This is a genomic window from Pseudoalteromonas sp. SR41-7 (assembly GCF_014163935.1).
Lineage (GTDB): Bacteria > Pseudomonadota > Gammaproteobacteria > Enterobacterales > Alteromonadaceae > Pseudoalteromonas > Pseudoalteromonas distincta.
In genome coordinates, this window is sequence record NZ_JACJEF010000003.1 from 1 (window position 1) to 57671 (window position 57671).

The following is a 57671-nucleotide window of genomic DNA, read 5'->3' on the forward strand; positions in this document are numbered from 1 at the left end:
GTTAGTTATTTTACAAATAAAAATGCCACTCTAAATAGAGTGGCATTTTTTGTTTAATCAGTAATTAATGTATTAAAGATCAAATGTGCGTGAAACAGCAAGTACAATACGCTCATCAGCATAATCGTAATCTAAGCTAGTGTTTTCAGCAGCCACTTCAATACCAAAACCTTCGTAGCTTGTTTGATAAGCTAGGCGGTAGTGCTTATACGATTTTTTCTGGTTTGTATCCCAAGCCCACTTTTCACCATCAAGTGAGTTTGAAATATCAAAACTTGCACGTAGTGCGTGATTTGGAGCTAGTTCATAAGTGTGAGCAACCATTGAAATTACATGACCCGCACCTGTTCCAAAGTAATCCCAGCTATACCAAAAGTTAAGCTCAGTTTGGCCGTATTCACTTGCATAACCAAACTTAGTGTAAGCTTCAGCGTAGTTACCGTCACTGTTATTACCTTGATAAGTGTAATAAGCGATACCGTAATCAACGCTGAATTGCTCATCAAGTTGTACATATTTACCTAAGTAAGCATCAAGCTCAAAATCAGTGTCGTCACCAAAATCTACGTTTGAGGCCCAAACACCAGCGTAAACACCACTATCAAAGGCATAATCTAAGCTGCCTTGAATTGCAGGGTCGCTATCGGTCTGTGTTACACCATTAAAAGTGTAGTCAGACGCTGCAGTGATTGTTGTTGACCAATCAGCTGCTGCAGTTGTTGATAAAAGTGCAAATGGTAGTGCTACTACAAGTTGTTTTAGTTTGTTATTCATTATTAATCCCTAGTGTACTGTGTCTATTTTTGTGTAATCAATTGCGTTTGCTTTTGGTGAGCTATCTATATTCGTTACTGTTTTAAATTTACTGTAACCAATAAAGGCTGCACAGATAAAGAACAAGCCGATAACTAATGCGCCTACCCACTGAATTTGTAAAAATTCTAATTTAAACAATAGTGTAAGTAATGATAGAGCAACAACATTTCCGATTATGTATTTCATTTTGCCAAAACGCTTTACGGTAAAGTTTAGGTTATCTGTATATAAACGCACTAACGAATCAAGTGAGTTAATTACAAATACAATACCTACAAATACCATAGCGAAGTTTTTAATACCTTGAGTTGGGATGCCCGCTTCATGGTAGTGATAAAGTACGCTAAACCAAATCGCAATAGGAATAGAAGGGAAAATCAACATTGCACCTAATACTTGGTATGTTTTAAGTCCACCAACAAAGCGTGATGTAAATTGACCAATCATTATGCTCCACGCAAACCACCAGAATAAGTAAAACTCATGGTAATCATTAAGCGGTAAAACAAATTCATTAATGTTTGCAAAGTAAGTACCAATAGAACCTAAGTTATCTGTAAATGCTGACATTTGACCATCACCTATCACAAATGCGCCAGTCCACATAAAGGCGATTAAAGCTAAGAATAACCACGTAGTAGAAATACTTAAAATACGTACATATTTAATATCAGTACTTGAGTACACAGCAAAACAGATAGCAGCAAACACAATTAAGTAAAACTCAGAAACTATACTTGTTCCATCACCTAATTCGGGTAAATACCACGGTAGGTTTGTAAGCAGCAAATAAGCGGTAAATGCACATGTACCAATAATTACAACGTTATTGATAAATTTAACCCAAGGAATTTCGAAAAATTTCACTTTAGGTTCTATTACACAGAAATAAAAGCACGTAAGAAAGTAAAATCCCCAGATCAAAAATCCCCAGTAGCCAAACTCAATAGCCAGTGGATTTGCAAACGCGTATTCTGGGCTTGCTTTTATGTCTGCATAACCTGCAAACTCAGTTAAAGGAAACATAATAAGGCCAACATCTAGGCCAGAAGTAAATAGTATTGCTATAAAGGTAAAGGTTCGAACAGGTGTTACACCTACTACGCGAACATTACCCCATTTAATTAAAATAGTGATAATAGCAAGTAAGGTAAAAATGATGCCTGCATTAAGCCAAATAGTCATTGTTACCCTCCAGTAATGAATAAAAATAATTCATAAGCACTCCGTATTTTATTGTTTTATTCTCGCATTAACACAACGTAACCTATTTACATCGTGTGCCACTGCAAGGCACGCATTGGTTTAGCCCGACGAGACTAAACCTAAGCATGTGGCTAAAGTTAGATCTCCGTACTACGTTGTGTTTCTTGCCAGTTTGTTGTTATGGCAACATTCACATCCGATTTCTGTAATGGTTCTTTACCTAAAATTATGTCAGCTGCTTTTTCGGCAACCATAATAGTAGGCGCATTCAAGTTTCCGTTAGGAACTGTTGGGAATATAGATGAGTCAACAACACGTAGTCCTTCAATACCATGTACTTGCGTATTTGAATTAACAACGGCCATATCATCTTCACCCATTTTGCATGAGCAAGAAGGGTGGTAGGCACTTTCTACGGCTTGGCGTACAAAGGCATCTATTTCTTCATCTGTTTGAATATGTTTACCTGGTTGAATTTCTTCATCGCGGTATTCATCAAAGGCACTTTGTTCGATTATATCGCGTGTTAAGCGAACGCACGCTCTAAAGCCTTCAATATCGTCTTGGTGTTCAAGGTAATTAAATAAAATGGTTGGTGGTTGCTCAGGGTTCGCAGAAGCAATAGTGACACTACCGCGACTTTTTGGTTTGTTATGACCAACATGTACCTGAAAACCATGACCTGCAAATGCACTTCTACCATCGTAACGCATAGCCGCTGGTAAAAAGTGATATTGAATATCTGGCCATTCAACACCTGGTTTTGAGCGAATAAACGCACACGATTCAAAATGATTCGTTGCACCTAAACCCGAACGCGTTAATAACCAGCGCGCACCAATCAACCCTTTTGAAACAATGCCTAGTTTGCCGTTAAGCGTGATAGGTTGCTTACACTTGTATTGAAAGTAAAACTCAAGATGATCTTGTAAGTTTTGACCTACACCTGGTAGATGATGCTGTACTTCAACGCCTGCTTTTTCAAGCGATTGAGTATCACCAATACCAGAGAGTTGTAAAATATGTGGAGAGCCGATTGGGCCTGCACTTAATATTACGTCTTTTGCAGCATGTGCTGTTTTAACGTCGCCATTTACTTTGTATTCAATGCCTGTGGCTTTTTTACCATCTAAAATCACGCGGTGTGCTAGTGCACCTGTAATAATTGTTAAATTACTACGCGATTTAACAGGGTCTAAATACTCACGCGAAGCAGAGCTGCGCACGCCGTCTTTTACGGTCATGTGCATTGGGCCAAAACCCTCTTGCTGCGATGCATTATAATCATCTGTAGACGCGTAACCGGCTTGTACACCTGCTTTGATAAAGGTGCGGTAAAGCGGGTTTTTCATTTCGTTGCCGTTATTAACGCCAAGCGGGCCTTTGCCACCACGGTAAGTATTTTCACCAAGATAAAAGCTTTCTGCTTTTTGAAAATACGGTAAACACGATTGGTAATCCCAGCCGTTTGCACCGTGTTGCTGCCATTCGTCAAAATCTTTTGCATGGCCACGTACGTATACCATGCCGTTGATAGATGACGAGCCGCCTAATACTTTGCCTCGAGGACAATGCATCTCACGGTTATCTAAATGAGGCTCAGGCTGCGTATGAAACTGCCATGCATATTTGTCACTATTCATAGGAATAGATAACGCGGTTGGCATTTTTATAAAAATACTTTTATCACTACCGCCAGTTTCAAGTAGTAACACGCGGTTACTTGAATCTTCAGATAAACGGTTTGCTAAAACACAACCCGCCGAACCCGCGCCAACAATAATATAGTCGTAATGATTACTCATAGTAGGGCGCCTTAAAATGGACTTTCTATGTCGGCCATACCAACATAAATAGACTTAGTTTGCGTGTATTGATCAAGCGTTTGTATACCATTTTCACGGCCAATACCCGATTGCTTATAACCGCCAACTGGCATTTCAGCCGGTGAGTTACCGTATGCATTAATCCAACAAATACCGGCTTGTAACTTATGAATTACGCGGTGAGCACGTTTAATATCACTCGTAAATACGCCAGCAGCTAAGCCTAGGTGTGTACCGTTAGCGCGTGCAATCACATCGTCTTCGTCGTCAAAAACAAGCACGCTCATTACTGGGCCAAATATCTCTTCTTTAACGATAGTCATGTCGTCATTACAATCAATAAACACAGTCGGTGCTACAAAATAGCCATTAGGTGCAGATTCTGGTGAGAGCGTTGTACCACCAGTTAAAAGCGTTGCACCTTCTTCTATGCCTTTATTAACGTAGCTCATTACTAGTTCTTGATGCTTTTTAGAAATAAGTGCTCCAAAGTTTGTATTTAAATCTTGTGGGTCGCCAGCAATAATGTTTTTCTCAGTGCGCGCTTTAAGCTCATCAATAAATTGCTGATATACATTTTTATGAACGTAAATACGTGTACAGTTAGTACAAATTTCGCCTTGCGTATAAAAGTTACCTAACATAGCAGCGCTAACCGCTTGCTCTATGTTGGCATCATCAAATACTAATAGTGGAGATTTACCACCAAGTTCCATCGTGACATCTTTTAACGTACCGGCAGCACTCGCTACTACTTTTTTACCTGTGCCTACTTCACCCGTAAACGATACTTTATCAATATCGCTATGCTGCGTTAGCCACTGGCCTACATCGCCTGCGCCTTGAACAACATTAAACACACCTGCAGGTACACCAGCTTCAACAAACACTTCTGCAAGTTTAATAGCGCCAAGTGGTGTTTCTTCAGATGGTTTAAATATAAATGCATTACCAGCAGCAAGGGCAGGGCCCGACTTCCAACATGCAATTTGTAGTGGATAGTTCCATGCACCTATACCCGCACAGATACCTAATGGCTCTTTACGTGTGTAGTAAAAGTCATCACCAACTATTTGTTGTTGGCCTACTTGTGCTGGCGCAAGGCCTGCAAAGTATTCAATTACATCAGCGCCGGTTTCAATATCAACACAATTAGCTTCTTGCATTGGTTTGCCGGTGTCGAGTACTTCTACAAGTGCTAGCTCATCATTGCGCTCGCGTAAAATAGCCACTGCTTTTAATAAAATACGACTACGTTCAATAGGTGTCATTGCTGACCACTGTGCAAAACCTTGCTTTGCACTGGCAATGGCTGCGTTTTGAATAAATTCGTCGGCAATTTCTACTGCGTAAATAACCTCACCCGTTGCTGGGTTTGTTACATCAAATGTTTTGCCGCTCTGGTTTGCAAGAAAATGGCCGTTAATAAAATTTTGATAGACAGGTGTAGTCACGCTAGGCTCCATATTGCTTGATAAGTGAAAGTACATAGCTTTTTGCTAACTTTTCACTGTGTTTAAACTGATTATTGTCTGATTTACTCAGTACTGCTCTTAACCATAGGCCATCGATCATTGCGGCGCTAAGTTCTGCAGCTTGATTTGCTTGCTCAATAGGCATTAATTGCTTAAAAGAAAATGCTAAATTACTTTGCAAGCGTTTACTGTTTACGTTTTGTAGTCTGTGTAATTCTTCATCATGCATCGATTGCGCCCAAAAACTTAACCACGTTCGGGTTGTATCATTACGCTGTTGTACAAGCGCAAAGTTGGCTTCGATAATAAACATTAAACGCTCAATGGCAGTGGTTTGATGATTTACCTTACTTATTAAGCCTTGCTTTAAGCTTGTTAGTAAGTATCTAACCGTGGCTTCAATTAACCCCTGCTTACCATTAAAATAATGACTAATGATACCTGACGACAAACCTGCATTTTTACTAATGCTGTTTATAGTTGTGCCTTGTAGTCCCTTAGTAGCAACTGACTCTATAGTTGCGTCAATTAGCTGCTGACGTCTGACAGGTTCCATTCCGACTTTAGGCATAATTTTTATTAATTGAACGTTCAATAAACATAAGCTTAAGGTAATAGCTCTAACAATTCAAGGCTGAAGTAAATACCTAGATGCCAAAATGTAGATTAATCATTAATAAAAGAGCAATTAATAGGACAAAGAAGATGTGGTTTTTATTTGTTTAATTTTATTTAAAACAGTAGCTTGAGAATTTAATTTTTAAATTTAATAATAGTAATGATTTGTTTACAGCAATAAATGAATAAAATGTCAAAAAACCATTAGAACAATAATAGTTAGAGTACTAATAGTATTATTTTGATACAAAAGAACACTAAACCTGCAATTGCTTAGTGCTCTAATAAATTTATATGGAGAGTAAACTTTGTGGTTTTATCGCTTTAAAGCGCTTGGTATTGAAAGGTTAGGCATTATTAATAACGCCTTTAAAAAGTAGGGGGTAACGTCTTAGTCTATTGCCAATGTAGTCATCAGCTAAAATTTGCTGGCAAATGAAATCAATATCTTTGCTTGCTTCAAATACCCAATCAAAGCGCTCTATAGCCAGTAAAAAACCACGCTTTAAATGAGTTTGAGAACGGTACTGTTCTAGGTTGTCTTGAATAATAGAGACTTTACTTGGATTAGCTTTAAGCTCTTCTACTACTTGATTAATAAAAGTAGTATTGAGCTTACTGGTCGGGCGGTGTCTTAGTTTTCGTGGGTGCATTAGCTCTCGTTTGCAATGTTATATAATTTTTTCAAAAAGTCGTCTTTATGCTTTTCATGCTCGTAGTCAAGGTGGTAAGTATTATGAAAACCTAAGCGCAGTTCTACGCCGCTACCTTGTAGGTATACTGTGTAACCGTCTACGTCTGAATATGCAGTAACTCCCTGATAATGTTTGCCTTCATCAGTCATTTCACCTTTTTGAATTATGCGTTCATATACGGCTAAAATCTGTTTATTGTCGAGTTCGTTTTTCATGTTTTATACCTTTTATTAAAAAGCTAATACGATATAGATATGAGGGTCGATCATCTTAAAAACAATAGCTAAAAAAATGTGATATTGCTTTGTAATTTGGCCTTTTTAAATTATGCTCAAAATTCATTTATTGTTGAGCTTACACCATGATAGACAAGGCGTTACTACTAAAAACTCGTGAGTTATCGGATCAATTAATTGCATTGCAAACGCCTATTAGGATACTCGATGCTATTAATTGGGATAAACAAACTAAAGAGGAGTTTTTTAGACAAAAATGTCAAAAAAATCCACTGATCGATCGTGCATACTATCAACAGCGCGATCTTGGTTTTGTACCTAGCGAGTTACGCCAAGCGTTTTCTACTTTGCACCGTAACATTATTAACCAATTGGGGCAGTTAAATCCCATAGCTCAATACATGGGAAAAATGTGCACAGAGTATAAAACAGTATTAAGTATGCTTGAGTATCGTGGCACACCAGAGTTTCATGACTTATCGGTGGAGTTATTTGGTCACCCTAAAGATTTATTTCATGCCGGTGAGCCCTCACTTTCTGAGCTAGCTAATATGCTAGATAAACCCCTGCAAAATTTACTTATAGCCGACATACTGCCTGACGACCCTAAAAATATTGATGCTGTTGATGCAGTGCGTATTCTGTCTGAGCAAGTAACCGCTAGTATGGCAGGCATAAACGTAGAGGTAATGCTTAGCGATGGTATTGTTAGTGATGCAGCCGCAGGTGCTAATAATATAAAGCTTAATCAAGATGTTAAGTTTTCTCAGCGTGAACTTGATATCTTAGAAGTTCACGAAGGGTGGATACACGTCGGTACCACTCAAAATGGTTTAGCTCAGCCTTATTTAACGTGTTTGAGTAAAGGCACGCCTAGCTCTACTATTACTCAAGAAGGCCTAGCGGTATTAACCGAAATTATTACTTTAAAATCGACCCCAAGGCGCTTATCTAAATTAGTTAACCGTATTCAGGCCGTTACAAAGGTAATAGATGGCGCTGAGTTTGTAGATATTTACCGTGATTACGTAGCGCAAGGTTTATCAAAAGATGACAGCTACACACTTGCGCAGCGTGTATTTAGAGGCAGTACGCCAACAGGTTTGCCTTTTACAAAAGATATTGCCTACATTAAAGGCTTTGTATTGGTTTATAACTTAATACGCGTTGCAATACAGCTTGGTCGAATAGATAGACTCCCTTTATTACTGGTAGGTAAAATATCGATAGATGATTTTAGATTAATATCGCAGCTTCATGATTTAGGTGTAATAGAGAGCCCACAATTTGTACCACCACACTTTAAAGACTTACGTGGTTTGGCAACTTGGTTGAGCTTTGGCCGCTTTATTGGCGATTTATCGTTTGAAAAGTTAGAAAACGATTATAAACCGTTATTTTTATAATTAATCAACATAACCTACCGACATAAAAAAAGCCCATAACGGGCTTTTTAAATAAAGTACTTTAGGTTTTGCTATCGAGCATTGGTGCTTTCAAATATTTTGTCAGCTGAGGCTGCAACAAAACCAGTATAAAGCTCACCGTCGGCTTTAGGGTAACGAATAGCAAACTCATAAAAACAGCTAGGGATGCTCATATCACCGTCACTAAAGGTAACAGAGTATTCATCAGCAAGTGTTGACGATTGCTCTAGTAACACCTCTGGTGAGCCTTTAACTTCACCGCCTGACGTATTAAGCGAAAAGCCGGCGTCTTTTAGGGCTTGGTTAACATCATGAATGTTATCAAACTTAGCAAGCGTATTAATATTTACGGTAAAGTGATTGGCACGGTAACCCCACGCCGACATCCACGCTGCATATTCGCTTTCAGCTAGCAGTTGTTTGTAAGTATCGGTGCTTACTTGCCAATGCGTGCCTGAATATAAAAAGTTGTCTGCTGTAACTGCACTTTCGTCAATTTGACTTACCATATCTGTCACGATGGCTTGTAACTCTGGCGAGCATTTTTCTACTAATAGTTCAGAGATAAATACTTTTGGCTGATTAGGATCGCTATGCTCATAGTGTTTTGCGTAAAGTTTTTTAGCTTCAAAGTGGTACTCACCACATTCTTTGTAACCAATTGCTAAAAAGTGAGCGGCGAGCTTTTCAAGACCCACTTTTTCTATATTAAATGTACGCAGCGCAATATGATCGTTAATGATGTCATCTTTTTGCGTTGACCCTAAAAGGTCATGAATTTTATCTGCCGATGGAGTTACGTTTAAATAGTTTTCCCAAAGGTTCTCAAATAATGTGTTTACATCAGTATGCATGTTAAGTCCTTAAATCTAAAATTTGGTTTTATTGCTTATTCAATTACTAAGCCCGGCGCTAGGGTTTGCGGTAAGCTCACTTTGTCTGACTCCACAGATGCGACAGGGTATGCGCAATAATCGGCGGCATAGTATGCACTTGCTCTGTGATTACCACTGGCGCCAATACCGCCAAATGGAGCTGCACTAGAGGCACCTGTAATGGGGCGGTTCCAGTTAACAATACCGGCACGAATGCGCTTTAAAAAGTGAGTGTAGTCATCTTCACTGTCGCTAAGTAAACCTGCAGATAAACCAAAGCTTGTGTTGTTGGCTTCAATAATTGCGCTGTCAAAGTCGGTATAACGATACACTTTAATTAGCGGTCCAAAATGCTCTTCATCTGGCATGTCGGTAATGCTTGTTACATCAATAATGCCCGGGCTTACAAAACCTGTGCCTGGTTTTAATTGCTTAAGTTCAACAAGGATTTGTGCACCTTTTGAGACTAATTCACTTTGCGCGGCGACCATACCCAGTGCTGCTTTTTCGCTTATCATTGCACCCATAAAAGGCTGCTCTGTAGCAAAGCTGTCGTCTACAACTATATTTTTAGTTGCGCTTATTAGCTTTTCTAAAATAGCATCGCCGTTGGCTGATTTTTCAATAAATAAGCGGCGTGCACACGTACAGCGCTGACCTGAGGTAATAAAGCCTGATTGAATAATATCGTGCACAGCAGCGCTTACATCACTCACATCTTTTACAATCAGTGGATTATTACCGCCCATTTCAAGCGCTAAAATTTTGCCAGGGTGTCCTGCAAACTGTTTATGTAATAAGTGGCCTGTGTTTGAGCTACCGGTAAAAAACAAGCCATCTATCTCTTTATGAGAAGCAAGCGCTTTACCAGTTTCAATTTCACCTTGCACAAGGTTAATAACACCCGCTGGCAAACCTGCTTTTAACCAAAGTGAGAGGGTAAATTCTGCAACGTGTGGAGTCAATTCTGATGGCTTAAATACAACAGTATTACCGGCTAAAATTGCAGGAACAATATGCCCGTTTGGTAAATGCCCCGGAAAGTTATATGGGCCAAAAATAGCCACAACGCCATGCGGTTTGTGTCTAATAAACGCTTTAGCACCGGGCATTGGGTTTTCGGTTGTACCTGTACGCTCATGGTACGCTTTTACAGATATAGCTACTTTACCTGTCATTGCGCCCACTTCGGTGCGGGTTTCCCATAATGGCTTACCCGTTTCGCGTGCAATAATAGTAGCAAATTCTTCGCTGTGTTCTTTTAATTGTGCTGCGAAGTTTTCTAAAATGGCGATACGCTCTTTAAGTGGTTTGTCTGCCCATTGTAATTGCGCGGCTCTAGCTGCTTTTATAGCTGAATTTACTTGATCAGTGTTTGCGCCATTACCTTGCCATACCACATCGCCATTACTTGGATTGATTGACTCAAATGCTGGACCAAGTCCCACATGCCACTGATTATTAATTAGGTGTGTATTCATAAATTATTTACAGGCGGAAAAATCGCGCTGCATCTCCTTGGCTTAAATTAAGCGCATTAGCCACATCTTGGCTAATGACGAGGGTATGTTTTGCATGATTGTAGTGTGCTTCTTTGGTAAATGTTGCTCTAAAGCCACTTACGCCTTGATTACATACAGCCAGCGTATCAGAGCTATTTTGTGATATGTGATCAAGCTCACCAATAGTAATAGGGCAAACTTGAGAGTCGCGAATGCTGCGAATATTACCAAGCTTTGCTTCAACCGTTGGGCCTGCGTCAAATAAATCAACGTAGCCTCTGTGCTCAAAACCTTCTTTTTCTAATAATTTTAGCGCAGGTTTTGTTTTTTCATGCACATGCCCAATAACTGCTTGGGCTTTTTTACTAAGCAAGTTCACATAAATAGGGTATTTAGGCATTAACTCGCTAATAAACACCTTATCGCCTAAGCCAACTAAGTGATCCGCTTGTGGAAATTCGATACTAAAAAAGTGCTCTTGTAGCCATTGCCAAAAAGGAGAATGACCGTCTTCGTCGCTAACACCGCGCATTTCTGCGATAACAGTATCGGCAAAACGCTCGCTGTGCTGAGCCATAAACAAAAAGCGTGAACGAGATAAAAATCGACCTGTTAAACCTTTACGGCTATTTTCGCGCAAAAATAATGTACATATTTCTGAGCAACCAGTGTAGTCGTTACACATGCTTAAAATATCAACGGTGTTATATACATTTAAAGTAGGCGAGTGGTGTACTGTTTTACCCAAATGATAATGATATAAAGGCACCGATAAACCTACTGCGGCTTCTATAGCGGTTGTGCCAATAACGTCACCTGTTTCACTGTCTTCTAAAACAAATAAATAGCTTTCATCAAGTGGCTGGTTAATGTTTTTGGCAAAGCTTTTTTCAGCACGTTCAATTTTTTCTTTAAGCTGTGCATCGTCCACAGGCAAAGAGGTAAACCCATGACCGGATTCAATCGCTATTTGTTTAAGCGCGTCAAAATCATTGGCAGTAATAGGACGTAATACTTGCATTTATTGCTTGCTCCAATAGCACGCCTGTAGGCGTGCTAATTTAAACTATATTAACCGTTTACTACGTCGCTAACGGCTTTTTCAAAGCGCGCTAAGCCTTCTTTAATATCTTCAAACGGAATAATTAAAGACGGTGTAAAACGAATTACATTCATACCCGCTACAAGATTCATCAAACCATTATTAGCACTGGCTACTAAAAAGTCGCGTGCGCGACCTTCAAATTTGTCATTTAGTACTGCGCCAATTAATAAGCCTTTACCACGTACTTCGCTAAATACGTTGTATTTTTCGTTAATTGCGTTTAATCCGTCACGGAATAATTGCTCGCGCTCTTTAACACCGTTTAGTACGTCTGGTGTATTTACTGTATCAAATGCCGCTTCGGCCACAGCACAAGCAAGTGCGTTTCCGCCATAAGTAGAACCGTGAGTACCAATTTTTAAATGCTCAGCAATAGGTGTACGAGTGATCATAGCGCCAATAGGAAAACCACCACCCAATGCTTTTGCCGTTGTTAAAATGTCAGGAACAACCCCTAAACCTTCATAAGCGTATAAATCGCCTGTGCGACCAACACCCGTTTGTACTTCATCAAAAATAAGTAACGCGTTATGTTTAGTACAAAGTTCGCGTACTTTTTTAGCAAATTCATCTGTTGGTGAAATAATACCGCCTTCACCTTGTAATGGTTCCATCATAACAGCACATGTTTTATCGCTGATCAGCGCTTCAAATGCCGCTATATCGTTAAAATCACAATGTACTATGTCAGCAGGTTTTGGACCAAAGCCATCTGAATAAGCCGCTTGCCCGCCCACAGTTACTGTAAAGAATGTGCGACCATGGAAACCTTTATTAAATGCAATAATTTGCGTTTTTTCAGCGCCATATACGTCCAATGCATAACGACGAGCTAATTTAAGAGCGGCTTCGTTTGCTTCTGCGCCTGAGTTTGCAAAGTAAACTTTATCAGCAAATGTTGCTTCAACCATTTTTTGAGCTAAACGAAGTGCTGGCTCATTGGTCATAACATTTGATAAATGCCAAATTTTTTCGCCTTGCTCTTTTAATGCTTTAACTAATGCAGGATGACAGTGACCCAAACAGTTAACGGCAATACCACCGGCAAAATCAATGAACTCATTGTTATTTTGATCCCAAACGCGTGAACCTTCACCACGAACTGGAATGATTGCTGATGGATTATAGTTTGGTACCATTACGTCGTTAAATAAGTCTCTTGTTACTTGCATTTTTACACCTAAATTTAATGGGCTTAGATAAAAGATTAGTTGCTAACTCAAAGAAGAATATAGCCTTTATTCTTCAGCAAACACGTTATTATTTCTTGTAGAGGTCATTATCGAAGGTTAGCTGTTAAAATTGCAGTGCTATTTTGTGAAAAATGATTAAAATAAAAGTCAAAATAACGAAGAAAATAACCATTATGATAACTCCACAAGACGAGAAACTACTTTCTGTACTAAAAACAAACGCAAGAGCGAGTATTTCTGATCTTGCACGAATGCTTGACTTGTCTCGTTCAACAGTACAGAGCCGAATGCTCAAATTAGAAGAAACCGGTGTAATTAAAGGCTATAGCGTTGATTACGGTGACGACTACCTTAGTAAAATGGTATCAGCTCATGTGTCTATAAAAGTAAGACAAAAATTAACAACTAAAACAAACATTGAGCTTAAGCAAATTGATGCTATTTCACAGCTATATGCCATAAGTGGTGAGTTTGATTTAATTGCGGTGGTACAGGCTCAAAATTTAGAACAGCTTAGTCATTTGTTGGACGATATAGGAAATCTTGATGGGGTGGAGCGCACAACATCTTCTGTTATTTTAGAAACTAAATTTAAGCGCTAGAGTCAGTGAGTTTTTTGTTTTAGTCGTTAAGTGAACACTCGGTATACTCTAGGTCAATAATAAAAAGGCTAGGGTCTGTTGAACCTTCAAGGTTAAATTAACAGCCCCCAAAAGATTCTTCCTAGGCGCTATTTTCTCTTGGTTGCCTACATAGATGCAGGGTAGGGGACGTGAGCAGGGCGCGGAAGCTTTGCTCGGTTTTTATTTATTCTTACATGGATGTAAGCAATTAGAATAACGCAGGAGCAGTTATCGAGCACACTAGCTTATAAATCTTGCGCCGCAATTAAATAGCACCTAGTTTGAACAAATTTTTATCCACAAAGATAAACAGACCCTAGATATAAATGCATTAATTTAAATATTTAAGCGTGCTTTTTATAAGTTAATAGCAATAAATCATAGATTTAAATATTGAAGCTATTGATAAGGTACAAAATTTTGTAAAGAAAATTAATACTTTTTTATATGCATGACTATACTTGTTTTAATTTGTACATTATTTAGCAATGGATTATGCCCGCATATCTTTTCACTCTTTTGTTAGGTTTAACTGGGCCTCTCCAGTTTGGGACAAACTTACCCACCACAGCTCCTAATAATGCAGTCAACCAAGTCGAGTGTATTTTATTTGAAATGGGAGCGCCTTTTCAGCTACAAACCTTGCCATGGTTACGTGCACGTCGAGAAGTAAAGTTAGAGCGCTTAGATGGATATTTCACAACCCATTTAATGCCTGAAATGAAAGCTTATGGACGTATATCATCCCCCATTTTTTTAGAAAGCTGGTACTGGTTCACTCACCCAGAGAGCATTAATAAACCAAAAAATAAAATGCGTTATGGTGCAGTAAGAGGAAGTTATCAAGCAAATTGGTTTAAAACTCAGAATATTATTGCTGAGGTAGAAGTAAATTCATTAGAAGAAATAGTAAATGTAATGCACCATAAACGGATTGATAGAATCCTACTTGATTTAGACGATTTTGAATTAGCAGCCTCTAAGCTAGGGATCAATAAAGACGAGTACCAAAAAGAATTTTTTAGATATGTACCTTTGGGATTATTTGCTTCGCATTCACTTATCAAACGCCTTCCTGAATTTATGCAGCAGTTCGATGAAAATATAAATACTTGTGCGCAAGCTCCATTTTCACTATCAAAAAGTGAAGAAACGCAAATACTTGATAGGCTCTACAGTAGCGCTAAAACCTTATTAAACTTACCTAGTTTAGTCGAAGAAGTTCAAATAAGTAATGAGTCTCCTTTGAGTGAGCCTGAAATTATGAAACGAGACCAGCTATGGATAAAAGAAAGTAAACACGTTGGGCATGCTGATGCGTTAACTATGCTTGATTTACCGTTATCTAAGGTATTTAAAAAATGGCAATCGCAGTTTAAAGGTGTTGTTACTGAGCTTATATTGACTGATAGCCAAGGAAAAAATATAGCAATAAGTAAGTTAACCAGTGATTACTGGCAAGGAGATGAGAATAAGTTTACTAAAATATTTAAACAGTCAAAGGACTATAACTTTGATAGCGTTACATATGATGCATCAACACATCATTTTCAAGTACAGCTAAGTTTTCCTGTTTTAGATAATAATAGCCATATTGGAGTGTTGATTTTAGGTGTTGATGTAGAAAAAGCACTCCATTCGTCAAACGAAAAGAGTAACTAACTCGATACCTTTTACATAAGTTAGCTAAGCTTTGGAACTTTTGCTTAGCTAACATTATATTATGGATGTATTTTTTCTGAGGTCGGCTTTTTTCTTATAATTTCTTTTTTGGCTTCATCAAGCTTTATAAAATAAGCATTACCGCCAATACCTTTAAACTCTTCATCTGTAAATACAATAGTATTGTCATCAAAAAAAGTGACAGCTTCTTTTTGAGTTACTATTCCTAAGTCAATTTTTGATACATCGCCAGAAAAAAACTTATCACCCTCAAAATTTTCGAATAACCAAATACTGGTTGAATCAAGTAATATCAGCTTTTTACGATCAGGGCTTAAAGCAGCCGATGTTATCCAGCATAGCTTTTCTAAAGTGGTACATGTTTTAAATGAATCTATTAACTCGGCTTTAAAATTAGCAGCATGATCGCCCACTTTATAAACCTTAGTAATACCATCAAATGGCTCTGTGCGGTTTTTAGTAAATAAATATAAGTGACGTCCTAGAGCTACAAATGCCTCTAAATCAAAATTACGGTTATTGGGCTTTATAGGACTGCCATCCATTTCGGGGTAGGTAAACTTAATTATTTCTGCTTGAGTCGTATCTGTTTTTATATCTATCGGGTTTTCTATTTTATAAATAGTGAGCCATCTACGATCGTTTTTGTTGTTACCAAAATCGCCTAAAAAGAAGTGCCCAAATTTGTTTTGGGTCATGTCTTCCCAATCAATGTTTTTAGCGTTTTCAACTAAAATTTCTTTAGCAATAGAACCGTCTTTATTGAGTCTGTATAGCTTTGGTTCATTGCCTCCGTCGTTAATAGCCCATAAACGTTGCTGTTTATCAAATTCTATTCCTGATATTTCTTTTAATTTAGGGTCAACTGAAATTTCTTTTTTACTGTATAGGGTATAAATTGAGGTACCAATAAATGCAGCTACAACTAAAAAAATGATGGTGGTAGTTATTAAAATGGTTTTTTTCAACATGAAATTAATGATATTTCAGAGTATTAGAATGATGTGTATTATCCATGATGAAGTAATATAAAAAAAGTAATTTAGGATTTTAAATTTTCTTCGGATATTTGCAGCTATAAATATTTATATATTGAACTAATGAGGTTTTTAATAGTTTGTTGGTTTGAATATTGCTCTGTATGTTAAGTATCATTTAAAGCGTATTGTATATAAGGTTAATGCACCTTTTTGGTGCAATTGAAATATTATTTGCACTGTAATAAAGCGTAAATAAAGTTTTGTTTAACTAATAACACGTTTAATGATTTTTAGATGGTTACCACATCGCCTTTTTGTTTAGTTGTATGGCCTGTGGCAAAGATTAAGTACCCTTTTTGGTTTAGTTGGAGCCTGCTATGTTGAATAAACGTTTTTTTAAAACAAAAGATGAAGCTGAAGTTACTTTTGAATTTTCTCATCCAGAGGCAGAAGAAGTTTGCTTATTAGGTGAATTTAATGATTGGAAACCAGTGCCAATGAAGCTTTATAAAAAACAAGGTGTGTTTAAATTTAAGCAACGCTTACCTATCGATCAACAATTTCACTTTCGTTATCTGATTAATGGAGACATTTGGGATAACGACCATCAAGCTGACGGTTATATCGGCAATACATTTGGCACAGAAAACAGCATAGTAAATACTCAACGCACTAATTAAGGCGATTCAATGGATGCTCTTTCGCAGTTGTTTTACCTGCATGGTATTGGCTTTGAATTCACTAAGTATACAGGTGAACAGGTATTTTTTAGCGAAGAAACGCGTAAACGTGCTTTGCAATGTTGTGGTGTTGATACAAATAATGAAGCAGGAATAGCTCAACTAACTTATGATTTAGATGCATCGCTTTGGCTTGATTTAGTACCTAGTGTGAGTTTAGTTGAGCAAACTGCATGTTTGTTAAAGCTTCGTATAGATGAACGTCAGCAATATTTAGCCGCTAATATCGATGTCCCTTCACTTGGAATGCATTTAGCATTTGATAACCTTTATAACTTGGCTGTCACTGGTGAATATTACTTGCATGGCGTTCGCTATATTGAGCTGGCACTACCCATTGGTAATATGCCAATTGGCTATCATGACGCTAATGTTCAGGTAGGTGAGCAACACGCTATTACACAAATTTGGTGCGTGCCTGAGCAAGTCTATCAAGTGGGAGACACAAAGCGCACTGGATTATCTATTCAGCTTTACACATTAAAAAATAGAGCGAATTTTGGTATTGGCGACTTTGACGATTTATTAGCGCTTACAAAACTATGCAGCTCCCATAACATGGATTATATATTACTTAATCCACTGCATTTGTTATTTGCTGATATGCCAGAGCGAGCCAGTCCTTATAGCCCTAATAGTCGCGCTTTATTAAATCCTCTTTATATTTCTATCGTACTAAGCGAAGACGCAATAAATAACGAAAACCTTGACGCCATTATGCAGCTAGATGATGTCGCTGCACTTATTAAAAGTAATGATCAGTTTATAGATTATGAAAATGTAAGCCGTATAAAGTATACGTTATTTGAAGCGCTTTATAATCAGTTTGAATTAACGGCAAGTGATGAGCGTCGCCAAGCGTTTACTGATTTTTGTAATGCTCACTCTACTACGTTAAATACCCTCGAATCAGATAACCTAACATTTGCTTATTACCTGCAATGGCAAGCGCATATGCAACTTGCACTGTGTCAAAAAAGTTGCGCAGAGAGAGGCATGGCTATTGGCTTAATAAACGACTTAGCTGTTGGTTGTGCTGGCGATGGGGCTGAATTTAAAAACCAGCAATCGCTGTTTAGCCAAGGTGCAAGTGTAGGCGCTCCACCCGATCCATGGGCTGAAGCAGGTCAAAATTGGGGCCTCCCAGCCCTCAATCCCCAAAGCCTTAGTAATAATCACTACCAATTTTACCGCTCGCTCATTCGCGCAAACATGCAAAACGTAGGTGGGCTTCGAATTGACCACGTAATGGCTATTAGGCGCCTATGGTGGTGCTTTGAAAGCAATGGCGAACAAGACGGCTGTTATGTTTACTATCCGTTTGAGCATTTACTTGCCATTTTAAAAATTGAATCGCATATTAATCAGAGTATTGTTATTGGTGAAGATTTAGGCATCGTACCGCCAGAGGTTAGGGAAGCTTTGGCATCTAGCGGTATTTTTTCCAACAGCTTATTTTATTTTGAGAAACAACACAGTGGAGAGTTTTTATCGGTAGATGAGCTAGCAACACATTGTTTGTTAATGATAGCCAATCACGATGTTCCTCCATTTACAGGCTGGTGGCAACATGATGATTTAGATATTAAGCAACAATATAAGCTTATAACTTGCAATGAATACGAGCAACTAAAGCAACAGCGAATAGAAGAGCAACAAAGGTTACTACGTTTTATTAATCACCATGGCAATACAACTGAGCTTTTATTACATAGTGAAGCTGTGACTGTTTATAGCGCACTTGCATTGTGTTTAGCAGGCTCTCAATCGCGTTTATTTGCAATACAAATAGATGACTTAGATGAGCAAAAGTATCCGGTTAATATCCCCGGGACAGATAAAGAATATCCTAATTGGCGACGTGTATTAACGCATACCAGTGAAGAAATTTTTACCAAAAATGCCTCACTTTTAGCTGCTATCGATTCAATAAGGAAAGGTTAAATGAGCAGTACAACTAATGAAAATAGTTATGATGCACAAGTACACGCATTAAATATAGGGCGATTTAAAGACCCATTTAGCTTCTTAGGGGCACATAAAACGGATGCTGAGGCTGAAATTCGTTTTTATCTACCTTGTGCAATAAGCGTAAGTGTTACATTAAATAATAAAAGTATTAAGGCGAAACGCTACCAGCAAAGTGACTTATTTATAGCCAAAGTTGATGCTTTGCCCACTGCGCCATATGAATGCATTGCTCAGTACACAGATAGCAGCGTTACCTTTTATGATGAATACAGTTTCCAAAGCACACTTGATGCAGAGGCAATGTATTTATTTAACGAAGGCAGTCTTGAACATGCTTACTCGCATTTTGGTGCACATTTTAGTACTCAACAAAACGTAGACGGTGTACGTTTTTGTGTATGGGCGCCTAATGCGGCAAGTGTCTCTATTATTGGTGAGTTTAACTTTTGGCAAGCGAATCGCCACTTTATGCGCTTTCATCCTGCAAGTGGTGTATGGGAGTTATTTGTACCAGGCCTTAAAGCTGACATGTGCTACAAATTTGCAATTACCGCGCAAAGTGGAGAGGTGCTCGAAAAAGCCGACCCTTATGCATTTAAAATGCAACAAGCACCTGGCACTGCAAGTGTACTGCAGTATAAACCAGAACCTATAAAGCTTGGCGAGCAGGCTCTTCAAAACAGACAAAAGCGTAACCATATAGATGCACCAATTAGTATTTATGAAGTGCATTTAGGCTCATGGCAACGGGCTGAAAACAACCGCTATTTAAGTTACACAGAGCTTGCCGACAAACTCGTTAGCTATGCCCTTGAAATGAATTTTACTCACCTGCAACTTATGCCAATAAGTGAATACCCGTTTGATGGTTCGTGGGGGTATCAGCCTGTTGGATTATTTGCCCCTACCAGCCGCTTTGGCGACTACAACAGCTTTAAATACTTTGTAGAGCAGTGCCACAAAGCTAATTTAGGTATTTTGCTTGATTGGGTACCAGGGCATTTTCCAAGCGATCCGCATGGCTTACATCGATTTGATGGCACCCATTTATATGAGCATGCTGATAAGCGCCAAGGGTTTCATCCTGATTGGAATACCTACATTTATAACTACGACCGTCCTGAAGTTAAAAGCTTTTTAATATCAAATGCTATGTATTGGCTACATCAATTTGGTTTAGATGGCCTGCGTGTAGATGCCGTAGCTTCTATGTTGTATTTAGATTACAGCCGAAAAGAAGGCGAGTGGGTTGCTAATTGTTACGGCGGGCGTGAAAACTTAGGTGCAATTGAGTGCCTAAAGCAAGTCAATATGCGCAGCTATAAAAACAACCCAGGCATTATGATGGTGGCTGAGGAGTCGACAGCATGGCCGGGTGTCACCCAAAGTGTTGAGCACAACGGTTTAGGCTTTGGTTATAAGTGGAACATGGGTTGGATGAACGATAGTTTGCATTACATGCAGCACGACCCTTTATATCGTCAGCATCATCATCATGAAATGACTTTTTCGATGGTATACGCGTTTAGCGAAAACTATATATTGCCATTAAGCCACGATGAGGTAGTACATGGTAAAGGCTCGTTAATTGAAAAAATGCCAGGCGATGATTGGCAAAAATTTGCAAATTTACGCGCTTATTACGCATTTATGTGGGCACACCCGGGTAAAAAACTCTTATTTATGGGCGGTGAAATTGCACAGCGAAAAGAGTGGGGGCACGATCATTCTATCGATTGGCATTTACTTGAGCACCAAAGCCACAGCGGTATAAAGCACACCGTAAAAGCGCTCAATACCGTTTATAAAACCCAACCCGCGTTGTATGAGCTTGATTCGAGTGCGGCTGGCTTTACCTGGATAGATAACAATAATAATCAGCAGAGTATTTTAAGTTTTGTCCGCTATGCTAAAAACGCAAAAGACTTTGTGGTTGTTATTGCTAATTTTACCCCCGCGTCATATGAAAACTATATTATTGGCGTACCGAGTAAAGGGCGTTACAAGGTTATCTTAAATACAGACAATACTCAGTTTTTTGGCTCTGGCGTTGAGGTAACTAAAGATTCATCGCAGATAGTTCACGCTACAAATGAATCAAATCATGGCTTTAAACACAGTATTTCAATTGCCATTGGTGGCTTAACAACTATTTACTTACAAAAGGTTGATGATGAGTAACCGATTTGATGTAGCACCCGGTAATGTAGAACCACTTGGCTCTAGTGTTATTGATAATGGGGTCAACTTCGCGCTTTATGCGCCTGGGGCGAGCCAAGCTTATGTATGCCTGTTTGATAAAAGTGGCCATTCAGAAATACTAAAAATGGCGATGAATATCAACGAAGGGGGTATTTGGAGTATTCATATTTCGCCATTAAACGCCGGTGCGCTTTATGGTTTTAGAGTTGAGGGTGAATATAACCCTAAAAATGGTCAACTGTTTAACGAAAATAAGCTGCTGATAGACCCATATGCAAAAGACTTGTTTGGTGAGTTTACTTGGAGTGAACGCCATTACGGGCAAATGCCAATCGGTACTAAAAGCACTGTAAATAATGCGATTGATATACCTAAATCAAAAGTAGCGGCTCCTACGTTGTATAGGCATAAAAAGCCTAACCACCGTTGGTCAAACACGGTTATTTATGAGTGTCATGTAAAAGGTACAACGTGTCGTCATCCTAAAATTCCCAAATCTCTACAAGGGAAGTTTTTAGGGTTAAGCCACCCAAGCTTTATTGAACACTTACAAAGCTTTGGTGTTACAGCCGTTGAGCTTTTGCCTGTTCATTCTTTTATTAGTGAGCAATTTTTAACAGGGAAAGGTTTGCAAAACTACTGGGGATACAACACGCTTAACTTTTTTACGCCCCATAAAGACTATTTGGTAAACGATGATATAAACGAGTTTAAGCAAATGGTTCAAGAGCTCCATGCTGCAGACATAGAAGTCATATTAGATGTTGTTTACAACCATACAGCTGAAGCAGGGGCGGATGGCCCTATACTATCGCTTAGAGGCTTTGATAACTTAGCCTATTACCGCACAGTAGAGGGCCAGCCTGACGTATATATAAACGATACCGGCTGTGGTAATACCATAAATATTGACCACCCTAAAACACTGCAACTTGTACTTGATAGCCTTCGTTATTGGGTTGAAGTAATGGGAGTTGATGGTTTTAGGTTTGATTTAGCGACCATTTTAGGCCGCTCAAAAGCAGGCTTTAGCTCCGCACATACTTTTTTACAAGTAGTTGCCCAAGACCCTGTGCTTAACAAAGTTAAGTTAATAAGTGAGCCTTGGGATATAGGCCCAGGTGGTTATCAGCTTGGTGCATTTCCGCCGCCATGGCGAGAATGGAACGATCAATATCGCGATGTAATTAGACGTTTTTGGCAAAGTGAAACAGGCATTATTGCAAGCGTTGCAAAACGTTTGCATGGATCGTTTGATATTTTTGAGCACAGCCAACGTGGGCCGCTCAATAGTATTAATTTTATAACGAGTCATGATGGTTTTACCCTTGCTGATTTAGTGAGTTATGAGCATAAACATAACGAAGCTAATGGCGAGCAAAATCGAGATGGGCACAGTGCAAATCATTCGTTTAACTGTGGGGTAGAAGGTTTTACCAGCGACTCTAAAATAAACGCACTGCGCTTACAGCAACAAAAGAACTTTTTACTTACTTTAATTCTCTCAAAAGGTGTTCCCATGATTGCTGCTGGTAGCGAAATGGCGCACTCGCAAGGGGGGAATAACAATGCTTATTGCCAAAATAATCGCACTAGTTGGCTTGCATGGAAAGATTCTCAACTTAATCATTCGTTAACACGATTTATTGATGATGCTTTAAAAATTAGACGTGCGCACAGTGCGTTTAAACACAGTGTATTTTTAGATGATATAGACGAGCGTTTTACCGTTAAGTGGTTTACCGAACAAGGTAAAACCATGACTGATGCTCATTGGCATGAAGATACCAGACAGTTTTTAATGTATAGCTTACTTGATAAGCAAAACAATCATGCATTGCTGATTGTATTTAATGCCAGTGAAAAAACAATTTTTTGTCAAATGCCCCCATCGCCAATTAATGCGCCGTGGCAAATGATTCTATCAAGTGTACATAATGCATCTGTGAGCAGTAATGAAGATGCGATGGTTGAAATTTCAGCACAAAGTAGTTGGGTTTTTAGTGCCAATTTAGAGGATGTTAGTCATGGTTAAACAAAGTGATCAAGTGTGTGTAGTAAAGAGCTGGCAAGAAGGGCCCGTTATTGATGAAAGTACGCTTAAAGATGACTTAACACGGCATTTTTATTATACCCTCGGCCGAGATAAGGTGGGTGAATCAAGACTGTATTTATACCATGCTTTAGCGCTGACTATTCGCGACAGACTTGTTGCCCGCTGCAGAGAAACGAATCAACAAATTAAGCAAGAGAAACGCCGCAAAACGGCTTACCTTTCTCTTGAATTTTTAATGGGACGTGCGCTGGGTAATGCAATACTAAACCTAGATTTAGACGACCAAGTTGCTGCTGCATTACAAGAATACTGCACAACAGTAGAAACGCTTGAAGATGCCGAGCACGACGCAGGCCTAGGAAATGGTGGGCTAGGGCGCCTTGCAGCCTGCTTTTTAGATAGCTGTGCTAGTTTAGCGTTGCCTGTTATTGGCTATGGCCTACGATACGAATACGGCATGTTTAATCAATCGATTAAAGATGGTAACCAAATTGAGCAACCAGATAACTGGCTACGTGAAGGACATCCATGGGAGCTAAGCGCACCAGAGCATGCAAAACGTGTGAAGTTTGGTGGCTATGTGCAAAGTTACACAGATAAATTTGGCAGAGAGCACCGTCAATGGATGAGTTCACAAGATGTATTAGCTGTACCTTACGATGTCCCTGTCCCAGGTTATAAAAACAATATTGTAAATACGCTACGCTTATGGAAATCAGAAGCGACAGATGAATTTAATTTGACCGAATTTAATGCAGGCAGTTACTCAGAAGCCGTTGCACAAAAAAACCTAGCTGAACAAATCACCATGGTGCTGTATCCAAACGACAGCAGCGAAAATGGTAAAGAGCTTAGATTGCGCCAACAATACTTTTTATCATCTGCGAGTATTCAAGACGTAGTTGATCAGTGGGTTTCCCAACATGGCGAGAGCTTTAGTGACTTTGCTGATTTTCATGTTTTTCAGTTAAATGACACGCATCCAAGTATTGCTGTTGCAGAGCTAATGCGTATTTTAATTGATGATTACGAATTAAATTGGAACGATGCTTGGAAAATAACAACTAAAACAATGGCTTATACAAATCATACGCTACTTCCTGAAGCGCTTGAAAAATGGTCTGTTTCGTTGTTTTCAAAATTATTGCCACGCATTTTAGAAATAGTTTACGAGATAAATGCACGCTTTTTAGCACAAGTTTCACAGCAATGGCCGGGAGATGTTGAAAAGCAACGTGCATTGTCACTGATTGAAGAGGGTGATGAGCCGCAAATTCGTATGGCTTATTTAGCTATTGTAGGTAGTTACTCTGTAAATGGCGTAGCAGCACTTCATACTGAACTGTTAAAAGCGGGATTATTTAAAGAATTTTATGCACTGTGGCCAGATAAGTTTAATAACAAAACAAATGGTGTAACGCCTCGTCGATGGCTTGCGCATTGTAATCCAGTATTAAGTGAATTAATTGGTGAAAAAATTGGCCATGATTGGGTTAAAAACTTTTCAAAAATTAGTGACCTACGTCGTTTTTATGACGACAAGGCATTTCATGAGCAGTGGCAAAATGCTAAACGTGAAAACAAACAACGTTTAGTTGATTTAGTTAAGGCGCGCTGCGATATCGATTTTGATGTATCAATGATGTTTGACGTACAAGTAAAACGTATCCACGAATACAAACGTCAGCTATTAAACATACTTCATGTGATTCATTTATATGACCGTATTCGCCGTGGGGATACCCAAGGGCTTGTTCCTCGTTGTGTTCTATTAGGTGGTAAAGCAGCGCCGGGTTATTACATGGCTAAAAAAATTATTAAGCTTATTAATAACGTGGCAGAGGTTATAAATAAAGACCCTCAAGCTGCGCCATATTTACGCGTCGCCTTTTTGCCTAATTACAACGTAACCGCAATGGAAGTTATTTGTCCTGCAACTGATCTCTCAGAGCAAGTATCTACCGCAGGCAAAGAAGCGTCTGGTACTGGCAACATGAAATTTATGATGAATGGTGCATTGACAATAGGCACGCTGGATGGCGCAAACATTGAAATTAGAGATGCTGTTGGTGCTGATAACTTCTTTTTGTTTGGCGCACAAGCGCACGAAATTGACGATATTAAATCACGTTATAATCCAGAGCATTTAATATCGCAAAATAGCGATTTAAAGAATGTGATGCAATTACTCGAGAGCGGGCATTTTAATTTATTTGAACCATGCTTATTTGACGACATAACAAATGCAATTAAGAGCCCGCACGATCCATGGCTTGTTGCTCACGATTTTGAAAGTTATGTAGCAGCTCAAAAAGAAGTTGATAAAGCTTACGCAGATCAGACCTACTGGACACAAATGAGTATTTTAAATACAGCAGCCAGTGGTATGTTTTCAAGTGACAGAACCATAAGCCAATACAGTGAAGATATTTGGCATTTAGAACCCCTCAATATTAGTGAAACAGACTTAACGACAACTAAAAGCCATGCCACTAACAGCCTAGACTAAATGGAGAGAGTATTATGCCTAATTATGCAAATCGCTACATAAGTAGCCTAACCAGAGAAACTTACGCGTTAATACTGGCAGGCGGTCGCGGTTCTCGCCTGCATGAGTTAACCGATTGGCGAGCAAAGCCAGCAGTTTACTTTGGTGGTAAACATCGAATTATCGATTTTCCACTATCAAACTGCATTAACTCGGGTGTGAGACGTGTTGGTATTGCTACACAATATAAATCACATTCATTAATACGCCATGTAAACCGCGCATGGGGGCACTTTAAAAAAGAGCTAGGAGAGTCGGTTGAAATACTACCTGCATCTCAGCGCCAAGGTGATGATTGGTATTGTGGAACCGCAGATGCTGTTTTTCAAAACATAGATATTATTCGTCACGAGCTTCCTAAATATGTGATGATTTTGTCTGGAGATCATGTGTACCGTATGGACTATGGTGCTTTATTGGCTGAACATGTGCAAAAAGGCGCAGATATGACTGTGTGTTGTATTGAAGTCCCAGTAGAGGAAGCCGCAGACACGTTTGGTGTAATGACCGTTGATGAAGAAAGTAGAGTGTGTCGTTTTGATGAAAAACCAGCAATGCCGAGCTCCGTACCCGGCAAGCCAGGTACATGTTTAGCATCAATGGGGAACTACATTTTTAATACTGAATTTTTGTTTGAGCAACTTAAAAAAGATTCTGAGAATGAAGGCTCTGGACGCGATTTTGGTCACGATATTATTCCAGCGATTATAGAAGAGCATAATGTATTTGCCTTCCCATTTAGAGATCCAAACCAAGAAGGGCAACCTTATTGGCGAGATGTAGGTACGCTTGATTCGTTCTGGGAAGCTAATATGGAACTGGTAATGCCAGAACCACAACTTGATTTATACGATCCAACGTGGCCAATATGGACTTATCAAGAGCAACTACCACCTGCTAAGTTTATTTTTGATGATGAAGATAGACGTGGTATGGCTTTAGACTCAACAGTCTCGGGTGGGTGTATTATTTCGGGCTCTGCGGTTAGAAAATCCCTGTTGTTTTCTAACGTTCACGTTCGCTCATTTTGTACCATTGAGCAGTCGGTTATTTTACCCGGTGCGGTTATAAACCGAGGTTGTAAAATTAAACGCGCAATAATAGATAGAAGCTGTGAAATACCGGCAGGTCTTGAAATAGGTTTTGACAAAAAAACAGATGAAGAAAACGGCTTTAGGGTATCTAAAAAAGGTATCGTTCTTGTTACACGTGATATGCTCACTGAGCTTGCAAAAAAGTTAGAACGCCAAGCGCGAGAAAATAAAAAGCTAGCGTAACAACAAGTTAGATAAGCACGACAACATAGCTTGCTCATTTGTGAGCAAGCTCACACAGGTTTAAAGGAAATAATAAATTAATGCATGTATTAATGGTTGCAGCAGAAAATGACGCGTTACCAGGCGCAAAAGTAGGCGGTGTGGCAGATGTAGTACGCGATGCACCCAAGGCTCTCGCAAAGCAAGGTATAACGGTTGATGTTGTTATTCCTGATTACGGGTTTGAGCCGCTTGAGCGTATTTATATAGGTGAAGTAACCGTTGCATTTAATGCTCAACCCCATGTATTAATCATTTTTAAAGTACAACAAGCCGAAAATAATGTAAGCCAAATTGTTATTAGCCACCCGTTATTTAGTGAATCAGGCAGTGTATATTGTAATGATGCACCGGGGAGGCCTTTTGCAACTGATGCGACTAAATTTGCTCTATTTAACGCAGCCGTCTGCGAAGCGTTATTACAAGGTGTATTAAAGCGCCCTACAGCGCTGCATTTACATGATTGGCACAGTGCCTGCGTTGCAGTTTTACTTAAGTTTGAGCCACGTTATAGCTCACTTAATACCTTACCAATTGCCTTCACAGTACATAATATTGCACTGCAAGGTATTAGACCTTTCAAACATGATGATTCAAGCTTAGAGGCGTGGTTTCCATCACTTAGTTATAATGGCCAGCAATTATGCGACCCGCGTTACCCTCATTGTTTTAATCCTATGCGCAGTGCAATAAATCTATGCGATAAAATACATGTTGTATCGCCAACATATAGCCAAGAGGTTCTCGAACCTAGTAATTACGAACATGGTTTTTTTGGTGGCGAAGGGCTTGAGCAAGATCTGCAAAATGCAGCAAGCCAAGGCAAGCTTGTTGGTATTTTAAATGGCTGCGAATATCCAAGCAATGCACTTGAAGGAGCAACTCTCGCTGATTTTTATAGCCAAGCTGAGAGTACTTTATTTACTTGGATGGCAATTAGCGAGCAGTTACAAAGTGGTTACTATATTGCCCACCAACGACTACAGCAATTTAAAGCAACGGTTAATAACGGTCCATTAGTTACAAGCGTTGGCCGTCTTACTGAGCAAAAAGTGTTGTTATTGTGCCAGCAGGTTAATGGGATTTTAGCTATTGATAAAGTGTGCCAATTAATTAGTGAACATAGCGGCAGACTTATTATTCTCGGCTCGGGTGACAAAGAGCTCGAAAGCATATTTACCAAAGCAATGGCGCGTAATTCCAATCTTTTATTTTTAAAGGGCTATGGGCAAGGTGTTGGCGATTTAATGTATCAAATAGGTGACTTATTTTTAATGCCAAGCTCGTTTGAACCGTGTGGTATTAGCCAAATGCTAGCAATGCGAGCGGGGCAACCGTGTTTAGTTCACAGTGTTGGCGGATTAAAAGATACAGTTAAACACCACGAAAATGGTTTTAGCTTTAATGGAGATACGTTAGTAACGCAAACGCGTAATTTAATTAGCTGTTTAGACGAAACTCTCTTAATTAAAAAGCAAAATCCTAAAAAGTGGCATAAAATTAAGCACAGCGCAGAGCAAATGCGTTTTTCGTGGCCACAAGTGGCAACTGATTATATAACAACCTTATACCGGTAAATCGTTTCTGTACTTTAAAGTTTAGTGACAAATCTACCTGCTTAGGGTTTAATTACTTAGTATTATATAAAATCTAAGAAGTAGGTAATGTGTCTGTATTTGTTGCAAGGCAAGCAATATTCAATCGAAGTAAAAAAGTAGTAGCCTATGAGCTACTTTTTCGTGATAGTCCAAAAAATTATTTTCCAGATATTGCAGAAGGCCAAGCAACAGCAAGGCTTATCATGGAAAATCAATTAAATTTAGGTACACGCCATATTACATCAGGCAAAAAAGCGCTTATAAATATAGGACCAGAATCACTAAAACTCGATTTATGTGCTTTCTTACCATGCCAAGACGTTGTGATTGAGTTGCTCGAAACCATAGAACCTACCGACGACAACTATGAGCTATGCCGAGGTTTATTTCATAGTAACTACAAACTCGCGCTCGATGATTTTGTATATAAACCACAATGGGATCGTTTTCTAAAGCTTGTGAAGCTCATTAAATTTGATATTGCAATTACACCTCTTAGCGAAATACAGCCCATAGTTACTAAGTTACAAGCGCATAAACAAATAAAAATACTAGCCGAAAAAATAGAAACACAAGAAGACTATGAGCTTGCCTTTGATATGGGGTTTGATTATTTTCAAGGCTATTTTTTTGCAAAGCCTACCATGATCAAGCAAAACGACATTGATTATAATTATGGTTTAGTCGTCGCTATTTACGCAGAAATAATGAAGCAAAGCCCTGACATTAAAACAATCGCAAGCCTGTTTGAGCTAGATGCTGCACTCGCATATAAGTTACTAAGATTAATAAACAGCGGTGTGTTTCCTATACAAAGCCAAATATCGTCATTAAAGCAAGCGCTTGTGTATTTAGGACACGAACGCCTGAAAAAGTTTGTGAGCCTTATTGTTACTGCTCATACAGCGGGTAAAAAACCTGCAGAGCTAATGCAAGTGTGTGTTGTACGTGCTCGTTTTTGTGAGCTTGTGGCAAAAAAGGTTAATAAAAGTCAGTCAGGCGAAGCATTTTTAACAGGATTATTTTCACTGCTAGATGCAATCCTTGATCAACCAATGAGCTTGCTTGTTGAAAAGCTACCTTTCCCTGATGAAATAAAAACGGCATTATTAGGGGACAAAAACACACTTTATTATATTTTAAACGTTGTTAAAGCATATGAAACAGGAAGCTGGTGGGCACTTGAACAAGCTGTACTTTTGTTGAATATTGACAGTGCTATACTACCTCCACTTTACCAGCAGTCAGTCGATTGGGCTGACAGTTATAAGAATAATATTTAACGGATAATAGCTTTAATGCGCAATTATAATATGGACTTTATTCGCGGCGTTGCCGTGCTTGGCCTCGTTTACATGAATGCTTACGCCTTCGGCATTTTTGAATATGGGTATTCCTCCTTAACTAATCCTCCTGTTAGCGACTCAATTATTCACACCCTTAGCAGCGTGTTTGTAGACGGGCGTTTTAGAACGCTGTTTAGTTTGCTTTTTGGTGCTGGGCTTTATATTCAGTGGCAACGTTACAAGTCTGAAGTGCAGATAAAAAGCAGGCTCTATTGGTTAATCCTCTTTGGTTTAGCGCATGGTTTTTTACTTTGGGCCGGTGATATTTTATTTGTTTACGGTGTATCTGGCTGGTTTGTTATTAAATATTTAGAAAGTGATAGCAACGTACTTTTAAAAAGAGGGTTTGCATTTACCTTGTTGTCGGCTGTGATTACCTTACTTGTTATATCTAGCGTACCCGATGAAATAATTTACCGCGATACAGCACAGTTTATTGAATTATATAACCCACACTATATTGATTACTTTATTAGTAACCTTGCTATGAACACGTTAATGCTTGTTATGGTGCCAATAATGACAATGTGGATGTGCGTGGGCCTTATGCTCATTGGCATTTATTTATATAAACAAGACGTTTTTAGTAAAGGCTTAACGACTCAGCAATTAATAGTTTGCGGTGCAATGACCCTTGTTTTTTGTGGAATCAGGCTTTATGCATCACAGCTTAATGGCAGCTTAGGATATGGGGTGCAAGAATTTGTAAATATTTTTGCGGCGCTAGGTATGGCTACGTTGTATATTCATTTAATTGTTAAATTTTGCAATAACAGCGCACACGTTGGCACGCTTATTCAACAAGCGGGGCGCTTAGCATTTACTTTATATATTAGCCAAACACTCATACAACTGTTGTTATATAAAGTGCTATTTACGCACTGGGTGCTCAATTTTGATCGTATTGACTACTGGTTAGTTGCAACGGCATTAGTTGCACTGCAGCTCATATTTACCTTTATATACAGCCGCTATTTTAACCAAGGCCCGCTTGAATTTGTATGGCGTAAATTAACGAAAGCAAAAATTAATGCTTAAACACCTATAAATTTTAAATTAGGGGCGAAAAAATAGTGTGGGTGGTTTACACTACTCGCCTTAAAAATTACTACGCTATAAGTGCCATGACCGAATTAAAACGTTTAAATAAATTTATTAGTGAAACAGGATTTTGTTCACGCCGCGAAGCCGATAAATATATTGAGCAAGGTCGTGTCAGCGTTAATGGCTACTCGCCTGAAATGGGCGTAAAAGTTGCTGCTACCGATGTTGTATTGGTTGATGGCAAGCCACTTAAAGCCACACCAAAGCGCGTTTATATCGCTTACAATAAACCCGTTGGTATTACGTGTACTACCGAAAGTAAAATTCAAAGTAATATTATTCGCGCGGTAAATTATCCTACGCGTATATTTCCAATAGGGCGTTTAGATAGACCTTCTGAAGGGCTTATATTTTTAACTAACGAAGGCGACATCGTTAATAAAATTTTGCGTGCGGGTAATAACCACGAAAAAGAATATGTTGTTACGGTTGATAAACCGCTTAATCGTCAGTTTGTTACAAAAATGGCCAATGGCGTGCCTATTTTAGATACCGTGACTAAAAAGTGTAAAGTGACACAAACTGCCCCTAAAGAATTTAAAATAGTACTTACACAAGGTTTAAACCGCCAAATACGCCGTATGTGTGAATATTTAGGTTACGAAGTGGTGACGTTAAAGCGCACTCGTATAATGAACGTAACACTAAAAGGTTTAAAGGTAGGGCAGTGGCGTCATTTGTCTGATACTGAAATGGCGCAAATAAACGACTCGATTTCTGACTCAGGTAAAACTCAAGAACATTCGCTTGATGCTAATAAACAATCAGAAAATAATACGCCGTCAGCTCCTAAAAAGCGTGATTTTCAGGGTGAAAATCCTCGCCGTTTTAATAAAGGCGAACAAAGTGGCGAGCGTAGTACTGAGCGAAATTCAAGTCGCAACTCTGATCGCAGTAATGCTAATGGCGAGCGCAAAAATGAGCGCAGTAAAGCACCTTATCAAAAGCGTTCTACCACGTATGTTGGTAAGCCAAAAAGTATTAAAGAGAACAAGTCGTCACAGTCAAAACCTAGCTCGGGGCGTACCCTTAGCTTAAAAAAATAATCTGCACCTAAGTGGTATTCTACTACCACTGTATTTCTTGTACTATATTACCAAGTGGGCTTGTAACGCCCACTAAATTTATATTGTTATTTTGTAAAGTCACCAATTTATTCTTATCTAAATACCATCTAAAAGTGTATTTTCTGTAGTTCTGTAAACTAAGCACAGTTAGCGTTGCACAACTGTACTCATAATCATTTGGGCAACTACCTACCTCGAGTAATTGATGCTCTTGCTGCCATATATTATTGCTGTATTTATTGGCCCATAATTTCACAGAAATACAAACTGACGTCCATAACCATAAGTAAATTAAAATAGGCAAAAACAGTGGTATAAATGCGCTGCGGAACTTCCCATGCTCAGTAATATAATTTTTAACTGTATGTTTAAATTCAAAGTTATTATTGTATTTTTTATATAGGTGCCTTAATAAAACAACCGACAACACTATCGCCGTTATTGGAAATAACGTAAATGTTAAGGTGTTATATATACTGTTGGGGATAAAAGCGGGGTCGGCTTGTTCATCCCATGCAAGTAAAACCAGCGGAGGTGCTGTTACTAAGAGTAATATGGCGCTGTTGAAGAGTTGTTTAAAGGTCAAAGGGTATTCACTTATAAAATGTTGCTTGTATAAAGCCCAAATTAGCGCTTAATGTTTCGCTATTAAATGCTAAAGCCAATATAAAATAAGAGTATACCTAAATAAACAGCAATCGCCGATAACGAGTTTTTAGAGCGAAGGCGCTTAACAAGGTCGCGTGTGCCATCAAACATACCGGAAATAACCAGTAGTATGCCCCCTGTAAAACGGTAGTTGTTTAAGTTCACGTTACCATTCTCGTCAGTTATAAAGCGTAAATAACCAAAAAGTATAAAAACGCTGCCCGCTATTAGTATCGCGGTTTTAAAATTTTCCAAGGCTTTTCCATAATATTGAGTTAGATACTAAAACGGCACTAAGTTGAGTCATGATAATTTTACTATATTTCGAATTTAAATTTTGCCTAAATCCATTAAATGGCCTCATTATGTCGCTATATTAGGCGTATATACGCTAAAGCCTGATTTATATTGTGCATTATCAAGTACACTTAGTTATATGAAGGGTAAGCTGTTAAGATGCGCCGTCTTAATAATGCAGAAAGGTTATAGAAGTAACATGTCAAAATTTTTCTTTATGGGTAAGCCCGACATAATGGGTAAAAATAACAGTAATGGATTTGCACCAAAACGTACTGCAAAGCCAGGCACAGAGTTACACCCGTTAACGCTAATTGTAAACTCAGTTGCACGACAATCAGAAATAGAAGCAATACTAGAAGAGCATTCGCTGTTTGCTTCAATTGAAGTTAAAGCTGAAGTACCAGAAGATATTCGCGAACTAGACTTTGCACTTAGCAAGTCAACACCACAAGTATTTGATAAAGTACCAGAGCGTAACGCACCTTGTGTATGTGGTAGCGGCAAAAAATATAAGAAGTGTTGCGGTTAGTTTCTTAACAACTAAATATGTAGCCTTTCTTTTTCATCGGTATTAAATAAAAATGCCACTGACCTTGAGCCAGTGGCATTTTTTAATGTTAACCGATTATATGCTTAACTACTTACGCGGTTCGTAATCAATTCTAAATATAACCGTGTACAGTACTGGCACTACAATTAGAGTCAAAATTGTAGCAAAGCCTAAACCAAACATAATTGTTACCGCCATTGACTGAAAAAACACGTCAAATAACAGCGGGATCATACCTAAAATAGTAGTTATAGCCGCCATAGCAACTGGGCGTACACGGCTCACACCAGAGTCAAACACGGCCTCATAGGGCGATTTACCTTCCCTTAATTCGAGATTTATTTGATCAACTAATACAATACCGTTTTTAATAAGCATACCGCTTAAGCTTAATAAACCAAGTAGTCCCATAAAACTAAACGGAGCATTCATAGCTAACAAGCCCGCGCTTACACCAATAATAGCTAACGGAACCGTTGCCCAAATCACAAGTGGTTGCTTAAGCGAGTTAAAAAGTAATACGGTTACTGCAAACATCGCTAAGTAACCCAGTGGTAATGAGCCAAATATTGCTTTTTGAGCCTTGCTTGAAGATTCAAACTCGCCGCCCCATTCCAGTTCGTAACCGCGCGGTAATTCCATGTTTTCTATTGGTCCGCGAATACGTGCAAATAGTTTAGCGGGTGTTTCGTCCCCTAATACATTGTGATCGGCCATTACTGTAATAGTTCGTTTGCGATCGCGGCGCATTATTAGGCTGTCTTCCCACTGCACATCAAATTCGTCTACAACTTGAGTCACTGGTACAAATACCCCCAATACTGGGCTGTATATTTGTAGGTCGTGTACGCTTTCTACGTTTAAGCGCTCGTTAGCAGGAGATCGTGCAATAATAGGCAGCAACTGCGTGCCATCGCGATATACGCCCACTTGTTTACCCGATAAACTTGTTAGTAATACATTGTCTAAGTCAGATTTACTAATACCTAAGCGGCGTGCTTTTTGCTCGTTAAACTGCGGGCGAATCATTTTAGTACGTGCACGCCAGTCATCACGAATATTGTACGCGCCACCGTCGTTACCAATAAGTTCTTCAGCTTTAGCAGCCAATTGTCTTAAAATAACAGGATCAGGGCCTGAAAAACGCGCTTCTATTTTTGCATCAGTAGAGGGGCCGATTTCCATTGGCTTAATTTTAAGCTGTGCAGAGAGTGCATGATTATTTGAGTAATCACGTACAGTTTGCATTACAGTCGCTACGGCTTCTCTGTTGGCTACACGAATAATTAATTGCCCGTACGCGGGATATGACTTTTCTGGTGCGTAGGTAAGCATAAAGCGTGGAGCGCCTTGGCCTGTTGTACTTGTTACTTCTTCAACAAGGTCTTCTTTTTGCAAAAACTCTTCAAGTTTTTTAACGCCCTCTAGGGTTGAGCGAATATCAGATCCTTGCTCTTGCCAGTAATCTACATAAAACATAGGTGTATTAGAGGCAGGAAAAAACGACTGTTTAACAGAGCCAAAACCAACAACCGCAGTACACAGTAAAACAACCATTAATATAAGCGTGGTTTTTCTAAAGTGCAGCGCTAAATCTAAAATCGCTTTGTAACCGTTAAAAATAAAACCTTTATACGGGTCTTCATCTTCTTGGCCTTCTTCGTTTTTAAATTCGTTTTCTTTGAACATTAAATTGGCAAAAAATGGCGTTAGCGTAATGGCTGTTATCCAACTTAATAAAAGCGAAATAAACAACACCCAAAACAAGCTGCCTGCAAATTCACCACTGGCATCAGAGCTTAGTCCAATTGGCGCAAACGCAGTGACTGCAATGACTGTTGCACCTAGTAAGGGCCATTTTGTTTGCTCAACAATATTAACCGCCGCTTTGAGTTTTGTTTGCCCACGTTTAAGGTTTATTAGTATCCCTTCGGTTACAACTATTGCGTTATCAACCAGCATCCCTAGGGCAATAATAAGTGCTCCAAGCGATATGCGTTGCAAGTCGATGGCAAACAACTTCATAAATATAAACGTACCCAGTACAGTAAGCAGTAAAATACCACCAATTAAAATACCGCTTTTTAAACCCATAAATAACAGCAGTACTACAATAACAATCGCAATAGCTTCAAGTAAGCTGATAATAAAACCCTCAACCGACTTTTGAACCTCTTGTGGTTGGTTGTATACCGAATTTATGTCAATACCATGAGGGCGTTGATACTCAAGTGAGGCTAAATGCTCATCTATGTTTTTACCCACATCAACCACGTTAACACCCGACATAAACGACACGCCAATAAGTAAAGCTTGCTGAGAGTTATAACGAATAATGTTATTTGGTACTTCTGTGTACTCTCTGTAAACCTTTGCTACATCGCCTAAGTAAATAAGCTCATTGGCACCTGATTTTGAAATTAATAAGGTTTCGAGCTCTTTTACATCTTTAAATTCGCCAGTAGGATGCAAGCGAATTGACTCATCGCCCACACGAATTTTACCTGCGTTAGATACCGTGTTTTGCGATTGCAATAACTGGAATATATGGCTTGGCGCAATACCTAATTGAGCAAGCTTACGCGTAGAAACTTCAACCATTACTTGCGCTTGTTGTTGCCCCGCAACGGTTACTTTACTAACGCCTTTAACCAATACCAGCTCACGCTTTAAAAAATCGACGTAATCTTTAAGCTCGTCATACGAGTAGCCATCACCGGTTACCGAATACATAACACCGTACACATCGGCAAAGTCATCCAAAATTGTACTAGGATAAACACCACTGGGTAACGACGGAGAAAGGTCGTTAATTTTACGACGCATTTCATCCCAAATTTGGCGAAGCTGCTCTTTACGATAATTGCTTTTCATTTCTACTGAAATTTGTGATTTACCGTTAGATGAAATAGACGTAACGTAATCAACATAAGGGAGTTGCTGAATCGCGTTTTCAATCGGAAAAGTAACTTCTTCTTCAACTTGCTGCGGCGAAGCGCCAGGGTACATGGTAATAACCATGGCTTTTTTAAGCGTAAACTCAGGGTCTTCTAGTTGCCCTAAATCAAAGTACGAAACACTACCGCCAATTAATAGCAGCAGCGTAAACATCCAACTGATTACTTTTTTCTCTATGGAGAGTTGTGCAAAGCTCATAATTATAAGCCTCGCTCTTTATTCCATGCTCTTACTTTCATGCCTTCTTTTAGTGAATGCACACCGGCAGAAACCACAATTTGGCCTTCTTTAATACCACTTAACACTTCAATACCATCGCGGTGCAACTGGCCAACCTTTACAGCTTGTTTGTGCACTTGGCTAGTTTTTGAATCAAAAAGCCATACGTAGGCGTTATCTTCAATTGATTCTTGCGGCTCAGAAAACACAGACTCGATAGGTAGTATTGTATAAGCAACTTGCGAGCGCGTTACTTTGCTTAAATCAATAAGTACACTACCCGTCATACCTGCGAGTAAATTAAAGTCCTCAGGTACTGGTAGCGAAAATACAACCTTATAAGTAAGTGTTGCAGGATCTGCTTGGGTATCCCACTCTTTAATATCAAGTATGTACTCTTTATCGTCAAAGCCATCAAACTTTACAGTAGGGTGGTAATCGGTGCCTTTTTGAAAACGAGCGACTATTTTTTCAGGAACCTGAATTTCTACGTCCATTAAATCGCGTGTTTCTAAGCGTAATATATTTTGCTTTGCTTGAATATTTTCAAAGTTTTTAACAAATACTTTTGCGACCGTGCCTGAAAATGGCGCGCGCAGCTCGCTGTACTCAAGGTTTGTTTGTGCAATTTTAAATGCAGATTCGGCAATTTGCATATTAGCAGTGGCTTCATCTAATTCTGATTGGCTGGTGATTTTTTTCTCAAACAATTGCTCAATACGGCCAAGTTGTGACTTTGCCAGCTCAAAGCGTGCTTTACGTTCGTCAAACTGTAACTGAAAATCTTCTGGGTCTAGTTTTGCTAATAAATCACCTTTTTCAACGTGTTCACCAGCAAGCACAGGGAACTTAACAAGTTCGCCGTTTACCCTAAAAGCTAGGTAAGAGCCTTGGTTTGCAACAACCTCAGCAGGAAAGCTGCGAATGTTAGTTTGCGTATCATGACCTATGTTGAATAATTTAACAGGGCGAATGGGCTCTTCTTTAACTTGTTGTTCTGGCTCAGAACAGGCTATTAAGCTTAGTAAAGTCGTAGTTAAAAAACATAGACGAAAGAGTTTCATGTCTTCTCCGTTGCAATGATGGCAAAATAATTAAGTGCAGCATACGCTGCAAACATATAAAATAAAAATCATAAAATTTTAGAAACTCAATAAGTTTTACTTATAATGTTGCAGAGTGCTATATGAAGCTGAATCAATTAATAATTTTAGATGCCATAGTGCAAAGCGCAAGCTTAAGCGGGGCAGCACTAAAGCTACATAAAACGCAGCCAGCGCTTACACTTGCTATTAAAAATCTAGAAGAAAAAATAGGTTTTGAGTTGCTAGACAGAAGTAAGTACCGATTACAGCTTACTGAAAAAGGGCGAATTTTCCACCGCGAGGCGCAGCAACTTCTGCATGCCAACGACGAGCTAGCGCAGCTTGCTAAAGAATTGGCACTCGGTAATGAACCCCAATTTAGAATTTGTTACGAACAACTTTGCCATACGCAGAGTTACAACGAGATCATAAGTAATACTTTTAGATTGTTTACCAGCACCGAATTTAGCTTAACAAGCGGGAAGCGCTTTATCTCATTAGAGCAAGTAAATAGTGGGCAAGCCGAATTAGGCATTGGCCCTTGGTTTGATTTATTTCATGCGACAGGCGATTTAGAAAGCGTACCTATAGGCAGGCTCGATATTGGCATTGTCAGCGCCAAAGGCGTACTTCCTCAAAAGCTAACCTATAGTGAACTACAAACGTATCCGTGTTTAGCCATGTTTGAAAGTGATTTGAGTATCGACAGTGACAGACTATCGTACTCAAAAGGCTCCGCCATGATGAAAATTGATGATGTATCGACCTTAAAATCGTTTTTACTCTCAGGTGCAGGTTGGGCAATGATGAGCCTAGAACACTGCGCTCCTGAAATAAAAGCAGGCTTACTTCAAGAAATACACATAACTGACCGAGAGCATAAATTTAGCGCACAAATTAGAGCCTTTAGACAACATGCAGTGCACCACGGACCTGTAGCGCGTACTATTTGGGAGCAATTTAAAGTACTTAGTGAGGCGTATTTAAATGAACGCTGATATTGATAAAGAAACACTTATTTATACTGTTATCGCAGGTATACCAATAGGCAAAGTAGCAAGTTACGGGCAAGTTGCAGCTCTTGCGGGCTATCCGCAAAACTCACGATTGGTGGGGCGCTTATTAAAAATGATGCCAAACGACTCAGTTATACCATGGCACAGGGTAGTGAATAGCCAAGGTAAAATATCATTCCCTGCAGGTAGCGAAAAATACCAAGAACAGCGCGAAAAGCTATTATCAGAAGGCGTACTGTTTAAAAACGACAAAGTGAATATGCACGAGTGCCGGTGGCAGTAGAAGACAAGGAATGGCTTAATAATAGTATTTAAGCACTGTTACCAAACCAAGCATGTTGACCACTTTTTTATTTATGAAGTTTAGCAATACATATAAATAACCTGGTATTTGAGCATTTAGTTTTATCTTCAATACAAGCCCCTTACTAACCGAGATTATCGATAAATGAAAAAGTTACAAAAAAGGGGCATATTTTCTACTTTCTAGCCATCAAAAATACAAAGAGGTGAGCCTAAAGTTCTTCCACACCTACCTATACCTGCGTTTTCATGCAATCCACTAAAAATAAAAGTTTGGCATGCCACTTGAAGTAACAATCTGTCGTAGAAAATAATGAGCATATCCGTGGTGGTACAAGAGCTCGCTTTAAAGGGTATCTCATATACAGCTAAGTAAAAATTCTTAAAGCTATAATAAAAGTGGCTAGAACGCGTTTGAAGAACACGATTTATGCTTATCGGTACTTTATTAATTATCGAAAATGACCAAGCGTATATATTTAGTTTTGAGTGTGACAAATTTTAAAAACTTGATTTTAAGGACTAACCAAATATGACTGACCCTACTTTAGTTATTTTAATGTACTTTGTGATCCCTATTTGGCTTGTAGCTGGCATTGCGGATTGGTTTTGTCATCGACGTAGTAATATTTCTACAACAAGTGGTGCAAAAGAGTCGTTTATTCATCTATTAATGTTTGCCGAAGTGGGTATACCGTTAATTCTTGTTTTAATTTTTGAAGTTAATAGTTTGATTATTGCTATTAGTATCTTGTTGTTTTTTATTCATGAACTTACAGCAATGTGGGATGTAACTTACGCGGTAAGTAAACGTAGAGTGGGGCCAATAGAGCAGCATATACATAGCTTTTTAGAAATGATACCGCTGTTGGCTTTAGTATTAATTATTGCGCGGCACTGGGAGCAATTTACAGCATTATTTACTCCTGGGGGCTTTCCTCCTGAATTTACGCTCCAATTAAAAGAGTCACCTATACCAATAACTTACTTGATAACAGTGCTACTCATATCACTCGTGCTAGAGTTTATGCCTTATTTAGAAGAGTTCATTCGCGGTATACGTGCTAAAAAAGACAACGCATAAAACCAGTTTGATAAATAGATATAAAGCCTAAGTTGACTGCTTAAGCAGCTCTAGTTGTTTAAGCAGTTTGTTTATGCGTGCTTAAATAGGCTCACTCAACCTCGTACTAAGTCAAATAGTGCAGTGGGTAACTCAGGCTTTTAGGGTGTTTATAACCACGGTTTCACGAATACTTAGTGGATTTTGTTTAGATGTGATGCAAAAAGAGTAGGTAATAAAAGCGGCGTATACTCGCCGCTATTATGTTGTTTAACAATCATCTGTTGATGATTAAGGTAGATGTTGCCCACCTGTCACGCCCATTATTTCAGCGGTAATGTAACTTGACTCTTGCGAAGCTAAGTATACATATGTTGGGGCTAGCTCGGCAGGTTGGCCTGGTCTACCTAGTGGCACGTTATCACCAAATTCGGGAAGTTTTTTCGCCGGTTGGCCGCCACTTTGTTGTAGCGGAGTCCAAATTGGCCCTGGAGCAACACCATTAACCCGAATGCCTTTATCTATTACCATTTTTGCTAAACTTTTAGTAAAGCTAGTAATTGCGCCTTTAGTTGATGCGTAATCAAGAAGTCCAGCAGAAGGCTGGTAACATTGGATAGAAGTTGTGTTAATAATACTTGCCCCGGGTGGCATATGCTTTACTGCGGCCTTTGTTATCCAAAACATAGCAAATACGTTTGTTGCATATGTTTGGCAAAATTGCTCGGTAGATAAATCTTCTAACTCGGCGACAAATTGTTGCTTACCAGCATTATTAACTAGTATGTCAATTGACCCCAAGTATTCAACGCTTTGAGCGACAAGGCTGTTACAGAAATCTTCATCAGATATGTCTCCTGCAATACCCCAAGCCTTGTTACCGCTGGCTTTTAGTATATCGAGTGTTTCTTTCGCATCGGTTTCTTCGCTGGGTAAGTAATTAATAACAACTTCCGCACCTTCTCTTGCAAATGCGATGGCTACGGCTCTTCCAATCCCAGAGTCGCCGCCTGTGATCAAAGCTTTACGGCCTTTTAACCTGTCGTGGCCCTCATAGGAGTCTTCGCCATGATCTGCTTTAGGTTTTAAAATTTCATCTAGCCCTGGGTCCGGTTGATTACTGTCTTTTTCGGTACGTCCCATCTGATATTGGCTTCTAGGATCTTGCATAGTAAATTGATTAGTTGGCATATCAAAGTCTCCTCAACGTAAAGTTTAAGTTCGATTAATTGCATGTAATCACAAAGAGCGTAATCTCAGACAGCACAGCAATGCTGTTACTTCTCTTTGCTTAGCGTGAATTGGGTGATGTAAAAAACATAAGAGGCGTGTGTGGTTGTAAAATGTCGAAGCTAAAGAGCGACTAACTGATTTAGCACGAATAGCAATATTATAGTTAGCTTGTAATGCTCCCACTTTGTCTCTCCTTTAAAATTTACATTTTTAGCTGTTTATGTACACCGCCTTCTTTATAAAAAGCAATAGATATGCCACAGAGGTACTTTTTAAATATTAAGCTATGTTACTTATTTTAAAGTGTTTATATTTAAACTGTTGAAAGTATAAGTGCGGATGAAGGGTAAAAAGTGGATATTAGTACCGAAAATATTACACACTGTTCATTAAGCCAATCAAGTTGGGAAGGTGCGTTTATGGCTACACTGATGGGCTTATAATTAAGCCAGAAAATAGCAGCACGTTAAAATGTATCATTAAGTGATATGCTAATCCCCCCGAAAATTATAGAAGCCAAATATAGAATTTTCACCTATCGCAAGTATGCGTGGCACTTGAACTAAATTTTGTACGTTTCGACGTTAGCTTTTCTTTAGTGTAAAAAACAAACTGGAGTTTCATGGTAATTGCAATAAAACGTCAAGTAAGTTCGTCTAATACAAAATATTATTACTTTTTATTACTGTGCGTGCACCGTACTTTTTTTATGAGGCGAAGACCACTTTACAGGTAAGTCTTACGAACACCGCAGAGCCTAGGTTGAAGATAAATCAATTAAAAAAGGAAGAATCTTGATTTCTTACATTACAGTTTTGCGTGGCTACTCATGGCTCTGTGCCAAAGTTCGGCTCAGTGCCAGTGTAGGTCGGATAAGCGAAGCGCCATCCGAAACAGTAAAATACCTTATCAATTATTATCAATATTTTATGGTGTCGAGTGGCTGGAGAGTGCCATGAGCGATCATTGAAGATTTTTATTTTATGAAGTCATGATTTGATCCCATTATTGTTGCTGCAAAAAGAACCGCAATTGGTGGTTTTGGACAAAGTTTATCAAGCCTGTCAGCTATTGAAATAGGTAGTCAGTTACTTAAAACCGTTCTTGATGAAACACCGCAAGTAAAGCCATACATTGAGGAGGTGATTTTAGGGCAGGTGCTAACAGCAGGTTGTGGCCAAAACACAGCAAGGCAGACAGCACTTAATGCTGGACTACCTATTAATAAGTCTGCTTTTACTATTAATCACGTATGTGGCTCAGGACTAAAAGCGGTGCAAGTGGGCAAGAAAGTATGTCTCAGGCGGCGCACGTATTACCCAATAATAGAGTATCTAAAAAATTAGGTGACTTATCTTTGGTTGATAGCCTAATGAAAGATGGTTTGTGGAACAGTCGCGAAAATATTCATATGGGAATTACAGCTGAAAATATAGCTGAAAAATTTGCTGTAACTAGAGAGGAGCAAGATGAATTTGCTGTTCGCTCACAGCAAAAAGCGGCACATGCGATTAGCTGTGGTTCATTCAAAGAAGAAATTTCTCCTATTGGCATAAAAAACGAGGCGGCGATATTCAGTATTGTGATACTGATGAATCGGTGAAAGCCGACACGCAACTTAGCAATCTGAGTAAGTTGAGATCTGCATTTAAAAAAGACGGTTCAGTTACTGCTGGAAATAGTTCAACTATTAACGATGGCGCAGCTATGGTGGTGGTTACTACAGACGAGTATGCAAAAAAGTTAAACTTACCTATTTTAGCTGTGATTGAAGCTACCGCTTGCGAAGGTGTTGAGCCGCTTTACATGGGCACTGGCCCAATAGCGGCCATGCAGGCTGTGTGTAAAAAAGCGGGCTGGCAAGTGTGCATGATATAGATTTAATTGAAGCCAATGAGGCATTTTCAGATCAAGCTTTGCATGTAAATACTGCGTTGGGGTTGGATAGTAATAAAGTAAATGTTAACGGGGGGCGGTTGCACTTGGTCATCCAATTGGAGCTTCAGGTTGTCGTATTTTAGTTTCGTTAATATATCAAATGAAGCATGCGAACAAAGCAAAAGGGCTTACAACACTTTGTATTGACGGGGGCATGGGTATTGCCATGCTCATATCACACGACTGTAAGTAGTTTTGTTTTGCTAACGTGTTATAAATTTAAGTGACTATAGCCGAGTACTTCTTGGATATAGTCCGTATAATATTAAATTCTTAATTAAAAAGCGTTAAGCTTTTCCCCGAAGTGCAGAAATACAGCTTGCCAAAACCACACAACCCAACGAAATATTAAATGCCAGCGAGATTGTACTCATTAATGCAGTGCTATTTTGCGCCGAAAAAGTTTTGTCGCCTAAATAATAATGGACAATTAGATTGACTAAACTCATTCCAAATAAATTACCAATTGTGCGTGATAAATTCATGGAAGAAGAGGCTACGCCTAACTCATTCTTATCTACAGCGCCCATAATTGCATTATTGTTAGGCGTTGAGAATAAGCCAAAGCCAACACCTAACAATAACAGTGAGCCACTTATGTATGTGATACTTGAGTCCATAGATAACAGTGATAGTAAAAAAAAGCTGACCATAACAATTATACAGCCAAATGTAGCTATTATGCGTGGCTGTATTTTATCTGAAAGTTTACCTGACAATGGTGCCATAATGGCCATAGAAACCGCTTGCAGTAACACGATTTGGCCAGCATGAGAAGGACTTAACCCTTTAATATATTGCAGATATAAGCTTAACAAAAAAGCCAATGAAAAATTACTGGCGTACATTAGAAACGATGTAGATAGTGATAAGCTAAATACTCTGCTTTCTAAAAACATTTGTACTCTGATTAATGGTCGCCTACTTTTACTTTGGTGAATAATAAATAATCCTAAGCTTATTACCGAAAGTAATGTTAAACCCCAGCCAGTCATAGTGGGTAAATCACTGAGCCCTAATACTAAACATATTGCAAAGAGTGAGAAAAGCCCAGTACCCCACCAGTCAAACGAAGATTTTTTATCGTTTTTCCACTCACCATGTAAAAAAAGTTTAATAGAAAGCAGTAGCAGAAGTACAAGCGGAATTTGAGAGTAAAATACAGCTCGCCATCCCCATATTTCTGTCAGCCAACCGCCTACTGCAGGGGCCGCACTTAAGCCTATATAAACACATGCTGCAGAGGTGCCTAGTGCCATACCTCTTTTATTATTTGGTGTAATAGAGGTAATAATAGCTACACCAATACCAAAAATCATTGCTCCTGCAGCGCCTTGTACAAAACGCCAAAAAAGCACCCATTCAATTGATGATGCACTAGCACACATCAGTGATGCTAGTGCATTTAAGCTTAAGCCAAATGCATAGACTCGCTTGCGACCATAATTATCGGCTATTTTCCCGCAAGGCAGCATAAATATCACGCTACTAAGTAAGTAAAGGGTCGGCATCCAACCAATCATTTTAGCGCTTGCTTGTAAATCTTGAGCAAGATTTGGAATGGCAATGTTGACACCGGCCATACCAAGAGGTCCGATAATAGATCCGCTGCATACAATTATAAGCGCGATGGTAGTAATAGGGAGTTTAAACAAATATGGTCCTTAACGCGTAGACTATAAAAATAATAAAAAGTGGTGCTTGAAAGCATGGGTTGCGAGTGCGTTTATTATTGCTAATAGCAAAGGAGGTAGCAAGTTTGGTCTACTAAGCATCAACGTAACTTTAAAGCAGCGTATTTCTTGGTCCAATATGATGAGGTATTACTTTGTAGACCATTGAAAAAGTAATACCGTAGATTAGTTAATATAAATAAACATGCCTTTAAGCTTCACATAACCGCTTAATTGTACTAGCTCAGACTTGATCCGACAGTCGCATCTGTGCCAATTGCGGACGGTCAGGAGAATAATGCCTGAAGCCAATATTTAATCCTTCAGGCTACTTGTTATGCGCTTTCTTCACTAGGCTCCAACTTTAGTAAAATATGCTTTTTAGACTCAACTACAAATGGTTGAAAATTATCATCAATTTTCAGTTTTATAACAGGTACAGCTGTATGTTCAACCAAGGCTAGTTTAATACTCTGGTAGTTTTCTTTAACAGTAGCTTGAAGGTTCCTAACTTTAAATAGTAAATGATCTGATTCAATAACGGCCAAAGTCGGATGCTTGCTCGATGAGAACCCAAAACCTATAGGCATATATTCTGTTCCATCATGTACGACTACATTAGTATTTCCAGCATTTTTACGCAAAGCCCTTCTTTGCTCTGTGGATAAAACTGGTGCCGTTGAGTTAGTCTTGTAAATAAAAGGCTTAATCACGTGAGGCCAGTCATTATGAATTGTTTGAATTAAGTCAGTGTTAGTCCACGTTACAACGGAGCCATCGGTTTTCTCATGTTTCAATATATCAAGTAAGTATGCATTACCCTCACTTAAATAGATAAATAACAATTCTTCACTTCGCTCTTCACGGAAGTGTAAATGATAAATTCCCCACTCAGATTTTAGTAAGTCTGCATTTTTTACTTGATTTAATTTCCTTACTTTATTACTTAAAAAGCGATTGACGTCCATACCATTTTCGAGTTTATTAATGATCTCATTTATTTCACTCCGTCCCTCTAGCTTACTTGAAGTATGAACATTCCATTTAATAACAGGGATTCTTCTTGAGTACACAGTAAAACAATGAAGTAATAGGTTATGTAAGTCGTAATCTTTAATTTTACTTTTTATTTCTTCACTTCGCTTATCTTGTAAGCGTAACTGTTCAAATGTTGGAACGGCAAGGTCGGCATCTTTGAGTAGCCTTTGAAGCTCATCTACTAGATCAGTAAAAAAGTCTAAAGTCATAGCTCGAATCCTTATCGGTAACGCATAACGAGACTGTAGAATAGCTCCAACAGTCAAATTTATTTAAAAAACGAGCTCCTGTAATTAACTCTAAGCCCTTTTAAAGCATTAGATAATGCATTTGGACCCCATAGAACCGGCTATTTTTCTTAAAAAATAGTAATTCTACAGCCTCAGTGCACTATTAATGTGTTAGCAACGCTTGGCTATACTTGAGCAAAGCGAAAATGCCAAGCGTTGAGAGTTACTCTTAAATGCTTTTTAGGTGAATCAGGCACTAGCCATATTACTTTTCAAAAAATCAACAAATATATCGTTAGCTTCCTCGAAAGTTTGCTCTTTATTCTGAGGCTGAAACGCTAATGTTACTTGGTTTTCTGTTTTTTTATACACATACACATTTTCGAGTTCTTTAGCGTTGAAATTCAGATGCTTAACAGGACTAATATATTCAATTGAGAATTTACATGCCTCTTCTAAAATGTTGACAGCAGCAAGCGAATGCTGAATAAGTGATTTAGATTTAAACAGGTAACTATCACCATGGTTATCTGGCTTTCTGTAAGTTATATACTTTCGATAGTCGTCTCTATCCCTAAAGATGAAACTGTACATTTCGTTGATTATGGCATAATATTTTTTTATTACATCAATATCTAATGGTATGTTTATATCAGTCGGGTAGTGCTTAAGAACTTCAGACGTCACACTATCTAGATCAGAAAGTAACGCCATAACTTTTGGTGAAAGATTGTATTCACCGTCAGAGGCGTTAGGGTAAAGGTTGTTATGGGCGAATCTCAAATCAACGCTTTTTTCTACTCGGACTTCCAAATATTTAGTAAATTCTTCTATATGTTTATAGTAATTTGAGAACACATTCTGAGAGTTAGTTACCCTAATTTGCTCTTTAGTTTGCTCAGATCGATGATTAGCCGCCAACAAAGCTACAATCGGTATTATTAAGGCTGCTATAGCTAATGGGAACTTAAATACTGAGATAAAGTAGTTGAATCCAGAGTATGAAAAGTCTGATTTAAGATCGGAGTTAACTACTATTACAGAAGTGCTTGAAATAGATATAGCCAATAAAATAGAAATCATTACCCAAACTATTTTAAGACTTAAAAAACTTTTATGGGGATCAAACCATTCAGACTTCATTATCCACCGCCTCCAGTGTACTTTCTTGATGAAACATTGTTTTAACCTAACGAGGCTGTAGAATAACTCCAGCAGCCAAAATCAATTAAAAAACGAGTTCCTGTAATTAACTCTAAGCGCTTTTAAAGCATTAGGTAATGCATTTGGAACCCATTAAACAGGCTGTTTTTCTTTGCAAAGAGTAATTCTACAGCCTCAACGCCAAGCTAATAGGCGAAAAATGCTTGGCTATAATTTGCGACGAAGGAGCCCAAGCCAAGCGTTATGAGTCCTTTTAAGCGCCTTATAGTTACTCCGTTCCATTAATTAATGTATTTACCTATCTCATTAATACATGGAATATGCTTCTGTTGGTCACGAATATTTGAGCGGAAACAATCTATGTTTGTAACAAGACTTTCGGACCAACAGGAGTTATTTGTTTCAATACGCATACTCAGGGATTGTCGTAATGTCGACTATCTATAAGACCTGCGAGAAACACTATTGATCACTACCTATCCTTTCACTTTACCTCTAGGAGGCCCAAAATGGAAGCCTTTAACGTTTCAGATTTTGCTGCCCTTATCGGGATCGATTGGGCTGACCGTAAACACGATATTTGTGAAATAAATCGTGACACAAATACACAACATTTAAGTGTGATTTCCTCTGAACCTAAGTCAATTAATGCATGGGCGCTTGAGTTAAAACAACGCTACAACGGCAGATCTGTTGCTGTCGCGTGTGAGCTAAAAAAAGGCCCACTTATATATGCACTCAGTAAATTTAAGCACATTGTATTATTTGTGATTAACCCATCAAGTGTTGCTAAATACCGTGCTGCATTTACGCACAGCGGGGCTAAAGATGATCCTACTGATGCAATTATTCAAGTTGAAATCTTACAACTTCACATGGATAAATTAACGGTTATTAGGCCGGATTCAGAGGACGTTAGGTGTCTTGCGCAGCTTGTCGAATATCGCCGTAAATTAGTACAAGATCGTGTTGATTTAACCAATAAAATAGCCACAACGCTAAAAAATTATTATCCCCACGTGATTGATTGGTTTAAAGAAAAAGACACTCAAATATTCTGTGACTTCTTACTGCGTTGGCCCTCTCTTGCTCGCGCTAAAAAAGCGAGAAAACAAACACTACTCGACTTCTTTAATCAACATAATTCCCGCTACCCACTCGTTAATGAAAAGCGGATAAAAGAAATAAAAGATGCTGAAATTCTCACCGAAGATATGGCGGTGATCACGCCAAACTTATTGCTTATTGAATGCCTCGTTCCGCAACTTAAACAGCTGATGTTGGCAATAACACGATTTGATGACGAAATTAAAACATTTTATAAGCAACATGCAGATCGCGCTATTTTTGATAGTTTACCAGGTGCAGGCCCACAATTAGCACCTCGACTATTAGCCGCTATGGGGTCAAATCGTGACCGCTATAAGTGCGCCGCTGACATACAAAAATACGCAGGCATTGCCCCTGTTACCGAACGCAGTGACAAAAAGGAATGGATACACTGGCGGTACTCATGCACTAAATTTTTAAGGCAAACATTTGTGGAATGGGCAGGATTATCTGTACGTTATTCATTTTGGGCTAAAGCATATTATCGGCAGCAAGAAGGCAAAGGAAAACCTCATAATACCATCATCAGATCATTGGCATTTAAGTGGATACGAATCCTATTTAGGTGCTGGAAAACACATACGCCCTACGATGAATCAACTTACTTAACTGCATTGAAAAGTAAGGGATCACCGCTGTTAAAATTTGCGGTGGAAAGTGAGCTTTAGCGCTTACTGTCCACCTCAGGGCGTGTTGTTAGGCATTTTTGCAATTATAAAATTTCAGGAGTTTCTTCGAAAATATTTTTCTCTGCTTTTAAAGCTATTGTTTCATATTGTTCCAACAACTCTGAAAGTTCCTCATTCGTTTTATCTCTACTTACAAGTTCTGTAATTAACCTATCCAATGCAGCATATGAATTATCTAAATCATCAATTTCATCTTGAGAAAAACAATTTTCATGTTGGGTATAAAAGCTCTTACTCCACTTCTGCTCTTTTTGGATTAAAAGTAGATCTGGTCTATGATCAAATTCAATTAAGCGATTACTAATATTTGAGTAATACCTGAGATTTCTGGCTGTCCTAACTCTAACTTTATCAAATTCACTATTTCTTCTGATCGCAAACTCAACAACTCTAGCTACAACCCATGCTCCCATAAGCTCAGTAGCTAAGCCTGACCAAATATCCATTACCTTCTCGGTTAAATTCATAGATTCGCTCAAGAAAACATAGCTTAGAATAAGGCCTAAACTAACAACGCCGACTAAATCAATTAATACGTGCCACTTTCTATAACTCTTTAACATTATTGATACTACCTAATTGTTGATTTATACAGCTTAAATGCCTAACAGCTTATTGAACACCGTTTTGGTGGTTTATAACACACCAAAACGGCGTATATTACATACTCTGATAATTTCACCAATAATTACCTTTGTAAACAAGTAATTAAAACAGCTAGGAATTAAGCATATTATTTTGCCCCAAAACGGCGTTTAATAATATTATCGGACAAAATTAGGATTCAACTCATCAAAACAGGAATAAATTTAACTTTTTCCAGTGACTGGTTTTCGCTCAAACCAGACCATTCTACATGGCTTTACCTGCCTAATAAACATAATTACTAATTGAAATATAATGGCAAACACACCCAGCAATAACAAATAAGTGCCAGATAGCGTGGCTAAATTGGGTGCTTTTAGCGCTGTAAAATAATGTACCTAAACTATAAAAAATACCGCCGGCAAGTAGCCAGTAAAGTGCTTTTACATCAACACTTGAATAAAGCGGATATACAATAGCCAGTGCAAACCAGCCCATGAGTAAGTAGGTGGCGAGTGATATTTTTTTATTACCGTTTTTTACAAATACTTTGTACGCCACGCCCACCAGTGCCACCGCCCAAATAAATGTAAGTGTGGCCCATGACCAAGCACCGGATAATGAGATTAATAAAAAGGGAGTGTAGGTGCCGGCAATTAATAAGTATATGGCGCAGTGATCGCACTTTTTATAAAAGGCTCTTAAGCGCGGTTGAATACTGGCGTGGTACAAAGTGGACGACAAAAACAGCACAAATAGGCTGCTGCCATAAATTGCAGTACTAACATACGCTTTAGTGCTGGTGGCTTGGCTAAATAAATCCCACATAACAAACGCGGCAAATATAATACCGAGTGCATGGCTGATTACGTTTAATTTCTCTTCTTTACGGGAATAAGGCGCTTCTAACGACATAACTGTTCCTACCACTATTGGAATTAATTTCAGTGTACAGCTGTACGCTGAAAGTTTCAATCTTAGCTGTGAGTAATTCTAAATAACTTTATTTGATACACTACTTTAGCTTTTACTTGATTTTAAAGAGAATTAATTCACTATGTTGGTGTCTAGTGTAATACATATTACGAGCTGAAATAACCATGAAACAAGATCTAAAAGCTGCTTTACTTACCGCCATTGTTTATCCTGGAGCGGGACATTTTTCTTTAAAAAAACACCTTATAGGCGCTATTTTTGCGGGTGTATTCTCTGTTCTTTTAATTTTAACCTTTCAAGATATATTCGCGATTGCACAGTGTACTGCAAATGAAATTGTAAACGGAAAAATCCCCATGTCGGCTACGGCCATTTTAAAAGCCGCGCAACAACCATCTAACGCCTGCGCTCAGCTCGCTGAATATAAGTACGTACCTTTAATGATTATAATTTGGGTGCTGAGCATAGCCGATGCATATCGTTTGGGCAGAAAAGCGCTGCCCACTAAAAAATAAGCCAGTTAATCAGAACTCGGTTTGGTTGGCTTATTAATTTTCTTCCCGCATATTTATCCCTGATATTTAGCTATTATTGATGGCGGTAATAATTATTATTACCGCTTATTCCATTTTTATACATATTTTTTGTAACCGAGATTTTCGCCTGCACCATGTAAACATCGTTTAAATTCCTGTATATACCCAGTAAAATCCTCAAACCTCGTTAAATCGCTCACTTGTTGATATTTAGTTAATTAAAATCCTTCTCCTTGTACCTTTTTATTAATTTAATGTTAATAAATAAATGGTACTTTCTGCTCGCCAAATTAACTTTGTTTAACTATTAAGTATTGATTTGGTGTCAATTTATTACGTCAAACGATGACGACTGATAATTTCAATTTAAGGAAATACGATGAATAACAGTTCAAATAATCACAAAAGAAAGGATTTTAAAGTGGCGAGCTTATCGTTAACTTTATTATTAGGATGCTCAACTATGGCCAATGCCGCTGTTGAAAATTTAACGGTGAGTGGGAATCAAATTCTTGCAGGTGGAGAAAACACAAGCTTTGCAGGACCTAGCCTATTTTGGAGTAACACCGGTTGGGGCGCTGAAAAGTTTTATACAGCACAAACAGTAGCAAAGGCAAAAACTGAATTTAATGCAACATTAATTCGTGCAGCTATTGGGCATGGTACGAGTACTGGTGGTAGTTTGAACTTTGATTGGCAGGGCAATATGAGCCGTCTTGATACTGTTGTAAACGCAGCTATTAGCGAAGATATGTACGTTATTATTGATTTTCATAGCCATGAAGCACATACCGATCAAGCAACTGCAGTTCGCTTTTTTGAAGACGTAGCTACTAAATATGGGCAGTACGACAATGTTATTTATGAAATTTATAATGAGCCGTTACAAATCTCGTGGGCTAACGATATTAAGCCTTACGCAGAAACAGTTATTGATAAAATTAGAGCAATCGACCCTGATAACTTAATTGTGGTTGGTACGCCTACGTGGTAGCAAGATGTGGATGTGGCATCACAAAATCCGATAGATCGCGCCAATATTGCTTACACTCTGCATTTTTATGCTGGCACGCATGGTCAATCGTATCGAAATAAAGCACAAACAGCACTCGATAACGGCATTGCACTATTTGCTACAGAGTGGGGAACAGTTAATGCTGATGGCAATGCTGGTGTTAATATTAATGAAACTGATGCATGGATGGCATTTTTTAAAACAAACAATATTAGCCACGCTAACTGGGCTTTAAACGATAAAAACGAAGGTGCTTCGTTATTTACCCCAGACGGTAGTTGGAATTCATTAACCGCTTCAGGCGCTAAAGTTAAAGAGATCATTCAAGGTTGGGGTGGTAGTACGGTTGCTTTAGACTCTGATGGCGATGGTATAAGTGACAGCCTTGATCAGTGCGATAATACTCCCGCAGGTACAACGGTTGATAGTATTGGTTGTGAAGTAACTGACAGCGATGGCGATGGTATTAGCGATAGTGTTGATCAATGCCCTAATACACCTGTAGGTGAAACTGTTAATAATGTAGGTTGCGTTGTTGAAGTAGTTGAACCACAAAGCGATGCGGATAACGATGGAGTGAATGATGATATTGATCAGTGCCCAGATACACCCGCTGGTACAAGTGTTGATACAAACGGATGCAGTGTTGTAAGTTCAACAGATTGTAATGGTATTAATACATATCCTAATTGGGTAAAAAAAGATTATTCGGCCGGTGCGTTTACTCACAATAACACAGACGATAAAATGCAATATCAAGGTAATGCATACAGCGCAAATTGGTATACAAACAGCATTCCCGGAAGTGATGCTTCGTGGACGCTTATCTATAGCTGTAGTTAAGCGCGTTAAATAAAATATGCGAAGAAGGTAAATAATACATTCACCTTCTTTTTAAAAGTATCAGCCTTTATAAACACTTTGGTGTTGATCAGTGATGTTGTAGCTTGGGGAGTTTATGTTATCTATATAGCGCCAATCGGTTGTGATTTGCTCTTTAGTAATAGTCAGTAACATATAACCACGGTGTGATAAGTCACAATAGTTTAAATCGTTTATTAACAATGAAAGCGAGTCAGCCATTTGCTTTGCTTGTGCTGTATTAAGCGCTAAATAATGCTCCATACCCGGGGATGTAACACCAGGCGTTGCAAATTCTACTCCTATGCTTTCGCCTTTTGCATTTTTTAATGTGCCATGCCACGCATTGTGCGTATCACCTGCAACCACGACTAACTTTTTATTTAATGCGGTAACGCTTTTGTATAATGCTTCGCGCTCGCTTGGGTAACCATCCCACGCATCTAAATTGTAAGGCATTAAAGTATTTACGCGTGCGAGTTGCTCGGGTGTTACCGCTTTATTAGCTAAAACGGCTTTTTTAATGGCAACAAGCTCTTTTAACACCTGCGGTATTTTAGTGCGATCGGATTGCGAGAATATTTCAGTAGGTAGCCACATTTTAGTCATCAATACTTGCTGGCCCAATACTTGCCATTTTGCATTTGATTTAGTTATTGCACTGGTGAGCCAGTTTAGTTGTGTGTTACCTAGTAACTGCCTACTTGGATTATTTAAATCACTGGCAAAGCGCGCAACATCCATTTGTTTGGTCTCTAGGTTTTTATAGTCGCTGTAAGCAAGTTGTTTATCGCGTGCTATTACGCGCGTATCTAGCATGTGCAAGCTTATTAAATTACCAAAATCGAAGGTGCGGTATATTTGCGGGCTTTGTTCGCCCATAGGCGGTCTAATTGGCAGCCATTCGTAATAGGCTTGAATAGCTGCTGCACGGCGCTTAAAAAAGTCACCTTCATCAGGGGTATGATTTTCAGCACCACTTTTATAGGTATCGTTGGTAACTTCGTGATCATCCCATATTGCAATAAAAGGCGCTGCAGCGTGAAGAGCTTGAAGGCCTTGGTCTGTTCTGTAAATAGCATAGCGCTTACGATAGTCGCTAAGGGTAATAATTTCACCACTGTTATCGGCTGCTAATTGGCGGCCAATTTTTTCAGCATTTTCGGTAGCGTATCCGCCCATTGGGTATTCGTAAATGTAATCTCCCAAATGCAGTACCACATCTAAATCTTTTTGTTTAGCGGCATCGGTGAAGGCATTAAAGTACCCAGCAGGATAGTTTGAGCACGACACAACAGCCATTTTTACTTGTTCAATGTTATTTATTGGTAGTGTTTTAGCACGGCCAATTGGGCTTTGTGTATTTAAACCCATAAACCGATAAAAGTACTCTGTGTTTGGAGCAAGTTCTTGCACATCTATTTTTATTGTAAAGTCTCTGCTTTTATCTGTTTGTTCGCGCCCGCTGCGGATGATGTTTTTAAATTGAGAGTCACTTGCCAGTTCCCAAGCAACAGTAACTTCAAAATTTGATTGAGAAGTAGTTGCACGTGTCCAAATTATTAAAGCATTACTGAGCGGATCGCCACTGGCTACACCGTGTTTAAATTCAATAGCCGATAGTGGTTTGTTTGTTAATGTTTGAGCACAACCTGTAATGGCACTCGATACTGCGACGGTAAATATGCTTGCTGCTGAGGTTTTTAAGAAATTTCGACGTGATGAAAGGGTCATACTGCACTTTTTGAATTATTTATAGTGGTGTGCACTTTAGCGGGTAGATATTACGTTTTTATAAACGCTAAATGTATTTAGTGTGACGGTATTAATACATTTAAACCCTTTTATTTATTAACTAAAAAGTAGTCAAAAAATTAAATTAAATGGTTAAATTAACAAGGTATGAATTTTTTAAATTAAAGCGATGTATATAAAATTGTTTAATTACAGTTGCTTACGATTTGTTTTTATGTTGGCACAACCCTTGAGTATGTAACTACGTCTAAACAATACACAAACAAGGAATACCATTATGAAACATTCAATTAAAATCGCTATGGCAAGTTTATTAGTATTAGGTTCTGCGCAAGTACATGCAACAGAAGTAGACCTAGATGTAACTGATATATTAACTCAAAGTGTAGCAAGCTACGTAAAGCAAACCACAATCGAGCTTGAAAAATCACTAAAGGAAACGCTTTATTTTGATGCTAAAACTGTTTTAGAGGGTTTATTAGATGAGCCCGTTTTAACACATAGCACAACGCTTAAAAATACTGACACTAGTATAAAAAACGTAAAATAAATTATTTAAAGGATTAAAACGATGAGCAGTGAACTTGGATTATTTGCATTAATGTTAGCACCCGTAGTCAGTATGATTAGCGCTTATTACTCGGTTCAAGTGTTTAAAGCTATGGGAGGTTGGTTTAATCTTTAGCCAATTATATAGCTGGTAATTAATTCGATTCATACAAAGCTGATCGACTTAGCAAAAGCGCACGTAAATAAAGGCAGAGTGTTTGAAAGAAGTAGACTTTATGAAACGTGCGATTTTTCCATTACCCATTTTTATGTTACCTGAAGGCTATACGCGATTACGCATATTTGAGCCTCGCTATTTAAATATGGTTAAAACCGCATTAAAAAACAATACAGGGTTTGTGCTTTGTACATTTGAGCACGACACGCCATTTAATATAAGCGCGCAAGGTTGCCTTGTTGATATTATTGATTTTGACCAAGACGACAAGGATGTATTATTAATCGATGTGTTTGCTTCTCAAAGCGTTCAAATAAATGACGTTTATCAAGACGAGGACGAACTGCGACATGGTTTGGTGTCTTCTTGTAATACGCCATATTGGTATAAGGATTCTAACAACTCAGTTGGCGAACATGACTTATTGCATGATGCGCTTTTAAACGTGTTTAAAAGTAATCCGGAACTTAATTTACTGTACAAAAAAACTCACTTTGACAAACTGCCTTGGATTGCAGCCCGTTGGCTTGAGCTCCTACCTATTTCTATTGAGAAAAAACAGCAACTTGCGTTTGAAACGAACTTTGATAACTTACTGAATTTCCTCCATACTGTGATTAATAACGAATTTGCCTAAATTTTATGATCCTAAATTAATTATTGCCCGTATTACTTAATACAAAAGCAATAACGGGATAAATTATTATGGTAAGTCAACAACAATCACCACGTTGTGAACCTAATACAGGTAAGTACACTGCCATGCCAGAAACGCCGAGTAAAGAACTCATGCAAGCGCTTATAGATGTTGCACAGTCACGCGATAAAAAAGCATTTTCCTATTTATTTGAATACTTTGCGCCAAAAATTAAACGCTTTGGAATTAAGCAATTTGGTGTTGAAGCTCAAGCAATGGAGCTAGTGCAAGAGACGTTAACATCTGTTTGGCGTAAAGCACATTTGTATCACAGTGATAAAGGTGCGGCTACTACGTGGGTTTATACCGTTATGCGTAACGCTTCATTCGATATGCTTCGTAAAATGAAAAGTAATAAAGAAGAAAACATAAGCGAAGATATTTGGCCGTTATTAAACGAATCACAAGATACACATCACGAATACAGTGATCATTTAGAAGATAAACAAATTAAACGTTATTTAGACAAATTACCTATTGCTCAACGCGAAGTGGTAAGAGGCGTTTATTTTCAAGACATGTCGCAAGAGCAACTTGCACATCAACTTAATATTCCAGTAGGCACGGTAAAATCACGATTACGTTTGGCCTTGCAAAAATTACGTAATGAAATGGGAGATCAGCATGATTAAACATCACCCGAGTGAAACTTTACTGACACAGTATTGCGATGCATCACTTGCTACATCATTGAGTTTAGCCGTTTCTATACATGTAGATATGTGCCCTGTGTGCCAAGCTAAAGTAGCTAAAATTGAGGCAAGTAATGCAAATGCATTATTTAGTGAAGAGCCTGCTAAATTTGAGAAACCTCAAACTGAGAAATCTGATTTACTTGAAGAATTTGAATTAAATGTGCTTGATATGATCACGTCTGATGATTCTATCGACGAAGTTTATGAAGTAGAGCCTGTTTCTATTAAAGTTAATGAGCATAACTATCAGCTTCCACGTGCGCTAACGCGTATTTCTCACAGTAAATTTACCCAAGTGGGTAAGCTTGCGAGATCTCGTATTGCACTTGATGATGGCCCATTACGTTCTAGCTTGTTACATATTGATGCTGGTGGTGAAATACCAGAACACACGCACACTGGCTTTGAAGTTACTTTACTCCTAGATGGCGAGTTTAGT

Annotated in this window: 46 protein-coding genes and 3 pseudogenes (1 of these 49 running past the window's edge); 26 read left to right on the plus strand and 23 right to left on the minus strand. The window is 38.7% G+C overall.

Translation table 11 applies throughout. From position 1 onward, the window contains the following. Nucleotides 1–72: 72 nt before the first annotated feature. From H5092_RS04655 to H5092_RS04685, 7 genes are all read right to left on the minus strand, one after another. A complete protein-coding gene (locus tag H5092_RS04655) occupies nt 73–774 on the minus strand; it encodes a TorF family putative porin (RefSeq protein WP_024603578.1) in 702 nt (233 codons plus the stop codon). Nucleotides 775–783: 9 nt separating this feature from the next. Next, nucleotides 784–2001, minus strand: coding sequence for a BCCT family transporter (locus H5092_RS04660; protein ID WP_182712445.1), 1218 nt, complete (start codon nt 1999–2001; stop codon nt 784–786). A 158-nt stretch (nt 2002–2159) separates the two neighbouring features. Continuing rightward, complete coding sequence (gene betA / locus H5092_RS04665; RefSeq protein ID WP_182732979.1) at nt 2160–3827, minus strand: choline dehydrogenase; 1668 nt, start codon at nt 3825–3827, stop codon at nt 2160–2162. Between the two features lie 11 nt (nt 3828–3838). Then, nucleotides 3839–5302: a betaine-aldehyde dehydrogenase gene (gene betB, locus H5092_RS04670; protein WP_182732980.1), complete on the minus strand. Its 1464-nt coding sequence runs from the start codon at nt 5300–5302 to the stop codon at nt 3839–3841. 1 nt (nt 5303) lies between these two features. Continuing rightward, entirely contained in the window at nt 5304–5879 is a 576-nt protein-coding gene (gene betI / locus H5092_RS04675; protein WP_002958618.1) for a transcriptional regulator BetI, read from the minus strand. A gap of 409 nt (nt 5880–6288) precedes the next feature. Continuing rightward, nucleotides 6289–6594 (minus strand): hypothetical protein, encoded by a 306-nt coding sequence (locus H5092_RS04680; protein WP_002958617.1) that lies wholly within the window; start codon nt 6592–6594, stop codon nt 6289–6291. Continuing rightward, entirely contained in the window at nt 6594–6851 is a 258-nt protein-coding gene (locus H5092_RS04685; protein ID WP_182732981.1) for a DUF3081 domain-containing protein, read from the minus strand. The genes H5092_RS04680 and H5092_RS04685 overlap by 1 nt, the downstream gene beginning before the upstream one ends. A 146-nt stretch (nt 6852–6997) precedes the next feature. Here H5092_RS04685 and H5092_RS04690 point away from each other — a divergent pair, with 146 nt between their 5' ends. Then, nucleotides 6998–8278: a flavohemoglobin expression-modulating QEGLA motif protein gene (locus H5092_RS04690; RefSeq protein WP_002958615.1), complete on the plus strand. Its 1281-nt coding sequence runs from the start codon at nt 6998–7000 to the stop codon at nt 8276–8278. Nucleotides 8279–8349: 71 nt separating this feature from the next. Here the strand turns inward: H5092_RS04690 and H5092_RS04695 are convergent, their stop codons facing one another. From H5092_RS04695 to H5092_RS04710, 4 genes are read right to left on the minus strand one after another with little or no spacing between them, the layout of a single operon-like run. Further along, nucleotides 8350–9153 carry a DUF1338 domain-containing protein gene (locus tag H5092_RS04695; RefSeq protein ID WP_165724039.1) on the minus strand — a complete coding sequence of 268 codons (804 nt, stop codon included), beginning with the start codon at nt 9151–9153 and terminating at the stop codon, nt 8350–8352. Nucleotides 9154–9188: 35 nt separating this feature from the next. Then, entirely contained in the window at nt 9189–10655 is a 1467-nt protein-coding gene (astD, locus tag H5092_RS04700) for a succinylglutamate-semialdehyde dehydrogenase (protein WP_182732982.1), read from the minus strand. A gap of 7 nt (nt 10656–10662) precedes the next feature. Then, the gene (astA, locus tag H5092_RS04705; protein ID WP_182732983.1) at nt 10663–11697 is read right to left on the minus strand and encodes an arginine N-succinyltransferase; all 1035 of its coding nucleotides are present in this window, start codon (nt 11695–11697) and stop codon (nt 10663–10665) included. A 50-nt stretch (nt 11698–11747) separates the two neighbouring features. Continuing rightward, nucleotides 11748–12953, minus strand: coding sequence for an aspartate aminotransferase family protein (locus H5092_RS04710; protein WP_165724041.1), 1206 nt, complete (start codon nt 12951–12953; stop codon nt 11748–11750). 194 nt (nt 12954–13147) lie between these two features. Here H5092_RS04710 and H5092_RS04715 point away from each other — a divergent pair, with 194 nt between their 5' ends. Beyond that, nucleotides 13148–13576: an Lrp/AsnC family transcriptional regulator gene (locus tag H5092_RS04715; RefSeq protein ID WP_002958609.1), complete on the plus strand. Its 429-nt coding sequence runs from the start codon at nt 13148–13150 to the stop codon at nt 13574–13576. A gap of 516 nt (nt 13577–14092) precedes the next feature. Continuing rightward, nucleotides 14093–15259, plus strand: coding sequence for a cellulose-binding family II protein (locus H5092_RS04720; protein WP_165724042.1), 1167 nt, complete (start codon nt 14093–14095; stop codon nt 15257–15259). A gap of 59 nt (nt 15260–15318) precedes the next feature. Here H5092_RS04720 and H5092_RS04725 read toward each other — a convergent pair whose 3' ends face one another. Further along, nucleotides 15319–16251 carry a hypothetical protein gene (locus H5092_RS04725; RefSeq protein ID WP_024595451.1) on the minus strand — a complete coding sequence of 311 codons (933 nt, stop codon included), beginning with the start codon at nt 16249–16251 and terminating at the stop codon, nt 15319–15321. 386 nt (nt 16252–16637) lie between these two features. Here H5092_RS04725 and H5092_RS04730 point away from each other — a divergent pair, with 386 nt between their 5' ends. The 10 genes from H5092_RS04730 to rluF all read left to right on the plus strand — a co-directional run bounded on the left by H5092_RS04730 (nt 16638) and on the right by rluF (nt 32187). Next, complete coding sequence (locus tag H5092_RS04730; protein ID WP_024595450.1) at nt 16638–16940, plus strand: isoamylase early set domain-containing protein; 303 nt, start codon at nt 16638–16640, stop codon at nt 16938–16940. 9 nt (nt 16941–16949) lie between these two features. Next, complete coding sequence (gene malQ, locus H5092_RS04735) at nt 16950–18944, plus strand: 4-alpha-glucanotransferase (RefSeq protein ID WP_182732984.1); 1995 nt, start codon at nt 16950–16952, stop codon at nt 18942–18944. Continuing rightward, nucleotides 18945–21152 (plus strand): 1,4-alpha-glucan branching protein GlgB, encoded by a 2208-nt coding sequence (gene glgB, locus H5092_RS04740; RefSeq protein ID WP_182732985.1) that lies wholly within the window; start codon nt 18945–18947, stop codon nt 21150–21152. Next, nucleotides 21145–23208 (plus strand): glycogen debranching protein GlgX, encoded by a 2064-nt coding sequence (glgX, locus tag H5092_RS04745; protein ID WP_165724047.1) that lies wholly within the window; start codon nt 21145–21147, stop codon nt 23206–23208. Before glgB ends, glgX begins: the two co-directional genes overlap by 8 nt. Further along, nucleotides 23201–25738, plus strand: coding sequence for a glycogen/starch/alpha-glucan phosphorylase (locus H5092_RS04750; protein ID WP_182732986.1), 2538 nt, complete (start codon nt 23201–23203; stop codon nt 25736–25738). The genes glgX and H5092_RS04750 overlap by 8 nt, the downstream gene beginning before the upstream one ends. A gap of 14 nt (nt 25739–25752) precedes the next feature. After that, the gene (gene glgC / locus H5092_RS04755) at nt 25753–27054 is read left to right on the plus strand and encodes a glucose-1-phosphate adenylyltransferase (protein WP_182694922.1); all 1302 of its coding nucleotides are present in this window, start codon (nt 25753–25755) and stop codon (nt 27052–27054) included. Nucleotides 27055–27134: 80 nt separating this feature from the next. Then, nucleotides 27135–28670: a glycogen synthase gene (locus H5092_RS04760; RefSeq protein ID WP_182732987.1), complete on the plus strand. Its 1536-nt coding sequence runs from the start codon at nt 27135–27137 to the stop codon at nt 28668–28670. Nucleotides 28671–28759: 89 nt separating this feature from the next. Continuing rightward, complete coding sequence (locus tag H5092_RS04765) at nt 28760–29974, plus strand: EAL and HDOD domain-containing protein (protein WP_149603661.1); 1215 nt, start codon at nt 28760–28762, stop codon at nt 29972–29974. 30 nt (nt 29975–30004) lie between these two features. Further along, nucleotides 30005–31075 (plus strand): DUF418 domain-containing protein, encoded by a 1071-nt coding sequence (locus H5092_RS04770; protein ID WP_182692401.1) that lies wholly within the window; start codon nt 30005–30007, stop codon nt 31073–31075. A gap of 86 nt (nt 31076–31161) precedes the next feature. Then, entirely contained in the window at nt 31162–32187 is a 1026-nt protein-coding gene (rluF, locus tag H5092_RS04775; RefSeq protein ID WP_033020665.1) for a 23S rRNA pseudouridine(2604) synthase RluF, read from the plus strand. A gap of 22 nt (nt 32188–32209) precedes the next feature. On the opposite strand, the gene H5092_RS04780 is transcribed toward rluF, so the two are convergent. After that, on the minus strand, nt 32210–32794 hold the full coding sequence (locus H5092_RS04780; protein ID WP_182732988.1) for a hypothetical protein: 585 nt from the start codon (nt 32792–32794) through the stop codon (nt 32210–32212). A gap of 62 nt (nt 32795–32856) precedes the next feature. Continuing rightward, entirely contained in the window at nt 32857–33111 is a 255-nt protein-coding gene (locus tag H5092_RS04785; RefSeq protein WP_182732989.1) for a MetJ regulator of methionine regulon, read from the minus strand. A gap of 241 nt (nt 33112–33352) precedes the next feature. On the opposite strand from H5092_RS04785, the gene H5092_RS04790 reads away from it, so the two are divergent. After that, complete coding sequence (locus H5092_RS04790) at nt 33353–33685, plus strand: PBPRA1643 family SWIM/SEC-C metal-binding motif protein (protein WP_024595073.1); 333 nt, start codon at nt 33353–33355, stop codon at nt 33683–33685. 108 nt (nt 33686–33793) lie between these two features. On the opposite strand, the gene H5092_RS04795 is transcribed toward H5092_RS04790, so the two are convergent. Both H5092_RS04795 and H5092_RS04800 read right to left on the minus strand, forming a co-directional pair. Then, nucleotides 33794–36862, minus strand: coding sequence for an efflux RND transporter permease subunit (locus tag H5092_RS04795; protein ID WP_182732990.1), 3069 nt, complete (start codon nt 36860–36862; stop codon nt 33794–33796). 2 nt (nt 36863–36864) lie between these two features. Continuing rightward, nucleotides 36865–37947, minus strand: a complete 1083-nt coding sequence (locus H5092_RS04800) for an efflux RND transporter periplasmic adaptor subunit (protein ID WP_182732991.1) — start codon at nt 37945–37947, stop codon at nt 36865–36867. Nucleotides 37948–38069: 122 nt separating this feature from the next. On the opposite strand from H5092_RS04800, the gene H5092_RS04805 reads away from it, so the two are divergent. From H5092_RS04805 to H5092_RS04815, 3 genes are all read left to right on the plus strand, one after another. Beyond that, the gene (locus H5092_RS04805; RefSeq protein WP_002958590.1) at nt 38070–38966 is read left to right on the plus strand and encodes a LysR family transcriptional regulator; all 897 of its coding nucleotides are present in this window, start codon (nt 38070–38072) and stop codon (nt 38964–38966) included. Next, nucleotides 38956–39267 (plus strand): MGMT family protein, encoded by a 312-nt coding sequence (locus tag H5092_RS04810; RefSeq protein WP_024595301.1) that lies wholly within the window; start codon nt 38956–38958, stop codon nt 39265–39267. Before H5092_RS04805 ends, H5092_RS04810 begins: the two co-directional genes overlap by 11 nt. A 552-nt stretch (nt 39268–39819) precedes the next feature. Beyond that, the gene (locus H5092_RS04815) at nt 39820–40371 is read left to right on the plus strand and encodes a diguanylate cyclase (RefSeq protein ID WP_182732992.1); all 552 of its coding nucleotides are present in this window, start codon (nt 39820–39822) and stop codon (nt 40369–40371) included. Nucleotides 40372–40641: 270 nt separating this feature from the next. On the opposite strand, the gene H5092_RS04820 is transcribed toward H5092_RS04815, so the two are convergent. Next, nucleotides 40642–41541, minus strand: a complete 900-nt coding sequence (locus H5092_RS04820) for an SDR family oxidoreductase (protein WP_165724068.1) — start codon at nt 41539–41541, stop codon at nt 40642–40644. Nucleotides 41542–42644: 1103 nt separating this feature from the next. On the opposite strand from H5092_RS04820, the pseudogene H5092_RS04825 reads away from it, so the two are divergent. Both H5092_RS04825 and H5092_RS20605 read left to right on the plus strand, forming a co-directional pair. Continuing rightward, nucleotides 42645–43461, plus strand: a pseudogene (locus tag H5092_RS04825) (acetyl-CoA C-acyltransferase). Next, a pseudogene (locus H5092_RS20605) lies at nt 43449–43714 on the plus strand (hypothetical protein). Before H5092_RS04825 ends, H5092_RS20605 begins: the two co-directional pseudogenes overlap by 13 nt. A 94-nt stretch (nt 43715–43808) precedes the next feature. On the opposite strand, the gene H5092_RS04830 reads toward H5092_RS20605, so the two are convergent. The 3 genes from H5092_RS04830 to H5092_RS04840 all read right to left on the minus strand — a co-directional run bounded on the left by H5092_RS04830 (nt 43809) and on the right by H5092_RS04840 (nt 47605). Next, a complete protein-coding gene (locus tag H5092_RS04830) occupies nt 43809–45161 on the minus strand; it encodes an MFS transporter (RefSeq protein WP_275451727.1) in 1353 nt (450 codons plus the stop codon). 368 nt (nt 45162–45529) lie between these two features. Next, nucleotides 45530–46441 (minus strand): hypothetical protein, encoded by a 912-nt coding sequence (locus H5092_RS04835; protein WP_182732993.1) that lies wholly within the window; start codon nt 46439–46441, stop codon nt 45530–45532. A gap of 270 nt (nt 46442–46711) precedes the next feature. Then, on the minus strand, nt 46712–47605 hold the full coding sequence (locus H5092_RS04840; protein ID WP_182732994.1) for a hypothetical protein: 894 nt from the start codon (nt 47603–47605) through the stop codon (nt 46712–46714). A 530-nt stretch (nt 47606–48135) separates the two neighbouring features. Between H5092_RS04840 and H5092_RS04845 the strand changes: the two genes are divergently transcribed. Then, the gene (locus H5092_RS04845) at nt 48136–49404 is read left to right on the plus strand and encodes an IS110 family transposase (protein ID WP_182732995.1); all 1269 of its coding nucleotides are present in this window, start codon (nt 48136–48138) and stop codon (nt 49402–49404) included. Between the two features lie 44 nt (nt 49405–49448). Here the strand turns inward: H5092_RS04845 and H5092_RS04850 are convergent, their stop codons facing one another. Both H5092_RS04850 and H5092_RS04855 read right to left on the minus strand, forming a co-directional pair. Next, on the minus strand, nt 49449–49871 hold the full coding sequence (locus tag H5092_RS04850; protein WP_182732996.1) for a hypothetical protein: 423 nt from the start codon (nt 49869–49871) through the stop codon (nt 49449–49451). Between the two features lie 424 nt (nt 49872–50295). Next, entirely contained in the window at nt 50296–50925 is a 630-nt protein-coding gene (locus tag H5092_RS04855) for a hemolysin III family protein (RefSeq protein ID WP_182732997.1), read from the minus strand. 185 nt (nt 50926–51110) lie between these two features. On the opposite strand from H5092_RS04855, the gene H5092_RS04860 reads away from it, so the two are divergent. Next, nucleotides 51111–51461 carry a hypothetical protein gene (locus H5092_RS04860; RefSeq protein ID WP_182732998.1) on the plus strand — a complete coding sequence of 117 codons (351 nt, stop codon included), beginning with the start codon at nt 51111–51113 and terminating at the stop codon, nt 51459–51461. 400 nt (nt 51462–51861) lie between these two features. Beyond that, nucleotides 51862–53340 (plus strand): annotated as a pseudogene (locus tag H5092_RS20805) (cellulase family glycosylhydrolase). Nucleotides 53341–53400: 60 nt separating this feature from the next. On the opposite strand, the gene H5092_RS04870 reads toward H5092_RS20805, so the two are convergent. Continuing rightward, on the minus strand, nt 53401–55092 hold the full coding sequence (locus tag H5092_RS04870) for an alkaline phosphatase (RefSeq protein ID WP_182732999.1): 1692 nt from the start codon (nt 55090–55092) through the stop codon (nt 53401–53403). Nucleotides 55093–55390: 298 nt separating this feature from the next. Between H5092_RS04870 and H5092_RS04875 the strand changes: the two genes are divergently transcribed. The 4 genes from H5092_RS04875 to H5092_RS04890 all read left to right on the plus strand — a co-directional run. Then, a complete protein-coding gene (locus H5092_RS04875; RefSeq protein ID WP_024596914.1) occupies nt 55391–55663 on the plus strand; it encodes a hypothetical protein in 273 nt (90 codons plus the stop codon). A gap of 235 nt (nt 55664–55898) precedes the next feature. Next, complete coding sequence (locus tag H5092_RS04880) at nt 55899–56477, plus strand: LON peptidase substrate-binding domain-containing protein (protein WP_182733000.1); 579 nt, start codon at nt 55899–55901, stop codon at nt 56475–56477. Between the two features lie 68 nt (nt 56478–56545). After that, entirely contained in the window at nt 56546–57169 is a 624-nt protein-coding gene (locus H5092_RS04885; protein WP_002962457.1) for a sigma-70 family RNA polymerase sigma factor, read from the plus strand. Continuing rightward, on the plus strand, nt 57162–57671 hold the 5' portion of the coding sequence (locus tag H5092_RS04890; protein WP_182733001.1) for a ChrR family anti-sigma-E factor. Its footprint extends 171 nt past the window's final position; the window shows 510 of its 681 coding nt (coding positions 1–510); its start codon is at nt 57162–57164; the stop codon falls past the right edge of the window. The genes H5092_RS04885 and H5092_RS04890 overlap by 8 nt, the downstream gene beginning before the upstream one ends.

Bases quoted from the DNA above. Each gene is read 5' to 3' on its own strand.
- H5092_RS04655 (WP_024603578.1), bottom strand. From the start codon at position 774: ATGAATAACAAACTAAAACAACTTGTAGTAGCACTACCATTTGCACTT.
- H5092_RS04660 (WP_182712445.1), bottom strand. From the start codon at position 2,001: ATGACTATTTGGCTTAATGCAGGCATCATTTTTACCTTACTTGCTATT.
- betA (WP_182732979.1), bottom strand. From the start codon at position 3,827: ATGAGTAATCATTACGACTATATTATTGTTGGCGCGGGTTCGGCGGGT.
- betI (WP_002958618.1), bottom strand. From the start codon at position 5,879: ATGGAACCTGTCAGACGTCAGCAGCTAATTGACGCAACTATAGAGTCA.
- H5092_RS04680 (WP_002958617.1), bottom strand. From the start codon at position 6,594: ATGCACCCACGAAAACTAAGACACCGCCCGACCAGTAAGCTCAATACT.
- H5092_RS04685 (WP_182732981.1), bottom strand. From the start codon at position 6,851: ATGAAAAACGAACTCGACAATAAACAGATTTTAGCCGTATATGAACGC.
- H5092_RS04690 (WP_002958615.1), top strand. From the start codon at position 6,998: ATGATAGACAAGGCGTTACTACTAAAAACTCGTGAGTTATCGGATCAA.
- H5092_RS04695 (WP_165724039.1), bottom strand. From the start codon at position 9,153: ATGCATACTGATGTAAACACATTATTTGAGAACCTTTGGGAAAACTAT.
- astD (WP_182732982.1), bottom strand. From the start codon at position 10,655: ATGAATACACACCTAATTAATAATCAGTGGCATGTGGGACTTGGTCCA.
- astA (WP_182732983.1), bottom strand. From the start codon at position 11,697: ATGCAAGTATTACGTCCTATTACTGCCAATGATTTTGACGCGCTTAAA.
- H5092_RS04710 (WP_165724041.1), bottom strand. From the start codon at position 12,953: ATGCAAGTAACAAGAGACTTATTTAACGACGTAATGGTACCAAACTAT.
- H5092_RS04715 (WP_002958609.1), top strand. From the start codon at position 13,148: ATGATAACTCCACAAGACGAGAAACTACTTTCTGTACTAAAAACAAAC.
- H5092_RS04720 (WP_165724042.1), top strand. From the start codon at position 14,093: ATGCCCGCATATCTTTTCACTCTTTTGTTAGGTTTAACTGGGCCTCTC.
- H5092_RS04725 (WP_024595451.1), bottom strand. From the start codon at position 16,251: ATGTTGAAAAAAACCATTTTAATAACTACCACCATCATTTTTTTAGTT.
- H5092_RS04730 (WP_024595450.1), top strand. From the start codon at position 16,638: ATGTTGAATAAACGTTTTTTTAAAACAAAAGATGAAGCTGAAGTTACT.
- malQ (WP_182732984.1), top strand. From the start codon at position 16,950: ATGGATGCTCTTTCGCAGTTGTTTTACCTGCATGGTATTGGCTTTGAA.
- glgB (WP_182732985.1), top strand. From the start codon at position 18,945: ATGAGCAGTACAACTAATGAAAATAGTTATGATGCACAAGTACACGCA.
- glgX (WP_165724047.1), top strand. From the start codon at position 21,145: ATGAGTAACCGATTTGATGTAGCACCCGGTAATGTAGAACCACTTGGC.
- H5092_RS04750 (WP_182732986.1), top strand. From the start codon at position 23,201: ATGGTTAAACAAAGTGATCAAGTGTGTGTAGTAAAGAGCTGGCAAGAA.
- glgC (WP_182694922.1), top strand. From the start codon at position 25,753: ATGCCTAATTATGCAAATCGCTACATAAGTAGCCTAACCAGAGAAACT.
- H5092_RS04760 (WP_182732987.1), top strand. From the start codon at position 27,135: ATGCATGTATTAATGGTTGCAGCAGAAAATGACGCGTTACCAGGCGCA.
- H5092_RS04770 (WP_182692401.1), top strand. From the start codon at position 30,005: ATGGACTTTATTCGCGGCGTTGCCGTGCTTGGCCTCGTTTACATGAAT.
- rluF (WP_033020665.1), top strand. From the start codon at position 31,162: ATGACCGAATTAAAACGTTTAAATAAATTTATTAGTGAAACAGGATTT.
- H5092_RS04790 (WP_024595073.1), top strand. From the start codon at position 33,353: ATGTCAAAATTTTTCTTTATGGGTAAGCCCGACATAATGGGTAAAAAT.
- H5092_RS04795 (WP_182732990.1), bottom strand. From the start codon at position 36,862: ATGAGCTTTGCACAACTCTCCATAGAGAAAAAAGTAATCAGTTGGATG.
- H5092_RS04800 (WP_182732991.1), bottom strand. From the start codon at position 37,947: ATGAAACTCTTTCGTCTATGTTTTTTAACTACGACTTTACTAAGCTTA.
- H5092_RS04805 (WP_002958590.1), top strand. From the start codon at position 38,070: ATGAAGCTGAATCAATTAATAATTTTAGATGCCATAGTGCAAAGCGCA.
- H5092_RS04810 (WP_024595301.1), top strand. From the start codon at position 38,956: ATGAACGCTGATATTGATAAAGAAACACTTATTTATACTGTTATCGCA.
- H5092_RS04815 (WP_182732992.1), top strand. From the start codon at position 39,820: ATGACTGACCCTACTTTAGTTATTTTAATGTACTTTGTGATCCCTATT.
- H5092_RS04820 (WP_165724068.1), bottom strand. From the start codon at position 41,541: ATGCCAACTAATCAATTTACTATGCAAGATCCTAGAAGCCAATATCAG.
- H5092_RS04835 (WP_182732993.1), bottom strand. From the start codon at position 46,441: ATGACTTTAGACTTTTTTACTGATCTAGTAGATGAGCTTCAAAGGCTA.
- H5092_RS04840 (WP_182732994.1), bottom strand. From the start codon at position 47,605: ATGAAGTCTGAATGGTTTGATCCCCATAAAAGTTTTTTAAGTCTTAAA.
- H5092_RS04845 (WP_182732995.1), top strand. From the start codon at position 48,136: ATGGAAGCCTTTAACGTTTCAGATTTTGCTGCCCTTATCGGGATCGAT.
- H5092_RS04850 (WP_182732996.1), bottom strand. From the start codon at position 49,871: ATGGATATTTGGTCAGGCTTAGCTACTGAGCTTATGGGAGCATGGGTT.
- H5092_RS04855 (WP_182732997.1), bottom strand. From the start codon at position 50,925: ATGTCGTTAGAAGCGCCTTATTCCCGTAAAGAAGAGAAATTAAACGTA.
- H5092_RS04860 (WP_182732998.1), top strand. From the start codon at position 51,111: ATGAAACAAGATCTAAAAGCTGCTTTACTTACCGCCATTGTTTATCCT.
- H5092_RS04870 (WP_182732999.1), bottom strand. From the start codon at position 55,092: ATGACCCTTTCATCACGTCGAAATTTCTTAAAAACCTCAGCAGCAAGC.
- H5092_RS04875 (WP_024596914.1), top strand. From the start codon at position 55,391: ATGAAACATTCAATTAAAATCGCTATGGCAAGTTTATTAGTATTAGGT.
- H5092_RS04880 (WP_182733000.1), top strand. From the start codon at position 55,899: ATGAAACGTGCGATTTTTCCATTACCCATTTTTATGTTACCTGAAGGC.
- H5092_RS04885 (WP_002962457.1), top strand. From the start codon at position 56,546: ATGGTAAGTCAACAACAATCACCACGTTGTGAACCTAATACAGGTAAG.